The 55,294-nt window shown below is 65.2% G+C and carries 55 protein-coding genes (2 of these 55 only partly in view); 31 read left to right on the forward strand and 24 right to left on the reverse strand.

From position 1 onward, the window contains the following. The 3 genes from GRI89_RS06545 to smpB all read right to left on the reverse strand — a co-directional run. Positions 1–459 carry the start of a response regulator gene (locus GRI89_RS06545; RefSeq protein ID WP_159793386.1) on the reverse strand. It extends 1,983 nt beyond the left edge of the window, so 459 of the gene's 2,442 nt are visible here — the first part of the coding sequence; the start codon lies at positions 457–459; its stop codon lies beyond the left edge, outside the window. A gap of 196 nt (positions 460–655) precedes the next feature. Then, the gene (locus tag GRI89_RS06550; protein ID WP_159793388.1) at positions 656–1,231 is read right to left on the reverse strand and encodes a DUF2062 domain-containing protein; all 576 of its coding nucleotides are present in this window, start codon (positions 1,229–1,231) and stop codon (positions 656–658) included. Positions 1,232–1,312: 81 nt separating this feature from the next. Beyond that, the gene (gene smpB, locus GRI89_RS06555; RefSeq protein ID WP_159793390.1) at positions 1,313–1,795 is read right to left on the reverse strand and encodes an SsrA-binding protein SmpB; all 483 of its coding nucleotides are present in this window, start codon (positions 1,793–1,795) and stop codon (positions 1,313–1,315) included. Positions 1,796–1,895: 100 nt separating this feature from the next. Between smpB and GRI89_RS06560 the strand changes: the two genes are divergently transcribed. The 3 genes from GRI89_RS06560 to GRI89_RS06570 all read left to right on the forward strand — a co-directional run bounded on the left by GRI89_RS06560 (position 1,896) and on the right by GRI89_RS06570 (position 5,908). Then, positions 1,896–3,854, forward strand: coding sequence for an alpha/beta hydrolase family protein (locus GRI89_RS06560; protein ID WP_235912841.1), 1,959 nt, complete (start codon positions 1,896–1,898; stop codon positions 3,852–3,854). 76 nt (positions 3,855–3,930) lie between these two features. Then, positions 3,931–4,713: a hypothetical protein gene (locus GRI89_RS06565; protein ID WP_159793392.1), complete on the forward strand. Its 783-nt coding sequence runs from the start codon at positions 3,931–3,933 to the stop codon at positions 4,711–4,713. 13 nt (positions 4,714–4,726) lie between these two features. Continuing rightward, entirely contained in the window at positions 4,727–5,908 is a 1,182-nt protein-coding gene (locus GRI89_RS06570; protein WP_159793394.1) for an acyl-CoA dehydrogenase family protein, read from the forward strand. Here GRI89_RS06570 and GRI89_RS06575 read toward each other — a convergent pair whose 3' ends face one another. Further along, positions 5,909–6,328 carry a plastocyanin/azurin family copper-binding protein gene (locus tag GRI89_RS06575; protein ID WP_159793396.1) on the reverse strand — a complete coding sequence of 140 codons (420 nt, stop codon included), beginning with the start codon at positions 6,326–6,328 and terminating at the stop codon, positions 5,909–5,911. Positions 6,329–6,544: 216 nt separating this feature from the next. Here GRI89_RS06575 and GRI89_RS06580 point away from each other — a divergent pair, with 216 nt between their 5' ends. Further along, positions 6,545–8,497 carry an alpha/beta hydrolase family protein gene (locus GRI89_RS06580; RefSeq protein WP_159793398.1) on the forward strand — a complete coding sequence of 651 codons (1,953 nt, stop codon included), beginning with the start codon at positions 6,545–6,547 and terminating at the stop codon, positions 8,495–8,497. 2 nt (positions 8,498–8,499) lie between these two features. On the opposite strand, the gene dapA is transcribed toward GRI89_RS06580, so the two are convergent. Beyond that, the gene (gene dapA / locus GRI89_RS06585; protein ID WP_159793400.1) at positions 8,500–9,381 is read right to left on the reverse strand and encodes a 4-hydroxy-tetrahydrodipicolinate synthase; all 882 of its coding nucleotides are present in this window, start codon (positions 9,379–9,381) and stop codon (positions 8,500–8,502) included. Positions 9,382–9,474: 93 nt separating this feature from the next. Here dapA and GRI89_RS06590 point away from each other — a divergent pair, with 93 nt between their 5' ends. The 3 genes from GRI89_RS06590 to GRI89_RS06600 all read left to right on the forward strand — a co-directional run bounded on the left by GRI89_RS06590 (position 9,475) and on the right by GRI89_RS06600 (position 12,210). Then, positions 9,475–11,427 carry a lytic transglycosylase domain-containing protein gene (locus GRI89_RS06590; RefSeq protein ID WP_159793402.1) on the forward strand — a complete coding sequence of 651 codons (1,953 nt, stop codon included), beginning with the start codon at positions 9,475–9,477 and terminating at the stop codon, positions 11,425–11,427. Positions 11,428–11,518: 91 nt separating this feature from the next. Further along, positions 11,519–12,007 (forward strand): transcription elongation factor GreB, encoded by a 489-nt coding sequence (greB, locus tag GRI89_RS06595; protein WP_159793404.1) that lies wholly within the window; start codon positions 11,519–11,521, stop codon positions 12,005–12,007. Further along, positions 12,007–12,210: a hypothetical protein gene (locus tag GRI89_RS06600; protein WP_159793835.1), complete on the forward strand. Its 204-nt coding sequence runs from the start codon at positions 12,007–12,009 to the stop codon at positions 12,208–12,210. The genes greB and GRI89_RS06600 overlap by 1 nt, the downstream gene beginning before the upstream one ends. Before the next feature lie 9 nt (positions 12,211–12,219). Here GRI89_RS06600 and GRI89_RS06605 read toward each other — a convergent pair whose 3' ends face one another. Both GRI89_RS06605 and GRI89_RS06610 read right to left on the reverse strand, forming a co-directional pair. After that, positions 12,220–13,995 carry a flotillin family protein gene (locus tag GRI89_RS06605; protein WP_407924969.1) on the reverse strand — a complete coding sequence of 592 codons (1,776 nt, stop codon included), beginning with the start codon at positions 13,993–13,995 and terminating at the stop codon, positions 12,220–12,222. A gap of 50 nt (positions 13,996–14,045) precedes the next feature. Continuing rightward, entirely contained in the window at positions 14,046–14,696 is a 651-nt protein-coding gene (locus GRI89_RS06610; RefSeq protein ID WP_159793406.1) for a YqiJ family protein, read from the reverse strand. A gap of 210 nt (positions 14,697–14,906) precedes the next feature. Here GRI89_RS06610 and GRI89_RS06615 point away from each other — a divergent pair, with 210 nt between their 5' ends. After that, positions 14,907–15,383 carry an invasion associated locus B family protein gene (locus tag GRI89_RS06615; protein WP_328598122.1) on the forward strand — a complete coding sequence of 159 codons (477 nt, stop codon included), beginning with the start codon at positions 14,907–14,909 and terminating at the stop codon, positions 15,381–15,383. 64 nt (positions 15,384–15,447) lie between these two features. Here the strand turns inward: GRI89_RS06615 and GRI89_RS06620 are convergent, their stop codons facing one another. Continuing rightward, the gene (locus GRI89_RS06620; protein ID WP_159793410.1) at positions 15,448–16,107 is read right to left on the reverse strand and encodes an outer membrane protein; all 660 of its coding nucleotides are present in this window, start codon (positions 16,105–16,107) and stop codon (positions 15,448–15,450) included. Between the two features lie 264 nt (positions 16,108–16,371). Between GRI89_RS06620 and rlmN the strand changes: the two genes are divergently transcribed. The 4 genes from rlmN (at position 16,372) to GRI89_RS06640 (ending at position 20,203) form a co-directional block, all read left to right on the forward strand. Then, a complete protein-coding gene (gene rlmN / locus GRI89_RS06625; RefSeq protein ID WP_159793412.1) occupies positions 16,372–17,634 on the forward strand; it encodes a 23S rRNA (adenine(2503)-C(2))-methyltransferase RlmN in 1,263 nt (420 codons plus the stop codon). A 108-nt stretch (positions 17,635–17,742) separates the two neighbouring features. Then, a complete protein-coding gene (locus GRI89_RS06630) occupies positions 17,743–18,339 on the forward strand; it encodes an FMN-dependent NADH-azoreductase (protein WP_159793414.1) in 597 nt (198 codons plus the stop codon). Between the two features lie 138 nt (positions 18,340–18,477). Beyond that, a complete protein-coding gene (locus GRI89_RS06635) occupies positions 18,478–18,864 on the forward strand; it encodes a glycine zipper 2TM domain-containing protein (protein ID WP_159793416.1) in 387 nt (128 codons plus the stop codon). A gap of 130 nt (positions 18,865–18,994) precedes the next feature. Beyond that, positions 18,995–20,203, forward strand: coding sequence for an amidohydrolase family protein (locus tag GRI89_RS06640; protein ID WP_159793418.1), 1,209 nt, complete (start codon positions 18,995–18,997; stop codon positions 20,201–20,203). Between the two features lie 9 nt (positions 20,204–20,212). Here the strand turns inward: GRI89_RS06640 and GRI89_RS06645 are convergent, their stop codons facing one another. Continuing rightward, entirely contained in the window at positions 20,213–21,478 is a 1,266-nt protein-coding gene (locus GRI89_RS06645; RefSeq protein WP_159793420.1) for a hypothetical protein, read from the reverse strand. Positions 21,479–21,855: 377 nt separating this feature from the next. Here GRI89_RS06645 and GRI89_RS06650 point away from each other — a divergent pair, with 377 nt between their 5' ends. The 5 genes from GRI89_RS06650 (at position 21,856) to GRI89_RS06670 (ending at position 26,742) form a co-directional block, all read left to right on the forward strand. After that, on the forward strand, positions 21,856–23,886 hold the full coding sequence (locus tag GRI89_RS06650) for an NAD(+) synthase (protein ID WP_235912876.1): 2,031 nt from the start codon (positions 21,856–21,858) through the stop codon (positions 23,884–23,886). 103 nt (positions 23,887–23,989) lie between these two features. Continuing rightward, on the forward strand, positions 23,990–24,586 hold the full coding sequence (locus GRI89_RS06655; protein ID WP_159793424.1) for a YceI family protein: 597 nt from the start codon (positions 23,990–23,992) through the stop codon (positions 24,584–24,586). Continuing rightward, positions 24,583–25,344, forward strand: a complete 762-nt coding sequence (locus GRI89_RS06660) for an SDR family oxidoreductase (protein ID WP_328598123.1) — start codon at positions 24,583–24,585, stop codon at positions 25,342–25,344. The genes GRI89_RS06655 and GRI89_RS06660 overlap by 4 nt, the downstream gene beginning before the upstream one ends. Beyond that, positions 25,341–26,015: a cytochrome b/b6 domain-containing protein gene (locus GRI89_RS06665; RefSeq protein ID WP_159793426.1), complete on the forward strand. Its 675-nt coding sequence runs from the start codon at positions 25,341–25,343 to the stop codon at positions 26,013–26,015. Before GRI89_RS06660 ends, GRI89_RS06665 begins: the two co-directional genes overlap by 4 nt. Continuing rightward, entirely contained in the window at positions 26,002–26,742 is a 741-nt protein-coding gene (locus GRI89_RS06670) for a molybdopterin-dependent oxidoreductase (protein WP_159793428.1), read from the forward strand. The genes GRI89_RS06665 and GRI89_RS06670 overlap by 14 nt, the downstream gene beginning before the upstream one ends. Here the strand turns inward: GRI89_RS06670 and GRI89_RS06675 are convergent, their stop codons facing one another. Further along, positions 26,743–27,180 carry a DUF1801 domain-containing protein gene (locus GRI89_RS06675; protein ID WP_159793430.1) on the reverse strand — a complete coding sequence of 146 codons (438 nt, stop codon included), beginning with the start codon at positions 27,178–27,180 and terminating at the stop codon, positions 26,743–26,745. Between the two features lie 85 nt (positions 27,181–27,265). Between GRI89_RS06675 and GRI89_RS06680 the strand changes: the two genes are divergently transcribed. The 9 genes from GRI89_RS06680 to GRI89_RS06720 all read left to right on the forward strand — a co-directional run bounded on the left by GRI89_RS06680 (position 27,266) and on the right by GRI89_RS06720 (position 36,588). Then, positions 27,266–28,543, forward strand: a complete 1,278-nt coding sequence (locus GRI89_RS06680) for an SAM-dependent methyltransferase (RefSeq protein WP_159793432.1) — start codon at positions 27,266–27,268, stop codon at positions 28,541–28,543. Between the two features lie 2 nt (positions 28,544–28,545). Beyond that, positions 28,546–29,760, forward strand: a complete 1,215-nt coding sequence (locus GRI89_RS06685) for a PQQ-dependent sugar dehydrogenase (protein WP_159793434.1) — start codon at positions 28,546–28,548, stop codon at positions 29,758–29,760. A gap of 7 nt (positions 29,761–29,767) precedes the next feature. Beyond that, entirely contained in the window at positions 29,768–31,015 is a 1,248-nt protein-coding gene (locus tag GRI89_RS06690; protein WP_159793436.1) for an SAM-dependent methyltransferase, read from the forward strand. A gap of 1 nt (position 31,016) precedes the next feature. Then, a complete protein-coding gene (locus GRI89_RS06695; protein ID WP_328598124.1) occupies positions 31,017–32,381 on the forward strand; it encodes an MATE family efflux transporter in 1,365 nt (454 codons plus the stop codon). Positions 32,382–32,392: 11 nt separating this feature from the next. After that, positions 32,393–32,944: a hypothetical protein gene (locus GRI89_RS06700; RefSeq protein WP_159793438.1), complete on the forward strand. Its 552-nt coding sequence runs from the start codon at positions 32,393–32,395 to the stop codon at positions 32,942–32,944. 79 nt (positions 32,945–33,023) lie between these two features. Next, positions 33,024–34,241 (forward strand): argininosuccinate synthase, encoded by a 1,218-nt coding sequence (locus GRI89_RS06705; protein ID WP_159793440.1) that lies wholly within the window; start codon positions 33,024–33,026, stop codon positions 34,239–34,241. A gap of 816 nt (positions 34,242–35,057) precedes the next feature. Further along, positions 35,058–35,570: a septal ring lytic transglycosylase RlpA family protein gene (locus tag GRI89_RS06710; RefSeq protein WP_159793442.1), complete on the forward strand. Its 513-nt coding sequence runs from the start codon at positions 35,058–35,060 to the stop codon at positions 35,568–35,570. 53 nt (positions 35,571–35,623) lie between these two features. After that, positions 35,624–35,899: a ribosomal protein L7/L12 gene (locus GRI89_RS06715; protein WP_201290877.1), complete on the forward strand. Its 276-nt coding sequence runs from the start codon at positions 35,624–35,626 to the stop codon at positions 35,897–35,899. 83 nt (positions 35,900–35,982) lie between these two features. Then, positions 35,983–36,588 carry a YybH family protein gene (locus GRI89_RS06720; protein WP_159793445.1) on the forward strand — a complete coding sequence of 202 codons (606 nt, stop codon included), beginning with the start codon at positions 35,983–35,985 and terminating at the stop codon, positions 36,586–36,588. 49 nt (positions 36,589–36,637) lie between these two features. On the opposite strand, the gene GRI89_RS06725 is transcribed toward GRI89_RS06720, so the two are convergent. From GRI89_RS06725 to GRI89_RS06735, 3 genes are all read right to left on the reverse strand, one after another. Then, on the reverse strand, positions 36,638–37,294 hold the full coding sequence (locus GRI89_RS06725) for a hypothetical protein (protein WP_159793447.1): 657 nt from the start codon (positions 37,292–37,294) through the stop codon (positions 36,638–36,640). Positions 37,295–37,686: 392 nt separating this feature from the next. Next, entirely contained in the window at positions 37,687–37,980 is a 294-nt protein-coding gene (locus GRI89_RS06730) for a hypothetical protein (RefSeq protein ID WP_159793449.1), read from the reverse strand. Positions 37,981–38,119: 139 nt separating this feature from the next. Continuing rightward, entirely contained in the window at positions 38,120–38,383 is a 264-nt protein-coding gene (locus tag GRI89_RS06735; protein WP_159793451.1) for a hypothetical protein, read from the reverse strand. A 199-nt stretch (positions 38,384–38,582) separates the two neighbouring features. Between GRI89_RS06735 and GRI89_RS06740 the strand changes: the two genes are divergently transcribed. Next, a complete protein-coding gene (locus GRI89_RS06740) occupies positions 38,583–39,377 on the forward strand; it encodes a CPBP family intramembrane glutamic endopeptidase (protein ID WP_159793453.1) in 795 nt (264 codons plus the stop codon). A gap of 9 nt (positions 39,378–39,386) precedes the next feature. Here the strand turns inward: GRI89_RS06740 and uvrA are convergent, their stop codons facing one another. Further along, complete coding sequence (gene uvrA / locus GRI89_RS06745) at positions 39,387–42,362, reverse strand: excinuclease ABC subunit UvrA (protein ID WP_159793455.1); 2,976 nt, start codon at positions 42,360–42,362, stop codon at positions 39,387–39,389. A 108-nt stretch (positions 42,363–42,470) separates the two neighbouring features. Next, complete coding sequence (locus tag GRI89_RS06750) at positions 42,471–42,755, reverse strand: hypothetical protein (protein WP_159793457.1); 285 nt, start codon at positions 42,753–42,755, stop codon at positions 42,471–42,473. Positions 42,756–43,008: 253 nt separating this feature from the next. Here GRI89_RS06750 and GRI89_RS06755 point away from each other — a divergent pair, with 253 nt between their 5' ends. Then, complete coding sequence (locus GRI89_RS06755) at positions 43,009–45,057, forward strand: M13 family metallopeptidase (protein WP_159793459.1); 2,049 nt, start codon at positions 43,009–43,011, stop codon at positions 45,055–45,057. Between the two features lie 116 nt (positions 45,058–45,173). Further along, positions 45,174–45,485, forward strand: coding sequence for a hypothetical protein (locus GRI89_RS06760; RefSeq protein WP_159793461.1), 312 nt, complete (start codon positions 45,174–45,176; stop codon positions 45,483–45,485). Positions 45,486–45,497: 12 nt separating this feature from the next. Here GRI89_RS06760 and GRI89_RS06765 read toward each other — a convergent pair whose 3' ends face one another. The 4 genes from GRI89_RS06765 to GRI89_RS18255 form a co-directional block, all read right to left on the reverse strand. Continuing rightward, a complete protein-coding gene (locus GRI89_RS06765) occupies positions 45,498–46,511 on the reverse strand; it encodes an N-acetylmuramidase domain-containing protein (RefSeq protein ID WP_159793463.1) in 1,014 nt (337 codons plus the stop codon). Positions 46,512–46,578: 67 nt separating this feature from the next. Beyond that, positions 46,579–47,034: a hypothetical protein gene (locus tag GRI89_RS06770; RefSeq protein ID WP_159793465.1), complete on the reverse strand. Its 456-nt coding sequence runs from the start codon at positions 47,032–47,034 to the stop codon at positions 46,579–46,581. A gap of 25 nt (positions 47,035–47,059) precedes the next feature. Beyond that, the gene (locus GRI89_RS06775) at positions 47,060–47,386 is read right to left on the reverse strand and encodes a hypothetical protein (RefSeq protein ID WP_159793467.1); all 327 of its coding nucleotides are present in this window, start codon (positions 47,384–47,386) and stop codon (positions 47,060–47,062) included. Between the two features lie 72 nt (positions 47,387–47,458). Then, positions 47,459–47,971, reverse strand: a complete 513-nt coding sequence (locus GRI89_RS18255) for a LuxR C-terminal-related transcriptional regulator (protein ID WP_159793469.1) — start codon at positions 47,969–47,971, stop codon at positions 47,459–47,461. A gap of 298 nt (positions 47,972–48,269) precedes the next feature. On the opposite strand from GRI89_RS18255, the gene GRI89_RS06785 reads away from it, so the two are divergent. Next, a complete protein-coding gene (locus GRI89_RS06785; protein WP_159793471.1) occupies positions 48,270–49,439 on the forward strand; it encodes a GGDEF domain-containing protein in 1,170 nt (389 codons plus the stop codon). A gap of 4 nt (positions 49,440–49,443) precedes the next feature. Here GRI89_RS06785 and GRI89_RS06790 read toward each other — a convergent pair whose 3' ends face one another. Further along, positions 49,444–50,784, reverse strand: coding sequence for a surface lipoprotein assembly modifier (locus GRI89_RS06790; RefSeq protein WP_159793473.1), 1,341 nt, complete (start codon positions 50,782–50,784; stop codon positions 49,444–49,446). A 93-nt stretch (positions 50,785–50,877) separates the two neighbouring features. On the opposite strand from GRI89_RS06790, the gene thpR reads away from it, so the two are divergent. Then, positions 50,878–51,414, forward strand: coding sequence for an RNA 2',3'-cyclic phosphodiesterase (gene thpR / locus GRI89_RS06795; protein ID WP_159793475.1), 537 nt, complete (start codon positions 50,878–50,880; stop codon positions 51,412–51,414). Here the strand turns inward: thpR and GRI89_RS06800 are convergent. The 4 genes in view from GRI89_RS06800 to GRI89_RS06815 are tightly spaced (each overlapping or abutting the next) and all read right to left on the reverse strand, a layout consistent with a single transcriptional unit that may run on beyond the window. Further along, positions 51,389–52,129: an ABC transporter ATP-binding protein gene (locus GRI89_RS06800; protein WP_159793477.1), complete on the reverse strand. Its 741-nt coding sequence runs from the start codon at positions 52,127–52,129 to the stop codon at positions 51,389–51,391. The two genes, thpR and GRI89_RS06800, sit on opposite strands and share 26 nt — an antisense overlap. Beyond that, on the reverse strand, positions 52,129–53,082 hold the full coding sequence (locus GRI89_RS06805; protein WP_328598125.1) for a FecCD family ABC transporter permease: 954 nt from the start codon (positions 53,080–53,082) through the stop codon (positions 52,129–52,131). Before GRI89_RS06805 ends, GRI89_RS06800 begins: the two co-directional genes overlap by 1 nt. After that, on the reverse strand, positions 53,079–53,879 hold the full coding sequence (locus GRI89_RS06810; protein ID WP_159793479.1) for an ABC transporter substrate-binding protein: 801 nt from the start codon (positions 53,877–53,879) through the stop codon (positions 53,079–53,081). The genes GRI89_RS06805 and GRI89_RS06810 overlap by 4 nt, the downstream gene beginning before the upstream one ends. Next, positions 53,876–55,294, reverse strand: partial view of a TonB-dependent receptor plug domain-containing protein gene (locus GRI89_RS06815; protein WP_328598126.1) — the 3' portion only. 456 nt of this gene lie beyond the right edge of the window; the window shows 1,419 of its 1,875 coding nt (coding positions 457–1,875); its start codon lies off the right edge, out of view; the stop codon is at positions 53,876–53,878. Before GRI89_RS06815 ends, GRI89_RS06810 begins: the two co-directional genes overlap by 4 nt.

Here is a 55,294-nt window from a genome sequence, read left to right on the forward strand (position 1 = left end):
GGTCCAGCTGTTGGTTTCGTCGGCGATGGTCGCGCGGCCGCTCTCGCCGTCGCGCCAGGCGGAGCGCGAGGCGCGCAACAACAAGTCCGCAGAGGCGCCGTCGACCGGCAGCCGCGGCGGAGCGTGGCTCGATCCAAACCACAGCTCGAAGGCGGCGTTGGCGCAGACCAGTCGATTGGCGCGGTCTGTGATCGCTACCGCGAGGCCCGCCTGCTCTATCGCCGCGACGGTAACCGACCAGTCCGGCAGAGCCTGTTCCTCGACCTTGCTCGTTGCCGGATTGCTGCGCGCCGTGGCGAATGCGACCAGCGCAAGCACTGCGAGGCCACCGACGAATGCCGCGGTGACGACCATCGTGCCGGTGACGAACCAGACAAGCGCAGCGCTGGCGAGAGCTGCAACGGCAACGATCGCCGCGTCCGTCGTCCGCCGCGAGGAATGTTCGCCGACCGCGCTCATGCCAACATCCGCCGGCTCGGCAGTCCACCAGCCCCATGCAGGATCAAAGGTACCGGATTGAGGCCGGCCAGGGAGTCGGGATTCAGCAGCATGTTGTGTCGGCGATAGCCCAGCTACCTGAAAAACGGAATCGTCAGAGGCGCTTCGAGCAAAGTCATCGACAGTGCAATCGGACTCCAGTTTGCGCGCGCACGCATCATTCCGCCGGTTCCGCGGTCATGCGGCGACGGCGCAGCAGCAGGCGGCGCCGATTGCCGACCCGCCAGCGCCAGAACCACGAGGCGATGACATAGCCAAGCGCCGAAGTGACGACGGCCAGCACGACGAACCCGAAGGCCGTCACCCCGGCAGTCTTGAGAAAGCCGAACCAGCCGAAATCCTGCCACCGCCCGCTGTCGATCTCGGCCCGCGCGGTGCCGCCCGCGACGGCATCGATCTTGAGCACGAACTTGCCGACCTTGTTCGCGGTGATGAGCCAGAACGGCAGGGTGAAGGGATTGGTCACAAAGGTCACCAGCGCGGCGAGCGGCACGTTGGCGCGCGCCGGCAGCGCAAGGAAGGCGGCGAGAAAGATCTGTCCGACGGGGACGATGAAGCCCGAAAACAGTCCCAGCGCGACGCCGCGCGGGACCGAACGGCGGGTGAATCGCCACAGTTCCGGCGAGAGGAATCTGTGCGCAATCGGAGCGAGCCAGCGGTTCTGCGCCATTTCCTCGCGCGTCGGCATCGCCGGAAGGCGACGCGCGAGCCAGGATTTCGACCGCTTGGACATGCGGCGCTCCATACACCTTTAGATTAGCAGCGGAAGGCAGGTCTAACTTGTAGCCGACGAACGTCAGCTTAACCGCGGCGACTAGCGATTTTCCCGCAACAGCCGGGCCTTGTCGCGCTTCCAGTCGCGCTCCTTGATCGTCGCGCGCTTGTCATGCGTCTGCTTGCCTTTGGCGAGCCCGAGTTCGACCTTCGCGCGGCCTTTCGAGTTGAAATAGACCGACAGCGGAATCAGCGTCATACCCTTGCGTTCGACCGCCCCGACCATGCGCTCGATCTCGCGCGCGTGGAGCAGCAGCTTGCGCGGCCGCTTGGGTTCGTGGTTGAACCGGTTGCCGTGGCTGAATTCCGGGATGTTGGCGTTGATCAGCCAGGCCTCGCCACCGCGCACTTCGGCATAGCTCTCGGCAATCGAGCCCTCCCCGCCGCGCAAGCTCTTCACTTCGGTACCGCTGAGCGCGATACCTGCCTCGAACTTGTCCTCGATGAAGTAATCGAACCGCGCGCGCCGGTTCTCGGCGACGGTTTTGACCTTCTCGAACGTGGCGGGCTTGGGACGGGCCATAAGGCTGGCGCATGTAGGCGCGCGCGGAGGCAAACGAAAGCCCCGGGGTTGCAACCTTCTCAACTCCTTGCGAATAAACATGCGGGGAATGGGGGTTCCGATGGTCGCACGTCTTTTGCTGTTTCGCTGTTTGGCGCTTTCCGCGCTTATTCTCGCCACACCGGCGCAGGCCGCGCTGCCGCCGCCACTGCCGCTTGCCGAATACGGCAGCCTTCCCGACATCGAACGCATCGCGCTGTCGAACGATGGCCAGCGTATCGCCGCGGTCATGACCATCGGCGGAGAGCGGGTGGTCATCCTGCTCACCGACAAGCTCGAAACGATCCGCATGATGAAGCTGCAGGACGCCAAGGTTCGCTCGCTCGAATGGGCCGGCAACGACAATGCCCTGCTCGTCATCAGCCGGACCGAAACACTCGGCCCTGACTTTGTGCAGAGCCAAAACGAATTCTACAACGCGTTCATTCTCCCTGCTGACGGCAAGGTTGAACAGCGGATGGTGTTCGACCGCGACCCGGACATGCTCAATGCAGTCTTTGGTACTTATGGAATTCGCCAGATCGACGGACGGTGGAAGGCGTATTTCGGCGGAGTCCAGCGCAAGAAGGGCGCGCGGGAATATTATCTCGGCAACACCGGCGTTTCGCTCTACGAAATCGACGTCGCGACCGGGAAATCGCAACAGATCGCAGCATCAGGATCGATGGGCGAAGGGACCGGGCGCCTGCTGGGGCCCGACGGCCAGCTCGCCGCCACGGTCGCCATCGACATCCGCACGGGCTTCTGGACGATCAAGGCGCCGGGCAGCATCGACCTCGCCAGCGGTATCGCGGAAAAGGGTGAGATTGGCATCGTCGGACTCGGGAGGGACGGCGACACGTTGATCTATTCGACCAAGCCTCACGGCGAGGACGCGCGCATATGGTATGAAGTGCCGCTAGACGGACACGCGGCGGCGACGGAGTACATCAATGCGGACGAGATCGAGAGCACTTATTTCGACCGCAACACGGGCAAGTTGATCGGCTTGCTGCGCGAGGACGGCCACGACCATCCGGCGTTCTTCGACGCAGCGAAGCAGAAGGCGGTCGACGAAATCTACAAGGCTTTCCCAAGATTGCGCATCAATCTCGCCGACTGGTCGCCCGATTTCTCGCACGTCCTCGTGCGCACCAGCGGCCCGAGCGACAGCGGCACTTGGTATCTCGTCGACATCGTCCACATGAGCGCCCACGCCATCGGTTATGAGCGCGAGGCCATTGGCCCGGAATACGTCGGCCCAATCTCGATCTATCACTACAAGGCGCAGGACGGGCTCGACCTCGACGGAGTCCTGACCCTGCCGCCCGGCCTCGAAGCCAAGAACTTGCCGCTCGTCATGCTGCCGCACGGCGGACCACATGCCCACGACACCGACGTCTTCGACTGGTGGGCACAGGCATTCGCCAGCCGCGGCTATGCGGTATTCCAGCCGAACTTCCGTGGTTCGACCAACCGCGACCTTGCCTTCATGGAAGCCGGCTTCGGCCAGTGGGGCAAGGCCATGCAGACCGACGTATCGGATGCCATCGGCGCCCTCGCGGAGAAAGGCATCGTCGACCCCAAGCGCGCCTGCATCGTCGGCGCCAGCTACGGCGGTTATGCCGCGCTTGCCGGGGTAACGCTGCAACACGGCGTCTATCGCTGCGCCGTGGCGGTTGCCGGAGTGGCCGACGTCGGCATGCTGTTCAACTCGGAACGATACGACAACGGCCGCACCGGGCTGTTGCGCCGCTCGCTCGAGGAGGAGTTCGGCCCGCGCAGCGACTTCGACGCAATTTCGCCCCGCAAGCATGCCAAGGACGCGGACGCGCCAATCCTGCTAATCCACGGCAAGGACGATACGGTGGTCCCGTTCGAGCAGACCACGGCGATGGTCAATGCGCTCAAGGATGCAGGCAAGCCTTACGAACTCGTGGTCCTCGACGGCGAGGATCACTGGCTGTCACGGGCCGCCACGCGGCTCCAGATGCTTGAGGCGGCCGTCGCCTTCGTCGAACGCAACAATCCCGCGGATTAACCTCGATTCAATCAAGGCTTGGACGCGGACCCGAATTGCTGCACCTTCCCCGCAGGGTCTTGGGGGAGAGACAATCATGGGCACAAGTATATTGCGCTGGGCGCCGGCAATGGCGGTCATGGCGATGTCAGGGGCAGCCGCGGCGGCCGACGAAACGAGCCTTCCGACGCTGGTTACCGGCGCGCAGTTCACCGACAATCTGGGGGACGCCAACCTTAGCCTGGAGAACAAGGCAGCGATCAAGACGGTCGCCGCGCGCAAGCTGACAGTGCTCGGCAACGACCCGCACTGGACCGTCACCGGTCTCGTCGGCTGCCGTTCCGGCGCGACACTGGTGAAAGTGCAGGCATTCGCCGGCAACGTGGTCAACAACAACGGCGTGCTTTACCCGATCGGCACCTGGTCGTCTTCGGCCGAGGATACATCCGTCGCAGGGCAGATCGCCGCACAGGTCAGCCTCGACCTGACCCTGCCGGTCAAGCGCACTTACAACAATGAAGCGGTCGAACTAGCCTTCAACCCTGCGCGAGAGTTCGAACTCAAACTCAAGGCCTTCGTCGACAAGGGCGGATCGGCCGCGCAGTACATGCACACCGACGAAGCCTACGACATGGACGTGCCGATTGTCCTTGCGGCGTGGTGCAAGATGAACGGGAACTCGAATTTCCTCCCCGGCATGACGCAGGCAGGCTACGTCAAGCGTGTGGTGCAGGCGACTATCATCTACCATGGCGATCCTGCCGTGGTAGACGGCATCGGAGTCATCTCCGCCCAGAAGGCCACTGAAGGCACAGTGCAGGCGCCGACGTCCAAGCCGACACCGAAACCCCAACGCGTCAAGGCGCCGTCGGGCAACTAGGACACGAGGATCGATGCAAAGCGCGGCATTGGCAGGACGATCGCTCGGCGCGCAGGATATCCTCGCCAACGGCCATGCGATGGCACCGGCGATTGCCGCGCGTTCGGCTGAAATCGAGGACCTGCGGCGCTTGCCGGCCGACCTCGTCGACCAATTGCGCGGCGGGGGTTTCTTCCGCATGGGCCGCAGCCGTTCCAAGGGTGGCCCGCAGATGACCTTGCCGCAGCACCTCGAGGTGATCGAGGTGCTCGCCCGGGCCGATCCCTCGGTTGGCTGGTGCGTCAAGATCGGCACCGATAGCGGGCTGATCGCGGAATTCCTGCCGCCCGAAGCCAGCGCACGGTTGTTGCCGCATCCCGACATGATCACCGCCGGCCAGTTCACCGCCGGGCGCGGGACGCTGGAGAAAGTCGAAGGCGGCTATCGGCTCAGCGGGCGCTTCCCGTTCGGCAGCGGCATCACCCATGCCGACGTGGTCATGACCGGCGGCATTGTCCACGAGGACGGCAAGCCGGTGATCGGCGCTTTCGGAATGCCCGAGAGCCGCCTCGCCTTCTGCCGCGCCGACGAGCTGGTGATCGAGGACACCTGGCACACCCACGGCCTGCGCGGCAGCGGCTCCAACCACTACCGGGCCGACGATGTGTTCATCCCCGAAGACCAGGCGATGCTCATCGAACCTGCGATATTCGAGGGTCGCGAGCCGCTTTATTCGAGCGGCTGCAACTGGGTGACAACGATGGCAGCGGTCCCGATCGGCACCGCAAGGCGCGCACTCGATGAGGCCAAGGCGATCATCGCCCAGGGCAAGGGCGGCATCCCGCCCCAGCCCCTCGGCAAGCTGCAACACGTGCGCGAGGCGATCGGCGACTGCGAGACGCTTTACGGTGCGGCGCGGGCCTTCCTCTACACTTCGGCGAACGAGTTTTGGTCCGAGCTCGAACAAGGCACTCCGGAGGTCGAGACCAAGGGCCGCCTAGCCCTCGCCAACGTCAATTCCTTCCGCATGGCAGTGGAGGTCACACGCCGTCTGTTCGACCTGATCGGCGCGCACGCCGTGTTCGAGGGCAACCCTCTCGAACGCCTCGCCCGCGATGCGCTGACGCTCAACCAGCACATGATCATCAATCGCGCCGCCTTCGCCAACTACGGGGCTATGATGTTCGGCGAGGAACACCCTTCACCGCTCTACTGATCAGGAGACTTTGATCGTCCCCGACATACCGAGCGCTACGTGGCCGAGATGGGTGCAGGTCAGCTTGTAATTGCCCGCGGTCGGGACGAGGTCGATCGTCACGCTTTGCCCTCCGGACAACTCGACCTGTCCGCTCGCTACCTTGGACGCATCGCTGGCCTTGATCTTCGCCGCCGCAAAGAACTCGGGCGCTGTGAAGTCGTGCCCGCCCGAGGCGGTATCGGTCAGCACAAGTTCGTAGGCCTTGCCGGCGCTGAGCTGGATGTCGGAGGGCGCGAAAGCGAAGTTCGACAGGCTGATCTCGATCCTCTCCGCGCGACCGAAGTCGGTCGAGGAGGTCGCAAGCTGCGGTTCGATCGAGTGGGTCGAGGCGCATCCGGCCAGCAGGACCAGAGCAAACGGGGCAAAGAGGTAACGCATCGGAAATCCTCCTCCGCCCCCTTTTCGATGTCTGCCCATCCCCGGTTCCCCGCCGAGAGTTGGCTGGCCAAATGATACACGTGCGCCAATTCGAAACCAAGCAGTTGCTTTGCTGGTCATCGGCCAGTTCCGTGCCCTCGCGACCGTCGATTTCGCCATGAATTCAGGCTTGCACGTCAGGTTTCACTCCGCCTATTCCTGAGTGGGGGGAGAGAAATGAAATCAACACTTGGCAAGGTCGCAGCAGCACTTCTGCTTGCATTGGCCTTCTCTACACCGGTCCGGGCGACCGATCCGCCGCCGCTCAACGCCTACGGCGACCTTCCGGCGTTCGAAGATGCGGCGATCTCGCGCAGCGGCAACAGCCTTGCCATCGTCGCGCTCGACAGCGGCCAGCGCAAGCTGATGCTGTTTGACGGGGACCTCAAGCCGACACGTTCGCTGACGGTCGAGGATCTCAAGATCCTTTCGATCCAGTGGATCGGCGATGACGCGGTGTTGATGGTCACCAGCCAGACCGAGGACCTCGGCATCCACTTCACGGTCGACCAGGCCGAACTCAGCCGCGGAGTGGTCGTGCCGGTCGAGCCGGAAAAGGAAATAACCGTCGTCTTCGCCAAGCAGGGCGGCATCCTCGGCGCGTTGTTCGGGATGTACGGGCTGCGTGAGGTCGACGGACAATGGACCGGCTATTTCGGTGGCGTGCGCATGGCGCGCAAGGAGTCGACCCAAAACTACTACCTCGAACACATGCGTCCCTCTCTGATCGAGTGGAACTTCGCCAAGGACGCCACGCACACCGCTGCGCCCGAGGCCCGCGCGGGGAGCTGGCGCGGCTGGCTCGTCGACGGCAGCGGCGAGGTCGCGGCCACGCTCGATGTCAGGTACGAGACGGGCGACTGGGTCATCGCCGGCCCCGAGGGCAACCGCCTCGCGGCGGGCCACCATCCGCGCGGCGCTGTCGGACTCGTCGCCCTCGGGCGCGAGGGAACGAGCCTCATTTATGCGGCAGAGGACGATGCGGGAAATTCCGAGTGGTACGAGGTGCCGCTCTCCGGCGGGGAGCCGAGCATCTACCTACCCGACGAACAAGTTGTCCGCGCATACCGCGATCCGTCGAGCGCGCGTATCATCGGTTACCTACGCCGCGAAACGACCGACAGGCAGGTCTTCTTCGATCCAAGGCAGCAGGAACTTGCTGACAAGATCGGCAGCGCCTTCAAGGGCAAGCGCGCACGCATCGTCGACTGGACGCCCGATTTCTCCACGGTGCTGGTGCGGACCAGCGGCAATGGCGACAGCGGAACATGGTACCTGCTCCGCGCGGCGACGCTGCAGGCGGCCTACATCGGCAGCGAACGCCCTGCGATCGGAGAAGCGCAGGTCGGCCTGATCAGCACTTTCAACTACCAGGCCGGCGACGGGGTAGACCTCGACGGAATCCTCACGCTGCCTCCCGGCCGCGAGGCAAAGAACCTTCCAATCGTGGTCATGCCCCACGGCGGCCCGGGCAGCTACGATGTGGAAACCTTCGACTGGTGGGCGCAAGCCTATGCCAGCCGCGGCTACGCCGTGTTCCAACCCAACTTTCGTGGTTCGACGAACCGCGATGAGGCATTCCAGCGCGCAGGATGGGGCCAGTGGGGCCGCAAGATGCAGAGCGACATCACCGACGGGCTCAAGGCTCTGGCCGACAAAGGCATCGTCGATGCCAAGCGCGCCTGCATCGTCGGGGCCAGCTACGGCGGCTATGCTGCGCTTGCCGGAGTCACGGTCGAGCAGGGCGTCTATCGATGCGCGGTCGCGGTGGCCGGGGTTTCCGACCTCAACCTGCTCTTCAAGGCCGAGAATACCGGCAGTGGCAGCAATCCCATGGTCAAAACTTCGCTGCTGGCCGAGCTGGGTCCGCGCAGCGGTTTCGCCGAAGTCTCACCTGCCCGCCTCGCCAGCCGTGCCGATGCACCGATCCTCCTGATCCATGGCCAGGACGATACGGTGGTGCCGTTCGAGCAAAGCGCGAAGATGGCCGACGCGCTCAAGGATGCGGGCAAACCTTATGAGATGGTCGTGTTGAGGGAGGAAGATCACAACCTCTCGCGCGCCGCAACACGCAAGCAGATGCTCGCGGCTACAGTGGCCTTCGTGGAGAAGAACAACCCCGCCGACTAAGCTCAGCCGATTCCGGCAAACTCCATCGCCGCGTCGACCGCTTCCATCGCCGCAGCGCTGCAAGGCGCTATCGGGAGGCGGGTGTCGGGACGCATCCAGTTGTGCAGGCGGCTGAGCGCGTACTTGGTCGGGCTCGGGCTGGCGTCGGCGAACAGTGCCTTGTGCAGCGGATAGAGCCGCTCGTTGAGAGCGCGCGCTGTCTCGAAATCGCCTGCCGCCGCAGCCGCGTGGAATTCAGCGCACAGCTTGGGCGCGACGTTAGCGGTTACCGAAATGCAGCCATTCTGGCCAAGCGCGTAACCGGCCAGCGCCAGCGGATCGTCACCCGAAAGCTGGTTGAAGTCAGGCCCCAGCCCCATGCGGTGAGTGACCACGCGCGAAAGGTCGCCGCTGGCGTCCTTGATCGACACGATCTGGTCGGGGAAGCGCTTGCCCAGTTCGATCACAGTGGCGGCGTGAATGTCCGTCACCGTGCGGCCGGGCACGTTGTAGAGCACGATCGGCAGGTCGCAACTTTCAGCGAGAAAGCTGAAGTGGCGGATCAGCCCGTCTTGGCTCGGGCGGTTGTAATAGGGGGCCACCAGAAGCGCGGCGTCGGCGCCGAGGTCCTTCGCCACCTGCATGTGCCATAGCGCGGTGCGGGTGTCGTTCGAACCGCACCCTGCGATCACTGGCACGCGGCCCGCGACCTGCTCGACGCAGACCTTGATGACCTTATGGTGCTCGTCGTTGTCGAGCGTCGCGCTCTCGCCGGTCGTGCCGCACGGAACCACCGCGTTCGATCCGCTATCGACCTGCCAGTCGACGAACCGGCGGAAGGCCGCCTCGTCGAACCGTTCGTCGCGAAAAGGAGTCACCAGGGCCGGAATCGAACCTGAAAACATTTACGCCGCTCCTACTTGGATTCACAAAGATGCTGCGCTTGATGCGCGCGCACCGGGGGTCATTCACCGCCTGATAAGGAGAGCGCTGCCACGATGTCCAGCATGGTTCGTCGACTCACCATTGCTACACTGCTTTGCACCAGCACCACATTGGCGGCTCCCGTCCACGCACAGGACGCGGTTTACGAGGCGTCCGACTGGGACAGGGCACGGGCCGATCTCGTCGCGAAGGGCCCGGGTCGGATGGCTCCGGCGATCGGCCAGTGGGAACAGCTCAAGGCCAACAAGAACCTGCCGTTCGACACCTATGCCAGCTTCCTGCTGACCTACCCCGGCTTCCCCGATGCTGGGACACTGCAAGGCTATGCCGAGGAAGCGCTGAAGAGCCAGTTCGTCGCTACGGACAGGCTTGCTGCGTTCTTCGATCGCTATCCGCCGATCTCCAACTACGCCCGCGCCCATTACGCCCTTGCGCTGATGGCGCAGCGGCCCTCGGATGCCCCCGCGGTCGCCCTGGCGGCATGGCGCGGCGGTGAGATGAGCGACACTGCCGAAGCGGCGATCTCGGCCAACTTCGGCAGCCGCTTCACGCAGGATGACCAGGACGCACGGATGGACGCGCTGTTATGGCAGCGCGATGTCACCGGCGCAGCCAGACAATTCACCCGCACCTCGCCGTCCAAGCAGGGACTGTTCGCCGCCCGTCTTTCGATCCTGCAGGGCGGAGACGGTGCGACCACCGACCCCGCGGCGATGTCTGACCCCGGTTATCTTTACAACCGCAGCCGCGAACTGCGCACCGAAGGCCGCGCCCGCGAGGCGGTGAGCCTGCTCTCGACCCGCCGGCCGCTCGCCGCGCGTCCGTTCGACCCGACGTCCTGGGTCACCGAACAACTCAGCGTCGCCCGCATGGGCGGGGCGCAGGCCGCTCGCGACATCGCCTCGAAGATCGACGATGCCTTCGCGCCCGGCGCCGATGTATCAGTCATGGAGTACAAGCTGCGCGACGATTACACCTCGCTGGTCTGGCTTGGCGGCACGCAGGCGCTGTGGAACCTCGGCGATGCAGCTGGCGCGGTGCCGCTGTTCTACCGCTACGGCAATGCGGCGCGAACGCCGCAGACCCGCTCGAAAGGTTTCTTTTGGGCCGGACATGCTGCGCAGCGGGCCGGACAGGCCGACGAGGCCAAGCGCTATTACGAAATGGCCGCGGCTTATCCCGACCGCTTTTACGGCCAGCTCGCCCTTAGCCGGCTCGGCCGCAGCATGCCGGCGATGTCGGGTGCACCATCGGGCTCACCCTCGGCCGCCGAGCGCCAGGCCTTCACCAGCGCCCCGCTGACTGCTGCCGTCACCGAAGTTGCCCGCGACGCTCCTTGGTCCGTCGGAATTCGTTTCTACCGCGAAATGGCCGCCCAGGCGGATTCGCTGGGCGACTACCTGCTCGTCACCGAGCTGGCGCGCGACATCGGCCGCCGCGATCTTGCGGTGATCGCCGCCGACGCCGCCGCGGCCGACGGTCTCCAGGGTTTTACCACGCTTGGCTATCCCACTCTGGTAACGCCCCCTGGGACTAACTGGACACTGGTCCACGCCATTACCCGGCAGGAAAGCCAGTTCGCGCAGAACGCCATCAGCCACGCCGGGGCGCGCGGACTGATGCAACTGATGCCGGGCACCGCGCGAGAGGAAGCGGGCAAGGCGGGGATTCAATACATGTCCGCCTCGCTGGTCGACGATGCGAGCTACAACATGCGACTTGGCAGCAACTACATCGACCGGATGCTGTCTTACTATGACGGCAGTTACCCGCTCGCCATCGCCGCCTACAATGCCGGTCCGGGTAACGTGAACAAGTGGCTCGCCGCCAACGGCGACCCGCGCAGGGGTTCGATCAGCTGGATCGACTGGATCGAGAAGATCCCGATTTACGAGACCAAGAATTACGTCCAGCGAGTTCTTGAAAATGCTGTGGTCTATGAGTCGCTACACCCCGAAAAAGCGCCCTATGGCGACGCCCGTACACTCGATTCACTGCTACGTTGATGCCCGTTGCAAGGTCGCGGGGCCTACAAGATAACTGAAGTCGCCGCAGGCCCTTGGCTCCGGGCCCGGCATGGCGCTAGGTCCGGAGTCTATGGAACCACGTGCCAACTACATAACTCCCGCCGGACTCGTCGCACTGCGCGCGCGCTACGACCACCTCCTCGGTACGGAGCGCCCCGAAATCGTCGCCATCGTCAGTTGGGCAGCCGGTAACGGCGACCGCAGCGAAAATGGCGATTACCTGTACGGCCGCAAGCGGATGCGCGAAATCGATCGCGAACTGGCGAGGCTGGCGAAGAAGATGAAGGCGGCGAAAGTGGTCGATCCTTCCGCCCAACCCGACAAGGCCCGGGTCTGGTTCGGTGCAACTGTCACCATCGCCGACGAGGACGACAAAGAGCGCACCCTGACGCTGGTCGGCGACGACGAGCAGGATCCATCGTCCGACAAGATCGGCTGGAGCGCCCCCATCGCTCAAGCATTGCGTGGGGCCGCCATCGGCGATTGCCGCACTGTGCGGCTCCCTGCCGGCGAGAAGGAATGGGAAGTGACCGCCATCGCCTATCCAGCCGCCGCCTGATGCGCACCACCAACCTTGCGGCAACCGTGCGCCTTTACCATCTCGATTCCGACATCGAGGGCGGCGCCGCCGAAACGCTGTTCTACGGTACGCTGGATGAAGCAATGCGCATCGCCGCCGAGCAGCCCGAAGAGGTTCAGGAGGGCCTGTACCTAGCCACCGACAACGACGTGGTGGCTTACCTCGACCTAATCGGCGGTTAGCGCCGCGAACTAGTCGTCTGCGTTGGCCGGCTTCGCGTTGGCAGCGGCCTTGGGCTTCGCCGTGGCTTTGGGCGTTTCGAGACCAGCATCCTCTGACGCGTCGTCGGAAAGGACGAGCGCGGCACTGCCGTTGGTCACCGGTGCAGCAACTTCAGCAATGTCGGCCGACGCCTTTACCAGTCCGCTGAGCGAACTCCCGTCGAGTCCGAGTTCCTTCATCAGCCCGTCGAGAACTGGAGCCTGCGCCCGATATGCGAGCGCAGCGGCCACCGCGTCGCTTGCCAGGTTGCCGGTTCCGCCGCCGGACGCCGGAGCACCCGAAGCGCCGGCTTTCTGGGTCAAACCATCGACCTGCACGATCTTGATCGAATCGATCGCCTCCATCGGCTTGGCGCTCTCGCGGATCACCTCTGGCAGGACCTTGAGCAGCGCCAGCTTTGTCTGCAGGCTGATCTGGTCCATCGACAGGATGTTGGCCGCTTCGTTGATCGCCCGCTGGCCGGCTGCTTCGACCTCGAAGCGCACTCGCGCCGCTTCGGCCCGCAGCTTCTCGGCGTCGGCCTCGCCCTGCGCCTCGAACTTGGCTGCGGCGGCACGGTTCGTCGCCGCGTCCTTTTCGGCTTCGGCTTCGACCTTGATCTTGATCGCGTCACGTTCGGCGATCTTGGCCGCCTCGATCAGCTCGATCTTCTTCTGGCGTTCGGCGATCTCGCTCTCGCGGCTGGTCGCGACCTGTTCCTCTGCGGCGACGGCCTTGGCACGGGCCTCGTCCGCCACGGCCTTGGCCTGGCTTTCCTCGCGCGATTTGTTCTGCACCGCGATCTGCTGCTCCTGCCGGGCGATTTCGAGCGCGCGCTGCTGGTCGATGCGCGCTTCTTCGACAAGGCGGTCGGCCTCGATCTGCTGCGCGTCGACCAGCTTCTTCGCTTCGATCCGGGCGGCATCGGCCTCGCGCTGGCGCTCGGCCTGCTGGCTGGCGATCTCGGCCATCTGCGCGGCGCGGCGGATTTCCACTTCACGCTCCTGCTCCAGCCGGGCGTATTCCTGATCACGCTTGATCTGGAAGCTGCGCTGGTCGGCCTCGAGGTTCTTGGTCTCCATCTGCACGCGCGTGTCCTGCTCGATGTCGTTACGCAGCTTCTTGCGCGCTTCGATCTGCTCGGTGAGCTTGGTCAGGCCTTCCGCATCGAAGGCGTTGTTGGCGTTGAAGTGTTCGATGCTGGTCTGGTCCAGACCGGTCAGCGAGACCGATTCGAGTTCCAGCCCGTTCATCGCCAGGTCGTTGGACGAGACCTGCTGCACCTTCTGCACGAAGTCTGCGCGCTGCTCGTGCAGTTCGTTCATCGTCATGCCCGCGGCGACCGAGCGCAGCGCGTCGACGAACTTGCCTTCGACCAGGTCCTTGAGCATTTCCGGCTGCATCGTACGCTGGCCCAGTGTCTGTGCGGCCATGGCGATCGAACCGGCGTCGGGCTTCACGCGAACGTAAAATTCCGCTTTCACGTCGATCCGCAGTCGGTCGAGCGTGATCAGCGCCTCGCCGTCGCGCCGCACCACGGCGAGCACGAGCGTGTTCATGTTGACCGGCATCGTCTCGTGGAACACCGGCAGCACCAGTGCGCCGCCGTTCATGACCACGCGCTCGCCGCCTACGCCGGTCCGCACGAAGGCGATTTCCTTCGAGGCACGCTTGTAGAGCTTGGCAAGGAAGATGAAGATGGCGAGCAGGGCGACAACGCCACCGCCGGTCATCACGAGAGGGGTGGAGGTAATGGTATCCAACATGACATTTCTCTCTTTTTTAACAGGGGTATGGCGTCGGAACGGCGCCGGAATCAGTTGACCGGTGCAAGCTTTCGCTCTGCCAGCGGAATGCCGAAGAAAGTCTGACCTTCACGGCGCACCAGCAACACCTCGTCGCCCTCGATGATTTCACCACCGGCCTCGTGCGGTTCGACCATGACGTAGTGTGTCTGGCCGTGCCGATCATGGACCCTGGCGCGGGCGGGATAGCCCTGACGGGCGTGCCCCATGGTGACGGTAGCCCGCCTGCCGACAAGACTGTCGATCCCGACCGCGGTGGTCTCGTCCTGCGGCAGGATATGCCCCAGCGGTCTCACCAGCACGGAGGTCACGGGCACGGTCACGCCGAGCGCGATCGCCGACGCCAGAAGCGTATCGAGCGGCGCGCCGAGAAGTCCTCCCGCCAGAGACTGGATACTCACCCCGATGCTGGCGAACAGGAACAGGAACACCACCAGCCAGATCAGGAATGGCACGCGGCCAAGCCCGAGAAGCGTCGTGATTCCGCCCATGATCGAAGCGCCACCGTCAAGATCGACGGACGAATCGAGGTCAGCGTCAATGTCGAGATCGGCATCGAGATCGAACAAATCGCCCACACCGATGATTTGCATCAACGAGAGCAGCAGCATCGCCCCGAAGGCGATCGCAAAGGGCAGATTGTAATCCGCTAACAGGCTCATCGCAGCATTCGCCGCGCTGGGAGTTTCCGGGCGGCGCCTTCCATGTTGAGGCGCGACAATCGCGCCCTTCAGGCCAGGTTACCCGGTGCCTCTTCCCGCCCGATTCTTTTTGCATAACTTGCGCGAATTGACCAGAAAATCCGGTATCGACAGCTCCGATTTCGTTCCGATTTCAAATACGGATGAGCTTGGGATAGGTAAGGCGATATGATGCGATTTTGTCTGCTCGCCCTGCTTGCCTTTTCCGCCCCCTTGGCCGCCAAGGACGACCTTGGCGTGTTCCAGGAATGGGCCGCGTTTCGCGACGCCGAGGTGCCGCGTTGCTACGCAATTTCTGCTGCGGAGAAGAATGGAAGCGCCTTCCCTGCCTATGCCGACGTGGCAACCTGGCCAAAGGAAGGCGTGCGCGGGCAGGTGCACTTCCGCCTCTCGCGCGAGTTGGCCGACAACCCGCGACTCTCACTGTCGATGAATGGACAACGCTTCACGCTAACCGGCGGCGGGGTTGACGCCTGGGCGCCCGACCGCAAGACCGACGCGGCGATCGTCGCGGCGATGCGCTCGGCCTCGGCAATGAGCCTCTCTGCAACCGACAGCAGGGGTCGAAGGTTTACCGACAGGTTCAGCCTTGGCGGGGTCGCCACGGCGATGGACGCGGCGACGGTGGGCTGCGCCAGCCTCCGCTAGTTGAAGCGAAACGGGCCGAGGATCGCTCCCCGGCCCGCCATCTTGTTACAGATTAGTCGCTCGTTCAGAAGCGGAAACCGACGCTGGCGACGACCTGGTGCCGGTCGGTGTCGATGTCGAAGCGGTCGCTGTCGGCGATGTTGTCGGCCTCGAAGTCGATTTCGCCCTTGCTGTAGTTCGAGTAACGGTATTCGACCTTGGCGAAGGCGTTCGTACCCAACTTGTGCTCGATACCGGCACCGAGGCGATAGCCGTCGGTGTCGAGGTGGCGGCGGTACGACGTGGTGCCGTCCGAACCCACGAAGTTGAAGCGGGCGTTGTTGTAGCCGCCCTTGGCGTAGAGCATCGTCGTCGGCGACAGTTTGTAGCCGATGCGCGCACCGGCATAGAGATCGCGCCCGGCATCGACGCTGCCGAGGCCAAAGTCGGTGTAGGGATCGTTATAGGTGGAATCCGCCGTTGAGTCGGTCAGCTCGCCTTCGGCGCCGACAACCAGGTTGCCCATGTCGAAGTCATAGCCGACCCCGGCACCGTACATCAGGCCTTCGGCGTTGACGTCCTGGTCGGGATCGATGCCCGAAACTTGCGAACTGCCGGGCTTGTTGACGTCGTAACCGGCGACCGCTGCGACCCAGGGACCGGAAAAGCCTGTGTCCTGCGCCATGGCGGGGACGGCCGTCGCGGTGCTGGCGGTGGCGAGGATGAGGGCAAGACCCTTTTTCATTTCGAACTCCATTCTCTTTCACAATCGCGTGCACAATCGTACAGCGCGGACCACGAAAATGGCGTGCCCCCGCATCCGGTTTCATGAACGTAAGACAACGAAACTATTGATGTTTTTCAGCAACACTCGCTCGACGGAACGCATTTTTGGTGCGGCGAATGGCGGGAACCGATTGCGCAATTCCGGCCTTCGCGGGCGCGACGCGCGATAGGACGGCTGAGAGGCTTTGCCCTTTGCGGCGCCCGTCCCTATATGCGCCACGCCATGGCCGATACCGCCCTCATGCCCATCCCCGGACAGATCGATCCGGTCCCTGTCGCGCGCGACATTACACCGCGTGCCGACGGCCGTATCGACCTGATCGGCCTGCCGATGAAGCGCTTGATCGAACTGTTCGGCGAATCGGGACTCGATGCCAAACAGGCCAAGCTTCGCGGCAAGCAGGTGTTCCACTGGCTCTACCACCGCGGCGTGACCGAGTTCGACGCGATGACCGACATCGCCAAGGCGATGCGTCCTTGGCTCGCCGAGCGGTTCGTAATCGGCCGGCCCGAGATCATCGAGGCACAGCATTCGAGCGACGGGACTCGCAAGTGGCTGCTGCGTACCGCCGACAACCACGATTTCGAGATGGTCTTCATCCCCGACGCCGATCGCGGCACGCTGTGCGTCTCTTCGCAGGTCGGCTGCACGCTCAACTGCCGGTTCTGCCACACCGGCACGATGCGGCTGGTGCGCAACCTGACGCCGGGCGAGATCGTCGGGCAGGTCATGCTGGCGCGCGACGCGCTTGGCGAATGGCCCAAGGGCCGGATGGACTTTGTCGAATCTGGGGCCGACGACGAAACCGAGGCCGAATACACCGCCGACGGCCGCCTGCTGACCAACATAGTGATGATGGGAATGGGCGAGCCGCTTTACAACTTCGACAACGTGCGCGACGCGCTCAAGCTGGTGATGGACGGCGACGGCCTGGCCCTGTCGAAGCGCCGCATCACCCTCTCGACCAGCGGCGTGGTCCCGATGATGGCCCGCTGCGGCGAGGAAATCGGCACCAACCTCGCGGTCTCGCTCCACGCGGTTACCAAGGAAGTGCGCGACGAGATCGTGCCGCTCAACCGCAAGTACGGCATCGAGGAACTGCTCGAAGCCTGCGCCGCCTACCCCGGCGCCTCCAACGCCCGCCGCATCACCTTCGAGTACGTGATGCTCAAGGACAAGAACGACAGCGACGAGGACGCGCGCGAATTGGTGCGGCTCATCAAGCAGTACAAGCTGCCGGCCAAGGTCAACCTGATCCCGTTCAACCCCTGGCCCGGCGCGCCCTATGAGTGCTCTAGCCCGGAGCGGATCAGGCGGTTCTCCGACATCGTCTTCGAGGCCGGCATCTCCGCCCCGGTTCGCACCCCGCGCGGGCGCGACATCGATGCCGCCTGCGGCCAGCTCAAGACCGCTGCCGAGAAGAAGAGCCGCGCCGAGCTTGACCGGCTGGCCGCCGAAAAGCAGGCCGCGCTCGAAGCGGAGTAGGTCCCACCCGCCATTGCGTGCCGAGAAGAAATGCTTCGCATCTCCGCACTTGCTTGCCGGGCCGCGATGACGACATTGCGTCGATCATAGCCAACCTGGAGACCAGACATGCAGATCCTGCGAATCGACAGTGCCACCACCGGCGACAATTCGGTCACCCACGAACTGACCGACGCGATCGCCGAGCATTTCCGGGGCAAGTACCCCGACGCGACTTGGGTGGTGCGCGATTTCGCGACCGATCCGCTACCGCACCTCGATGTCGTCACCACCGGCGCGATCCGCCAGCCGCAGGACGCCCACACCGATGCAATGAAGGCCGCCTTCCCCGCCGAGCGCGCGGTTCTCGACGAATTCCTCGCCTCCGACATCGTGATCCTCGGCGTGCCGATGTACAACTTCACCGTGCCTAGCTCGATCAAGGCCTGGCTCGACCGCCTCGGAGTTCCCGGGGTGACCTTCGGCTACACCGAAAAGGGTCCGACCGGGTTTGCCGGCGGGCGCCGGGTGATCGTCGCCTCCTCGCGTGGCGGGTCCTACGAAATGGGCGGTCCGGCCGAGCACCAGGAAACCTACCTCAAGACCTTCTTCGGCTTCATCGGCATCGACGACGTCGAATTCGTCCGCGCCGAAAAGATCGGTTTCGGCCCCGAAGTGCGCGCCGCCGCGATCGCCGCGGCGCGCGAGGAAATCGCCAAACTCTAGGCTTCGAACCGTCGCGTCGGGAGCACTTCCCGCCGCGATTTTCGGGTTAACTCAATGCGTTCATCTGAGGTTGTGGACCTGCCGCGAAGAGTGCTCGTTCCAGAACCACAACAATGATCGCACGAGGGAGTTGCCCCGATGAAGAAGACCATTTTTGCCGCTGCCGCGATCGCGCTCGCGATGCCCGCGGCGCCCGCGCTGGCCGACGGACCGCCCCCATGGGCCCCGGCTCATGGCAAGCGCGCCAAGGACAACGCCCGCTATTACGAGCGCTATCACACCCGCGAAGCTCCGCGTTATCGCACCAGTGGCAACGGCATTCGCTACTGGCGCGGCGATGACGGGCGCTACTACTGCCACCGTTCGAACGGAACGACCGGCCTGATCGTCGGCGCCGCCGCAGGCGCGCTTGCGGGCCGGGCGATCGACACGCGCGGCGACCGCACGACCGGAACTGTCGTCGGTGCCGCCGTCGGCGCGCTCCTCGGCAAGGAAATCGACCAGGGCCGCGTTTCCTGCAGGTAATCCTTTGCACCTGACGGAAAGAACGAGGGCCGCGCGGACCACCCCGCGCGGCCCTTTTCTTTGCGTTGCCGATGCGCGGTGAACCTGTCATTTTGTATGCAAAGCTAACTAAGTTCCCGCGGAGAGTACCATGATAGAAGCCGCACTCGTCAGTTGTGACGACCACCTCGACCTCAACATGCTGCCGGCCGATGCGCTGGCGAAGCGGATGTCGAAGAAGTGGGGCGAGCGTGCGCCGCACATCGAGGCGCCCGAGGGTGGACCGGCGGCGTGGATCGCGGATGGCGAGCGCTGGGGTTTCTGGTCGGGCAAGAAGGGGCCGAGTCCGTTCGGCGACGGGCCGAAGCCCATTCTAACCGCCTACGATCGCGGCGGTATCGAGGACCTGACCGAATTGCGCGCGGGCAATCCCGTGCTCCGCCTGCAGGACATGGATCGCGACCGGGTCTGGGCGCATGTCGTGTTCGGGCCGGTCACGTCGATCAAGACGACGGACGAGGCGTTCATGCGCGCCTGCTACGCCGCCTACAACGAATGGCTCTACGAGGATTTCTGCGCGGTTGCGCCGGACCGACTGATCGGCGTTGCGATGCTGCCACCACATCCCGAGGCGGCGTTCGACGAATTGCAGCGCCTCGCCAAACGCGGTGGTTGCAAGCAGGCCAACCTGCAGATCGCGGTCTGCGAGCCGCGGCTGGAGGACAAGCGCTGGGAGCCCCTGTTCGACCTGCTCGAACAGAGCGGGATCGTCCTCTCGTTTCACGTCACCGTCTTCCCCAAGGCAGGCGACGCGTTCGACAAGTATAAGGGCAGCCCGGGCGCGACCTTCCTCCATGCCAAGATGTTCATCGAGCAGTTCCTCGATCCGTTCGTCGACCTGTTCGCGTGGGGTATCCTGGAGCGGCACCCGAAGCTGAAGATCGTCATTGCTGAAAGCGGCATCGGCTGGGTCCCCTGGGTCGTCGAGGAACTCGACTATCGCCACTACCGGCTGTGGGAATGCGCGGACTACTGGGCCGACAAGGGCGGCATTCCGCACAAGGAGAAGCCGTCCGACGTGTTCAAGCGGCAGGTTTACGGCACCTTCCAGCAGAGCCCCACGGCGATGCGACTGCTCGAGTTCTGGGGCCCCGAGAACATGCTTTGGGCGAGCGACTACCCCCACCCGGATTCGATCTGGCCCAACTCGGTCCGCACCATCGGTGAGACCATGGGGCACATGGACCCGGACAAGGTGCGCAAGATCGTAGGCGGTAACGCGGCGAAGCTCTACGGCCTCGACCTGTCGAAAGCGACTACCACCGCGCGGCTGGACGTGGGAGCGCGCGCCGCGGCTTGAGCGGAAACCTTAGAGCCGGCGTTCGAAAGTTTCGACGGCCAGCGTTTTCGACGGCATTTCGAAGGACGCGAAGGATCCTCTCGTGTCACTGGGCAGCTCTTCGTACGTCGCCTTGTCGATGATCATCTGGCAAAACTCACGCGATCCGGCGTCGCACAGGCGGCGTGAGAGCGAGGGCGTCCGGCCAATAATGCTGGATGTCCGCAACTGGCCGTAAGCAAGCACGATCGGGTGAACCGCGCCGCTCGAAATGCCGAAGCGCAAGTGTAGTTCGGAGTTCAGGTGGGCGAGATCGACGCGGTAATCCTTGGTCAGCTGGTTGAAGAACCGGCTGATCTTGAGCGTACTCTGGACCGCGCTTTCGGCAGAACCGGCGAGACCCGATCCGAAGGCAGCGACGAGACCATCCCCCGTGAACGCTTCGAATACGCCCCCCGCTGCGTTGATTTCCGTGACCGAGGCCCGGATCAATTCGCCCATCATCTTGCGGGTGACCGCGCTACGCGCCTCGTCGACGAAAAGTTGCGACGACCTGGAAATATCCATCGTCAGCACGCTGCCCCGGCGCGAATCCTGCGGCACGCTGATACCGGCCATTTCGAGTCTATTTGCAGGATCATCGGCAAACTTCGCAGCCAGGCCGACCAGCCCTTCGCGCTCTTCCGCGATGATCTGCTGTGCGGCACCGAAATCGATCGTCTTGCCGGAGCTTGAGAGCAACTGGATCACGCCGACCTTGCGGCCGGACCCGGTGGTTGCGCTTTCCTGAAGGCAGTCGGCATAGGTCGCCGAGGGCCTGTAGCCGTCCATGGCGAACGCGCTACCGTCGGAACTGATGTTCGTTCCATCGAGAAAGCAGGTGACTGCGCGCGCATCGCGGCCGGCAAATACCGTGCCGATGAAAGCTTCGCTGGAAATGTCGTTCGGCGCCGTTGCGACGACCACGAGGCCGAGGAACTGGCGGTCTGCCCCGTCGACCGGAACGTAGAGGGTAGCGCGCTCGACCCCCGCGCGTTCAGTTATCGCGGTAAGTCGCGATACGATCTGGTTTTTCCACGCCACCGGATTGGTTGCTTCTCCGGGAGCCTGACGCAAGGAACGCTCGAGGTCGTCGATCTGCTTGCGCCCGTCAGCAATCTGGGAGCGCGCTGCGGCAAGGTCCTGCTCCAGACGGCCCTCGCGGTATTTGAGGGCCTGCCAGCTGACGGCCCCGGTCGCCAAAGCAGTGCCGACACCGACAACCAATGGGTTACTGAATATCTCGCCAATCGACATTCACGGCCTCCCTGCAAGGCTCGAAACGCTCCCGGATAATCTTGCGCCATTACGGACGATCCCTCAAGGGCGCCGCAATCGTGGTTGCCAATAGTATCCCTTTTGGATACTGAACGAACATGCATAAGGCAGGCGACAAGATTCGCGCGTGGAGGCAACTTCAGAGGCCACCGCTCACAGCCGCAGAATTCGGCGAAAAGTACGGAAGGCCGCAGGCCTGGCCCAGCCGGACAGTCTACGGTTGGGAGACTCACGGCAAGATACCGGGTGCGAGTATCCAGAAACGTCTGGCCGAGCTGGGAATTTGCGAAATCGAGGACTGGCTCGAACCGGTTTCGGAGAGCCTCCCGGCCGGCGACGAGCACCCGTTCTACGACATGCACTGCCACGGTTTCGTCCGTGTCGCCACCAGCACGCCGCGCGTTCGCACTGCCGATGTTTCCTACAACCGCGACGGGATCATCGACGAGATGCAGCGTGCCCACGCCGCGCATGTCGACCTGCTGGTCTATCCCGAGATGTGCCTCTCCTCCTACGCGCTCGACGACTTGGTACTGCAGGACGCGCTGCTCGACGCGGTCGAAACTGCGGTGGTGGCGGTGATCCGGGCGAGCAAGGGGCTCTCGCCGGTTTCGCTGATCGGCGCACCGCTGCGCCATGAGGGACGGCTCTACAACTGCGCGCTGGCAATCGCCGACGGTCGGCTGCTTGGCGTGGTGCCGAAGTCCTACCTGCCCAATTATCGCGAGTTTTACGAGAAACGCTGGTTCGCCCACGGGCGCGGGATTCGCGGCAAGACCATTTCCGTAGCGGGCAACGAGGTGCCCTTCGGCACCGACCTCGTCTTCGCCTCCAGCCGCCTGCCTGGCTTCAAGGTCTTCGCCGAGATCTGTGAGGATTTCTGGGCGCCAGACCCACCCTCCACCGCCGGCGCATTGGCCGGGGCGACGATCCTCGCCAACCTCTCGGCCTCGGACATAACCATCGGCAAGTCCGACGAACGCCACATGCTCTGCCGCGCCCAGTCCGCCCGCACTGCCAGCGCCTACGTCTACTCTGCCGCCGGCCACGGCGAGAGCACCACCGACCTTGCGTGGGACGGCCAGGGGATGATCTTCGAACTCGGCGACATGCTGGCCGAGAGCGAACGTTTCGAATTGCGCCCCGAACTGTGCACCGCCGACGTCGATTCCGACCGTATCCTGGCCGAGCGGATGCGCTGGCAGACCTTTAACGACAACGCCGTGGAGGCCGGACGGCCCGAGGACAGCTACCGCACGATCGTGTTCGACCATTCACCCTCGACCGGCGACATCGGCCTCGCCCGCCCGATCCGGCGCTATCCTTTCGTTCCCAACCGCCCGAACAAGCTCGACGAGGACTGCTTCGAGGCGTTCAATATCCAGGTCGACGGCCTGATGCGGCGGATCGAGGCGACAAACGCGAAATGCCTCGTCATCGGCCTCTCGGGCGGACTCGATTCGACGCATGCGCTGATCGTCTGCGCCAAGGCCTGCGACCGCCTCGACCTGCCGCGCAGCTTCATCCGCGGCTACACGATGCCCGGCTTCGGCACATCGAAGGAGACCAAGTCCAATGCCTGGCGGCTGATGGAGGACTTCGGCGTCTCCGCCGCCGAAATCGACATTGTCCCCGCATCGAACCGCATGCTCGAGGACATCGGCCATCCCTTCGCGGGCGGCGAGCCGGTGTACGACACGACCTTCGAAAACGTGCAGGCGGGCCTCAGGACCGACTACCTGTTCCGCCTCGCCGGACAGCATAACGGCTTCGTCGTCGGCACTGGAGACCTCAGCGAACTGGCGCTCGGCTGGTGTACCTACGGCGTCGGCGACCAGATGAGCCACTATGCGGTCAACGCCGGCGTGCCCAAGACGCTTATCCAGTACCTGATCCGCTGGACCGTGCGCACCAACCAGTTCGACCATTCGACCGATGAGGTGCTGGCGGCGGTGCTCGACACCGAAATCAGCCCCGAACTCATCCCGGCCGAAGCGACCGGCGCGATCCAGAGCACCGAGGCCAAGATCGGGCCCTATTCTCTCGCCGATTTCTATCTCCACCACCTGGTCCGCTACGGTCAGCGGCCCTCGAAGGTCGCTTTCCTCGCTTGGCACGCCTGGCGCGACGCCAAGCGCGGACTCTGGCCGCACGAGTTCCCCGATGCTGCCAAGCGGGAATATGCGATCGGCGAAATCCGCCACTGGCTCGAAAGCTTCTGCCGCCGCTTCTTTGCCTTCAGCCAGTTCAAGCGCAGCGCCATTCCCAACGGCCCCAAGGTCAGCAGCGGCGGCGCTCTATCGCCGCGCGGCGACTGGCGCGCGCCGAGCGATGCCGTAGCCGACGTCTGGCTCGCCGAATTGCACGCCAACGTGCCCGAGGAGTGAGGCGCGGCGACAGGGCAGGTTCAGGGCCTTGATGCCATTGGGGCTTGCAATGGGGTGTCCCAACGCCCGATAGTCGGGGCAAGGCCAATTGGCGGAGGATTCAATGACCAGAACTCGCACACTCGCCGCATCGGCGCTCGCCCTGGCCGGGATGGCCGCCGTCCCCTTCGCCTTCACCGCCAGCGAACCGGCGGTGGCCGCCAGCAGCAGCGCGCCGACCTGGGCGATCCAGCCGGGCGGCGAGCTTGCCTTCGCCATCGCCAACGACGGTCGCGACATCAGCGGCGGCTTCGCCAAGTGGGGCGGCACGATCAACTTCAACGCCGACGCCCCGGGCGACGCCGCGATAAAGATCGAAATCGACCTGGTCAGCGCCTCTGTCGGCGACGACTTCAATGACAGCCTGCTGCAGGGCGACGAGTTCTTCGACACCGCAGTCAACCCGACCGCGACATTCTCCAGCACCAGCGTCGAAAGCCTGCCCGACGGACGCTTCGTCGCCCACGGCGAACTTTCGCTGCACGGCATGAGCATGGCGCAGGACATCGAATTCCGCCTCAGCGGTAGCGGTGCCCAGCGCCATGTCGAGGGGCAGGCCTCGATCGACCGGGTGGCCTATGCCATCGGCATGGGATCGCATGGTGGAGGTCTCGACCCGACCGTCGGTGTGACTTTCGCGTTTGACGCCACCCGCGAGTGAGTTCGAAGCCCGCCGTTCTCGTTACCGGCGGCGCGCGCCGCATCGGCGCGGCAATTTGCCGGCGCTTCGCCGTCGAAGGCTGGCATGTCGTCATCCACTGCAACACCTCGCGCGAAGCGGCCGAGGCGCTCGCCGCCGAACTGCCCGATGCCGAGGTGGTGGTCTGCGACCTTATCGACCTCGACGCCGCGCAGGCGATGATCCTCGACCTCGCCGCCCGGCTCCCCGACTGGCGCGTTTTGGTCAACTCAGCCTCGGTCTTCAAACCCGACGACGTCGGCACGCTCGACCCGGCGACCAACCGCGAGGCGATGCGCGTCAACGCCGTTTCCCCTTCGGTCATGACCCATGCCTTCATGCACAACGCACGTTCGGCCGCCGGCCGCTGCGCGATCCAGGTCACCGACCAGAAGCTTGCCAACCCCAACCCCGACTTCTTCAGCTATACGATGAGCAAGCACGCGCTCTCCGGGACGGTGCCGATGATGGCTATGGCCCTGCCCGCCGAGGACCGCGTCTACGGCCTCGCCCCCGGCGCAATCCTGCCCAGCCATGACCAGTCGGCGGAAGAGGCCGAGCGCTCGCACCGACTCAACCTTTTGCAGCGCCGGACCGGCGAAGACGAGGTGGCCGAGGCCGCGTGGTTCCTCGCCACCGGACCGCTCGCCAGCGGACAGACATTGATTGTCGATTCGGGCCAGCACCTGCTAAACCAGCCGCGCGACGTGATCTTCCTCGCCAGGCAGGAGTCTCGATGAAAAAACATCGCCTTGCGACCCGCCTTTGGCACTGGGTCAACCTCCTGTCTCTGGCCATCCTGTTCATGTCGGGCCTCAACATCTCGAACGCCCATCCCCGCCTCTACTGGGGGAACTGGGGCTTCGAGAGCGGCGAGGCATGGCTTCACGTCGTGCGCTTCCCCGGCTGGGCGACAATCCCGGGACACTACAGCCTTGCAGGATCGCGCCTGTGGCACCTTACCTTCGCATGGGTCTTCGCCCTCGCCTTGCTGCTGTTCGTGATCGCGAGCCTCTTCAACCGGCACTTCAAGCGTGACCTCGTCACCAGCCGAAAGGAATGGCGTTGGAGCGCGATCCGCGCCGACATCGTCGCCCACCTCAAGTTCGATTTCGACCACGGTGAGGGGAAGTACAATTTCCTCCAGAAGCTGGCCTACGGCGTGGTGGTATTCATCCTTCTGCCGACGATGATCTTTTCGGGCATGTCGATCAGCCCCGGCCTTGAACCCATTACCGACCCGTTGCTGGCGCTGTTCGGCGGCCGCCAGAGCGCTCGCTCGATCCACTTCATCACCGCCTGGGCGCTGTTCGGGTTCTTCATGCTCCATGTCGCGCTGGTCCTGTTGACCAATCCGCTCAAGCAATTGCGCGACATGATTACCGGAGGGCGCATCGATGAAGCGGCGTAACCTCATTGTCGGTCTCGGCGCCGGTTTCCTCGCCGGGTGCTCGAAGGTCGGGAAGAGCGACCCGATGCAGTCGCTGTTCAAGCTTGCCGAGGACTGGCACCGCGGTGCGCACCGCGCTCTCGCTGGAAAGCGCGGGCTGGCGCAGGAATTCACCAAGGCCGACATTTCGCCGTTCTTTCGCGGCAACGGCACGACCGACCCGGGCGACGCCGCCTATACGGCGCATGCCGCGACCGGTTTCGCCGGCTGGACCATTGCCGTCACCGGCCTCGTCGACCGGCCGCTCGAGCTCACACTCGAGCAGATCAAGGCTCTGCCCCAGCGAACCCAGATCACGCGCCATGACTGCGTCGAAGGCTGGAGTGCGATCGGCGAATGGACCGGGCCGCAACTGGGCACGATGCTCGACTTGGCCGGGGTGCAGCCGAACGCCAATTACGTCGTGTTCCGCTGCGCCGACGTGCTAAATGGTAGCGCCTATTACGAGAGCGTCGACATGGTCGATGCATACCATCCGCAGACGATCGTTGCCCACGCACTTAACGGCGCTCCGCTGCCGGTCGCCAACGGCGCTCCGTTACGCATGCGGATCGAGCGCCAGCTTGGCTACAAGAGCGCCAAGTATGTGACCGCCATCGAAGCCGTGGAAAGCCTAGACGGGATCCACGGCGGCAAGGGTGGATACTGGGAGGATCGTTCCGACTACCAGTGGTACGCCGGCGCCTGATCAGGAGCCCGGGTGGCGCTCGTTTGAATAGCGCCATGATAGCGCCACCATCTCGCGCAGCACATCGAGGTCGATGTCGTCCAACTTGTTGACGTAGAGGCACCCTTTGCCCCGGCTGTATTTGCCGAGCCTCTCGCGCAGGGCCGCGAACGGGGCCTCGTCCATGTCCTTGCCGCAGTTGAGCAGGTAGAGCGAATGCTTGGCCTTGCGCGGACTGAACCCGACCCGGCACATGTCGCCCTCGTGACCGCTTTCGTAGCGGTAGTGGTAGCTGCCGTAGCCGATAATGGTTGGCCCCCACATTGCCGGCGTGACGCCGGTGACTTCGCGAAACAGCGTGTCGAGCACCCCGGCATCGTCGCGCTTTCCGGGATGTTCCACGCCGGCGATGAACGCCGAAACGTCTACTTCGGTCGCCTTGGTCTTGTTCTCGGCCATGACAAGAATTGTATCGAGAGATTGACAGCGCGCAATCGCGCCGTTCAACCTCACTCCCGATAACAAAAGGGGGGAAGCACCGGGGATGTGGCTGCTCGACAAGTTTCTGAACAAGGCGATCCGGCAAGGGCGCCTGGTAATCACCGATCATGATGGCAAGGTTTACGAATACGGTCCCGGAGGCGGCGAGGAAATCCGCGTTCGCCTGACCAACCGCAAGGCAGCCAACCACATCGCCCGCTATCCGCAGGTCGGCGCCGGCGAGGCCTACATGTGGGGTTGGCTGACGGTCGAAGAGCCGAACGACATCCGCGACATGATCCTGTTCGTGACCGCCAACGCCAAGCGCCTCGGCTCCACCTCGCTTCAGCCCAAGAGCCAGCTGCGCAAAACCGCGCAGAAACTGATCGCCAAGGCCGATGGAATCAACCTCAGGGGCAAAGCGCGCAAGAACGCTGAGCACACCTACAACCTGACCCGCCGGCTCTACGAGCTGTTCCTCGACGAGGACCGGCAATACACCATGGGTTATTACCGCGACACGTCGAACAGCATCGAGAAGGCGCAGCTCGACAAGAAGGCCCACATGGCGGCCAAAATGAACATTAAGCCGGGCATGAAGGTGCTCGACATCGGCTGCGGCTGGGGCGGCTTCGCCCTCTACCTGCACCAGCATTACGGCTGCGAGGTGCTCGGCGTGGCGCTGGCGCCCGACCAGATCGCCTTCTGCAAGGAACGCGCAAAAGCAGAAGGCGTGGCCGACAAGGTCAAATTCGCGCTGATGGATTATCGCGACGTCGAGGGTGAGTTCGACCGGATCAGTTCGGTCGGGCTGCTCGAACACGTCGGCACGGCGCACTACCCGCAGTTCTTCAGCCACACCGCCAAGCTGCTCAAGCCCGACGGGGTGATGTTCAGCCACTGCTGCGGCCGCGCCGGCCCGCCCGGGTTCACCGATGCATGGACCCGCAAATACATCTTCCCCGGCGGCTATATCCCGGCGCTAAGCGAGTTGGTCACCCAGTCGGAACAGCACGGCTGGCAAGTGATGGATGTGGAAGCGATGCGCTTCCACTACAGCCACACGCTGGAGGAATGGTACAACCGCACCGTCATGCACCAAGACGAGATCGTCGAAATGTACGACGAGGAGTTCTACCGCATGTGGCTGTTCTACCTCGCTGGGGCCGAACAGAGCTTCCGCCACGGCAACATGGTCAACTGGCAGCTCGTCTACGTGAAGGACCGCGAGGCCATCCCTATGACCCGCGAATTTATGCACGAAGAAAGCGAACGCCTTCGCGAGAGCGAAGATCCGCCAGCCTGGCACCTCGATCCAGAACTAAGGGAGGCAGCCGAATAGCCATGCGCCGTTTGCTTGGGATCGTCGCATTACTCTCGCTGACCTCGGCCGCATCGGGCCAGCAGCCACCGGACATCGGTATCGCCCCGGTCGAGCTGACTGCGCCGAGCTACACGTTCGACACAGCCGAGCAACATCGCATCAAGGTGACGCCGCTGGTCCGTGGACTGGGGCGTCCCTTCGCGCTCGAGCTGCTTCCGAACGGCGACCTGCTGGTGACCGAGCGCGGCAGCGACCTGCTGCTGCTCAAAGGCGCGACCACTCCAGGTGCCGCAATCGAGAAGGTGGTGGTCGCCGGGATGCCTAAGCCGGTCGATGCCCCAGCAACGCTCGGCTTGCAGGACGTCGCGCTGGCACCCGACTTCGCCACCAGCCACCTGATCTACTTCACTTACAACGAGCCCGCCCCGATCCCCGAGGGCGCACCGCCGCGCCAGCGACCGGCGCGCTTCACCATCATGCGCGGCAAGCTCGAGGACGGGAAGCTGACCGGCGTCGCGACCGTGCTGCAGGGCGGCGTTGCCGGAGCAAGCGGATCGCGGCTCGCATTCGGCGGCGACGGCAAGCTCTACGCCACCACCGGCGGACCGTTCGGCGACACCTCGCAGGACCTGTCGAACATCTACGGCAAGGTGCTGCGCATCAACCCGGACGGCACGATTCCGGCGGACAATCCCTTCGTCGGAGAGGACGGCAAGCACCCCGCCCTCTGGAGCTACGGCCACCGCGACCAGCACGGCCTGCTCTACGATCCCGCCACGGGCGCGATTCTCAACGCCGAGCACGGGCCCAACGGCGGCGACGAGGTCAACCTGATCAAGCGCGGCGCGAACTACGGTTGGCCCGACTATTCCTTCGGCCGCGAATACGACGGCAAGCAGATCGGCGCACACCCGACCAGCGAGGGAATCGAAAACCCGCTGCTGGTCTGGATCCCCTCGATCGCCCCATCGGGCCTGATGATCTACCGCGGCGACAGGTTCCCGTCGTGGAAGGGCAACCTCTTCGTCGGCAGTGCGCGGCGCGGCGAAGTGCCGTTTACCGGCGGGCTCGAACGGGTCGTGGTGGGTGAGGACTATCACGAGGTTCGCCGAGAAACCCTGCTCACCGAACTGCACCAGCGGGTGCGCGATTTCGTCCAGTCAGCCGATGGCTTGATCTATGTCTTGACCGACGGCAACGAGAACGCGGTGCTGAGAATCGAGCCGAGCGAGTAGCCCGACAATGAGCAAACGCCTGTTCAACCGGTTTCTGGATCGGACGGTCAAACGCGGCCGCCTGACCGTGACTTATGCCGATGGTTCGACAGCCAGCTTCGGTACGCCCGAGGAAGGGTTCCTCGAAGTCGCCATCCGCTTCACCGACAAGCGGGTGCCGCGCGACGTGATCATGGATCCGCGGCTCGGCGCGGGCGAGGCCTACATGGACGGTCGCATCGTCGTCGAAAACGGCGGGATCATGGAGCTGATCGAGCTGCTGCGCAGCAATCAGCCGTGGGACAAAGGGCAGAAACTCGCCCCCCCGAACTTCGTCCGCAAGGTCTCCGATCGCGCCCGCTTCTTCGTGCGCTCGGTCAACAAGCCGGGAAGCGCCCGCCGCAACATCTCGCACCACTACGATGTCGGCAACGACCTCTACCAACTGATGCTCGACGAAGAGCACATGCAGTATTCGTGTGCCTACTGGCCGCACGACGACATGACGCTGGCCGAGGCGCAGGAAGCCAAGCTGGCGCACATCGCCGCCAAGCTGGCGCTGTCGCCCGGCCAGCGCGTGCTCGACATCGGCTGCGGCTGGGGCGGCATGGCGATCTTCCTCGCCCAGCGCGCCGGGGTCGAAGTGCTCGGCATCACGCTGAGTCAGGAGCAGCTCGCCCTCGCCCGCGATCGCGCCGAGGCCGCCGGCGTTGGGGACCGCGTCCGCTTCGAGCTGATCGACTACCGCGACCTCGCCGCGCGCGGCGACACGTTCGACCGCATCGTCTCTGTTGGCATGTTCGAGCACGTCGGTACGCCGCAGTTCGAAACCTTCTTCCGCTGCTGCGCAAACCTGATGACTGAGGACGGGGTGATGCTGATGCACACCATCGGCCGCATGGGCACCCCTGGCACGACTGACGGCTTTACCGACAAGTACATCTTTCCCGGCGGCTACATCCCCGCTTTGAGCGAGACTGTGGAAGCGAGCGAAAAGGTCCGACTGATCGCCAGCGACATCGAGACCCTGCGGCTGCACTACGGCAAGACGCTGCGCCAGTGGTACGCACGCTGTCTGGCCAACCGCGAGACGATCGTTGCATCCTACGGCGAGCGCTTCTTCCGGATGTGGACGTTCTACCTCGCCGGAGCGACGAGTTCGTTCGAAAACGGCAAGATGTGCAACTACCAGATCCAGTACATCCGCAGCCGCAACGCCCTGCCGTTGACCCGCGGGTACATCGAGGATGCAGAGCGCGCCCTGCTCGGGCGTTGAGGTGTCCTACAGTCCGGCCCCGCTGAGCCGTCGCGCGGTCTTCGCACAGGCCTGGCCGATCATGCTCGGGCAGGCCTCGATCCCGTTCGTCGGACTGGTCGATACCGTCGCCATCGGCCGCACCGGCAATGCAGCGGCGCTGGCCGGAGTGGCGCTCGGGGCGACGGTCACCAGTCTCATATTCTGGACTTTCGGCTTCCTGCGCATGGGCATTACCGGGATGACCGCGCAGGCCGATGGCGCTGGCAAGTCGGGAGAGGTCGAGGCACTGCTGGTTCGCGGCCTAGTCGTCGGCGGAGCAATCGGCGTAGCGCTGCTGGTTCTGCTCTGGCCGTTGCGAGAACTGGCATTCGCGCTCTTCGCTGGCGGAGCCGAGACCACCGCCGGGGCACGAGCCTACGTTACCATGCGTTTCTTCGGGGCCCCCGCCGCGCTGGCAGTGTTCGCGGTCACCGGATGGCTGTTCGGCCTCGGGCGGACCCGCGCCGCGCTGGTCCTGCAACTTGTGATGAACGCCGCCAACGCGGCGTTCGACGTGGCCTTCGTTTTTGGCTTCGGCATGGGCGCGGCGGGTGTCGGCCTTGGCACGGCATTGGCGGAATGGGTCGCGCTCAGCACCGGTCTCGCCATCGTCACGCAAATCGCCGGGGCCGGACCGCTGGCGCTGGCCCGCAAGGCCGGGAGCGGAGTTTTGTGGGCGCGCAGTGCCATCGCTCACCTCTTTGCCGTTAACCTCGACTTGATGGTTCGCACCATCGCACTGCTGCTGCTTTTCGCGTGGCTCGCCAATGCCGGGGCGCGGATCGGCGCTGTCGCGCTGGCCGCGCAGCACGTGCTGATGCAATTCGTCAATGTCGCCGCCTTTGTGCTCGACGCCTTCGCATTTACTGCCGAAGCGCGCGTCGGCGCCGCAGTTGGCGCGAAGTCGCGGCCTCGCTTCCTGCGCGCGGTGCGCCTGACCAGCGAGTTCTCGCTTGCTTCGGCGGTCCTGCTGTCGCTCGCCTCCTGGGCGGCCGGTGACCTCACCATCGCGCTCATCACCACCGATCCCGAAGTCCGCACCGCCGCGAAACATTTCCTGCCCTACGCCGCCCTCGTCCCGCTGATCGGCTTGCCGAGCTGGATGCTCGACGGGATCTTCATCGGCGCAACCCGCGGCAAGGCCCTGCGCAACGCGGCGATCGCCGCCACTACGCTTTACATCGTCGTCGACCTCCTGCTCCGCCCGCTCGGAGCGCAGGGTGTGTGGCTGGCGCTCTGGGCTGCCTACGCATTCCGCGCTGCCGGGCTGGCTTTGCAACTTCCTGCACTGGTTTCAGGACTTTCCGCCGAACCGTCGGTTGAAGGCGCGGCAAAGGGCGGATAACGAGGTTGGCCATGCCGCACCCCTTCCGCAAAGCACTGCTCGCCCTCGTCCTGGCGCTCGCCGGACTTTTCGCCTTCGCCCAGCCCGCCGCAGCCAAAGTCAGCGTCGAATTTCACAGCTTCAACGGCTCGGTGCTGTTCGGCCGCTATCCGCACACCTTCGTGGTGTTCAAAGGCAAGCTTGACGACACCGGGGAGGTGATCAACGAGAACTTCGGATTCACTGCCAAGAACGTGTCGCCGACGATCCTCACCGGACCGGTCAAGCAAGCCATTTGGGTCGAAGAGCCGAAGTGGGTGAACAAGACCAACACTCACTTCACCGTCACGGTCGACGATGCGACCTACCGCAGGATGCGCGCGGAGGTGGAGATCTGGCGCAATCACCCCGGCGACTATTACGACCTCGACAAACGCAACTGCATTCACTTCGTCGGACGCATGGCAGAAATGACCGGGTTGAAGGTCGATTTCCCGCAGAAGTTGCTGCGCAAACCGCGCGCCTGGCTCAACCATATTTCCGAGCTGAACCCGCAGTTGAAGGCCAAGCCGATCAACGGCTGAACCGCGTCCAAGCTTTACTGCGTTGCCGCCGGGGCGAACGCCTGTTAGGCGCGCCGCCGTTTCCAGCGGAGTTTCGATCATGTCCGACAAGATCAAGCGCGTCGTCCTCGCCTATTCGGGCGGTCTGGACACCAGCGTGATCCTCAAGTGGCTGCAGGTGACCTACGAATGCGAGGTCGTGACCTTCACCGCCGACCTCGGCCAGGGCGAGGAACTCGAGCCGGCGCGCGCCAAGGCGCGGCTGATGGGTATCCCTGACAAGCACATTTACATCGACGACCTGCGCGAGGAATTCGTGCGCGACTTCGTGTTCCCGATGATGCGAGCCAATGCCCGCTATGAAGGCGACTACCTGCTCGGCACATCGATCGCCCGCCCGCTGATCTCCAAGCGGCTGATCGAAATCGCCCGCGAAACCGGCGCCGACGCCATCGCCCACGGCGCCACCGGCAAGGGCAATGACCAGGTCCGCTTCGAGCTCAGCGCCTACGCGCTCGCCCCGGACATCAAGGTGATCGCCCCTTGGCGCGAATGGGACCTGACCAGCCGCACCGCGCTGATCGCCTGGGCCGAAAAGCACCAGATCCCGGTGCCGAAGGACAAGCGCGGCGAGAGCCCGTTCTCGACCGACGCCAACCTCCTGCACACCTCGTCAGAGGGCAAGGTTCTCGAGGATCCGTGGGAAGAGGTGCCGGACTACGTCTACTCGCGCACCGACAACCCCGAGGACGCGCCCGACGCGCCCGAATACATCACCATCGACTTCGAGAAGGGTGACGGCGTTGCCCTGAATGGCAAAGAGATGGGCCCGGCCACGCTACTCGCCGCGCTCAACGACCTCGGCAGGAACCACGGCATCGGCCGGCTCGACCTCGTCGAGAACCGCTTCGTCGGCATGAAGAGCCGCGGGATGTACGAGACACCCGGCGGCGAGATCTACGCCCGAGCCCATCGCGGCATCGAACAGATCACGCTGGATCGCGGCGCGGCGCACCTCAAGGACGAGTTGATGCCGAAGTATGCAGAGCTGATCTACAACGGCTTCTGGTTCGCCCCCGAGCGCGAGATGCTTCAGGCGGCGATCGATCACAGCCAGGCGAAGGTGTCGGGCACCGTGCGGCTAAAGCTTTACAAGGGCCTGGCCAGCGTGGTCGGGCGCAAGAGCCCCAACTCGCTCTATTCCGAGCGGCACGTCACCTTCGAGGACGATGCCGGCGCTTACGACCAGACGGACGCAGAAGGCTTCATCAAGCTCAATGCGCTGCGCCTGAGGCTGCTGGCCAAGCGGGACCGCTGAAAGCTGTCCGCGGTCCTTGCGACGAACGGTTGAGTTATCCACCCTTGTCCACCGTTGATTGGCTTGAAAGTGGAAAACTAGCACTTCGTTCGCTTGCCCGACTCACCCTTCCGGCGCACATTCAAGTCATCGAGAGCGGGGATTGGCTCTTCGGATTGAGGGGGTAACGCCCTGAAAAGAAGAAGGGATTTTGGAACCACACTCGAGACGACCGCGAGAAGCCGCGGGGTGGAGCAAAGGGGAAAGATAGATCTCCGGATCTGTCAACAACCGGAGCGTTGAAGCCGCGAAGGTGCGCAGTCGGAAGGTCGGGTAGACTGACTGGCTTCGATGGTACGGAGATCTTCGGGTCGAAGTACCGCTTGAGAAACCAGGCATGAAAGCCCGGTCTCGGAACCGCCGGAGGCAAGGGAAGGATCCTCGGATCGGACCCGGCCCCCGACGGAACCGGCACCGGCGCGAGCGCCGGGCGACATAGCGACGCTGCTTTCACAGCTAGCGCGCGAAACGTCAGGCGATAAGCGTCCCTCGGGACCCACCGCTGGTGAGAGTGGGGTCGGCAGCAATGCCGGCCCCATTTTCCGTTTTCGACTCCCGATCCTGCCCGCAAGCTTGGTCAACGCCGGGAAATATCGGCCGGAATAGCCCGATTCGGTGCACTGCGGTCAGGCAATATGCTGAGTCTCACGAAAGCGAAAACCGTGTCCCGGCGTGGCCAAAGTTCCCACAACTCACGATGAATCGAAGACAAATCGGGGCGGAGCGACGTCGGAAGGGTGTTTTGCGGCGTCCCGGCAGGGTAATTCGGATCCCGTCATGGACCGGAGGATCTCCACGCCCCTGAGGGCCGCCTTGGCCACGGCTGCGCTACTCGCGCTCGGTGCCACGGTTGCTCCGGGATATGCCGAGGATGCCGTTCCCACCCCTGCCGTCGACATCGCCGCCCCGATCGACCCCGCCTTGCCGCAATTCCAGCCGCAGGCCGACGATGTTGCGCTTGTTGCCGACAATTCCGCCGTCCAGACCGACGAGACCTGGGAACAGTACGGCAGCGGCATGGCCAGCTGGTACGGACCCAAGTTCAAGGGACGTAGGACCGCCAGCGGCGAGACTTTCGATCCGACCCAACTCACCGCCGCACATCGCACCCTGCCGTTCGGCACGCGGGTAAAGGTAACCCGCGGCGACAAATCGGTGATCGTGCGGATCAACGACCGCGGCCCGTTCGCGCACAGCCGGGTGATCGACGTGAGCCAGGCCGCGGCGAAGGAGATTGGCCTGATCGGTCCCGGCTCCGGCACCGTCTCGCTCGCCATTCTCGACAACTAGTCCCGACACCTCCCGTACGTGACAGGCAGTGCAGCACGCGCTAGCCTGCGGGCATGTACGTGCCGCTGTGGATCATCGTCCCTTCAGGCCTCCTGCTCTTCTTCCTGCTGGCGCGGGCGCTGAGGGGGCGCGGCCGGGACATGATCGAGACGCAGCGCGCCTCGTCCTTCGAACCCGGTTCCGACCACCTCACCGTGCTGGCCCAGCCCGATGTGCAGGCGGCGATCGCCGCCCGGCGCAAGATCGAGGCGATCAAGCTGGTCCGGGAGCGCACCGGGCTCGGCCTGCGGGAAGCCAAGTTGCTGGTGGAGCGGCAGTCCCGGCGCTAGCCGGTCGGCCCCAATCCTTGACGAGACGCCCCGAAAAGGGTCCAATACCGGCAGGGCGGGGTCTTCCTAGGGGAGAAGGCACCATGTTCTTGCGCAAGTCACTCGTTATCGCCGCCTTGCCGCTGGTCCTGCTGGCCGGCTGCTCCAATCCGATCGGCCCGGGCTTCAACAAGAAGACGATCGCGGTACAGGGGTCGCCGCAGCAGGCGATGCAGGGCCTGCTCGAAGCCGTCGAGGCCAAGGACGCCGCCAAGGCCGCGTCGTACTATGCCACGGGAGCGACGGTGTACGTGGCGGAGACCGCCCCCGTCACCGACATCGCCGCGCGTTTCGACGAGGGCTTCAACAACCCGGGTTACAAAGTGGTCGAGGACCCGGCTTCGACCAAGTTCTTCGGCGGCGGCACCGTCGCAATCTTCCGCACCAATGCGAAGTGGACTTTCAACGACGGCGGTTCGCTGGTCACGTATGACATGGCTAACATCATGGTGTGGGAGAAAGACGCGACCACCCGCGAATGGAAGGTCACGTCCGACTTCACCGCGGTTCCGGTAGGGTCGGGCCAGCCCGGGTTGACCCCCGGGAACCCGGATGAGCCGCCGCCGGCGCCCGGCAGCAGCTTCACGCCACTTTCCAACCCGATCGGCCCCGGCATCCCGAAGATCCGCGCGGCGGACCTGGGCGGCTGAGCTCGTGAGAGGCAGGCCCGACGTTTGCCGAACCTGCCTCTCCCCCCCGTCAATCCCACTCGATCTTCGAGAAGGTGAAGGTGATCGTCTCGGCCGAGCAGGCGGTGACCTGGCCGTCCATGATCGTGCCCGTCGCGCCGCTCGCGTCCTCGAGGATCGGGGTGGCGCGCATGCGCTGCTGGCCGGTGCAGCCCTTGCCCCTGGGACGTGGGACCGAAGCCTCGCGCACCTTCTGCACCGCCGGCAGGAGCAGGCCGATCGGCACCGGCCCGTCGTCCGGACCCTTCACGTCGGGCGGACCCGAATGCTCGCCCTTCGGCTTGATGGTGATGACCGGGCCGTAGCTGGTCCCGGTGGCCGGCGCCGCGCCAGAATCGGCCCCGCTCTCCGTGGTATCGGCAATGCCGCGCTTCAGCGTCACGTCGCCCGACTTCGGCACCCGCGGCGGCTTGGCCGGCCTGGCATCGGAGGTTCCATCGCCGGTCACGTCGCCCACGGCCACGTTGATGCCGGAGGGTTTCTCCCCGGCGATGCGCAGCGAGAGGATCGGGATCCACTCCTTGTGCCCATCGTCGGCGGCAGCCCCCGCCTCCCCCTTCACGCCTTCGAATTCGATGAAGACCGGGCGCGCATCGGCGGCCGCGGCCATGGCCAGCACCGCGCCGCTTCCGGCGAGCATGGCACGTCTCACGATAGCTTTGTTCATGGTCGTTCTCCCCAAACAACGGCCCGCTGTTGACACATGACACACGGTGTCGGGCCGCCCCTCAGCCCTTGATCTGCCTGTGACCGGACACGCTGAGCCCGCTCGTACCTGTTGCGAGAATACCTGCCCTCATGCCCGTTCTCCCCTGCCCGATCTGTGCGGGCTTCATGGCGAGCGGATTGACGCTCCCCCAGACTAACCCCACCTGAACCGCGCGTTAGGTTTGCGCAAGGTTGGCCCGCCCCCGTCGAGGACGATACGGATGGGCGCCGGGGAGCGAATTCCGGCATGGATTTGAACTCCATCGGCGGATCGTCCGGACTCTTGGGGCCGATTCGGTGTCCGTTTCACCGGGCGAAAGCGCCGTTTCGCCGCCCGAGTCGCCTCCGGAGTCACCTCCCGGGTCGCCACCTTCCGGCGCCCGCACCGGGCGTTTCGCCGCCCTCCCCGTCCAGCACCGCGTCTAGCACGGCATCGCCCCGCGCGCGCCAGTCGTCGTAGGCCGCCCCGGCCTCGGCCCCGGCCGCTTCCATCTCGGCGTCCAGCTCGTCCCGGTCGTCGCACAGCTCCATCGCCTCGCCGCGCGAGTAGGTGACGTATTCCTCGCGGCTCGGCGGCAGGCCGGCGAGGCGCTGGGCGTCCTCGCCGCCGCGCACCTCTTCCGCCGCCACGGCGAAGTCGGGCACCGGCGGATGGGTGTCTATGTCCTGTGGGTGCTGGTCACCCTCTATGGCGGCAAGTGGAGGGACGGCGGGAAGGAAGGGGCACTCGGCGAGCTTGTGAAGAAAGGAGTCGGCTGGCCATTCGACGCATGCAGGCCGCAGGCTACTTAGCCTTCCGCCCCGTCGGCCCGTCAGTCAGCAGGTCGCTCATCGGCGAGCGCGAGCGGAAGCACAGGCGGGCGAGGACGAGCATGGTCGCCGCGCCGAGCAGCAAGGGCCAGCGGTCGGGCAGGCCCTCGCCGCCGAACGCCTCGGCCAGCATGGCGAGGCCCAGCACCACGAACACCACGCCGCCGAGCCGGCTCCACGCCCTGCCCAGCTTGCGGTCGATCCGGTCGATCCGGCGTTCCTTTGCGGGTTCGGTCATGCGGTGGCTTCCCCTTCGGCGTGTGGCCTGTGCCCCTCCACCATCCTGCGGATGGTCCCCCCCCCCCGTGGGGGAGGAATTATTCGGCCGCCTGACAGCCTCTCACCACCCGGGCGCGATGTCCACCGCGCGGGGGCGCGTTGACAATCCCTCGGACCGTCCTAGCCTCTCCGCCGGGCCGCGCATGGGGAGACGGGGCATGAACGCACGACTGGTAAGAAGCCTGGGGGTCTACGTCCTGTGGATCCTCGTCACGCTCTACGGGGCCAAGTTCCTGCTGGGCGGCGAGGAAGCGGCGCTCGACGAGCTGGTGAAGAACGGCGTGGGCTGGCAGTTCGTCGCCGCCATCGTCGTGCTTCTGGGGGCCATTGCCGGGTTCCGTTGGCGCGACATGAAGTTCGGCGCGCCGCACTCGCTGGTGAAGGTGATGTGGTTTCCGGTGCTGGTGCTGCTGGCGATCAGCTCGCTGGCGGCGGTGACCGGGTTTCCCGGCGGCAGGGCGGCCTTATTCATCCTGCTCAACACCATGCTGGTCGGCTTTTCCGAAGAGGTGATGTTCCGCGGCGTGCTTTTCCGCGCGCTGCTGGAGAATGTCCGGGTGTGGACCGCGATCGTGGTGACCACGGTGCTGTTCGGCGGGATACACGTGCTCAACGGGGTCAACACCGGCGAGTGGGGCATGGCGAGCCTGCAGGCCGTGGCGGCGGGGATGAGCGGGCTGATCTTCATCGCCATCGTCATCCGCACCGGATCGATCTGGCCGGCGATCATCTATCACGGGGTGTGGGACTGCATGCTGTTCCTGATCAAGGTTGGCAGCGAGGCGAACGGCATGGAGACCGACCCGGAGCTTGCGCAACAGATGATGAGCGGCCCGACAATGTTCCTGCCCATGCTGCTGGCGCTGCCGAACTTCGTCTGCGCGCTGATCCTGCTGCGCAAGGTGCGCGACGCGGACTTCCCGCGCGGGGATGCGGTTCCGGTGGTGGCCTGAGGGCGGGCGTTACTCCGCCGCTTCCGCCTGACGTGAGTTCCTTGTCTGCGCTGCCGCCGTCGCGGCGCGGGCGCGGTCCAGCATCGGTTTCAGGTACTCGCCGGTGAAGCTGCCGGGCGTCGCGGCAACCTGTTCGGGGGTGCCTTCGGCGACCACCTGTCCGCCCCGCACGCCGCCTTCCGGGCCGAGGTCGAGGATGTGGTCGGCGACCTTGATGACGTCGAGGTTGTGTTCGATCACCACCACGCTGTTGCCCTGGTCGACCAGCCGCTGGAGCACTTCGAGGAGCTTGCGGACGTCCTCGAAGTGCAGGCCGGTGGTCGGCTCGTCGAGGATGTAGAGCGTCTGCCCGGTGCTGCGGCGGCTGAGTTCCTTGGCCAACTTCACCCGCTGCGCCTCGCCGCCCGAGAGCGTGGTCGCCTGCTGCCCGACCTTGACGTAGCCGAGGCCGACCTCGTTGAGCATGTGCATCTTGTCGCGGATCGGCGGGACGGCCTTGAAGAACTCCTCCGCGTCCTCGATCGTCATGTCGAGCACGTCGGCGATGCTGAGGCCCTTGAACTTCACCTCCAGCGTTTCGCGGTTGTAGCGCTTGCCGTGGCATTCCTCGCAGGTGACGTAGACGTCGGGCAGGAAGTGCATCTCGATCTTGATCAGCCCGTCGCCCTGGCACGCCTCGCAGCGGCCGCCCTTGACGTTGAAGCTGAAGCGCCCGGGCTTGTAGCCGCGCGCCTGGCTTTCGGGCAGGCCGGCGAACCAGTCGCGGATCTGGGTGAAGGCGCCGGTGTAGGTCGCCGGGTTGGAGCGCGGGGTGCGGCCGATCGGCGACTGGTCGATCTCGATCACCTTGTCGCAGAATTCGAGCCCGGTGACCTTGTCGTGCGCCCCGGCGATGACCCGCGCCCCGTTGAGCGTGCGCGCCGCGGAGGCGTAGAGCGTGTCGATGGTGAAGCTCGACTTGCCCGAGCCGGACACCCCGGTGACGCAGGTGAAGGTGCCGAGCGGGATGCTGGCGGTGACGTTCTGCAGGTTGTTGGCCCGCGCGCCGTGGACGGTGAGCTTGTGCCCGTTGCCCTTGCGGCGTGACTTGGGGATTTCGATCTCGCGCGCCCCGGTGAGGTAGTCGGCGGTGAGGCTTCCCCTGGCCTTGAGGATCGTTGCGAGGTCGCCCTGCGCCACCACCTCGCCGCCGTGGACGCCCGCGCCGGGGCCGAGGTCGACGATGTGGTCGGCGCTGCGGATCGCGTCCTCGTCATGCTCGACCACGATCACCGTGTTGCCGAGGTCGCGGAGCCGCTTGAGCGTCTCCAGCAGCCGGTCGTTGTCGCGCTGGTGCAGGCCGATGCTCGGCTCGTCGAGCACGTAGAGCACGCCCGAGAGGCCCGAGCCGATCTGGCTGGCGAGGCGGATGCGCTGGCTCTCCCCGCCGCTCAGCGTGCCGCTGGTCCGGTCGAGGTTGAGGTAGTCGAGCCCGACGTTGTCGAGGAAGCCGAGCCGCTCGTTGATCTCCTTGAGGATCGCCCGGGCGATCTGCTGCTGGGTGTCGGTCAGCTTGGCTTCGAGAGCGTGGAACCAGTCCTTCGCCGCGTTGACGCTCATCTGCGTCGGCGTGGCGATGTCGGTCCCGACGACCTTCACCGCCAGCGCCTTCTCGTTGAGCCGCTTGCCGTGGCAGGTCTCGCACGGCTGCGCGGTCTGGAACTTGCCCAGCTCCTCGCGCATCCACGCGCTGTCGGTCTGCAGCATGCGCCGGTTGAGGTTGCCGATTACACCCTCGAACGGCTTGGTGACGGTGTATTCCTTGCGCCCGTCCTTGAAGGTGAGCGGCACCGGCATGCCGTGCGTGCCGTGCAGGATGATGTCGCGCTGGTCGGGCTCGAGCTCGTTCCACGGCGTCTCGAGTTCGAAGTCGTAGGCCTTCGCCAGGCTGGCGAGCACCTGCATGTAGTACGGGCTCGGTGGATTGGACTTGGCCCACGGCACCACCGCGCCCTTCTTCAGGCTCAGCGCCTCGTTCGGGACGACCAGCTGCGGGTCGAACAGCAGCTTCTCGCCCAGCCCGTCGCACGCCGGGCAGGCGCCCTGCGGGGCGTTGAACGAGAACAGCCGCGGCTCGATTTCCTCGATGGTGAAGCCGGAGACCGGGCAGGCGAACTTCTCGGAAAAGACGATGCGGTTGGCCGGGATGCCGGCGCCCTTAAGCTGGCCGCCCGTCGCGTTCGGACCGCCCTGCCCTGCCTCGTCTTCGCGACCCGGCACAACGCCGTCGGCAAGGTCCACATAGGCCAGCCCCTCGGCCAGCTTGAGCGCGGTCTCGAAGCTGTCGGCCAGCCGCGTCTCGATCCCCGGGCGCACAGCGAGGCGGTCGACCACCACCTCGATGTCGTGCTTGTACTTCTTGTCGAGCGCGGGTGCGTTCTCGATCTCGTACATCTCGCCGTCGATCCGCACGCGGGTGAAGCCGGCCTTCTGCCACTCGGCCAGTTCCTTGCGGTACTCGCCCTTGCGCCCGCGCACGACGGGCGCGAGCAGGTAGGCGCGCGTCCCCTCGGGCAGCGCCATGACCCGGTCGACCATGTTCGACACCGTCTGCGCCTCGATCGGCAGGCCGGTCGCGGGCGAATAGGGCACGCCCACGCGGGCCCACAGCAGGCGCATGTAATCGTAGATCTCGGTGACGGTCGCGACGGTCGAGCGCGGGTTGCGGCTCGTGGTCTTCTGCTCGATCGAGATCGCGGGGCTGAGGCCGTCGATGTGCTCGACATCGGGCTTCTGCATCATCTCGAGGAACTGCCGCGCATAGGCAGAGAGGCTCTCGACATAACGCCGCTGCCCCTCGGCATAGATCGTATCGAACGCGAGGCTCGACTTCCCGCTCCCCGACAGCCCCGTGATCACGATCAGGCTGTCGCGCGGCAGGTCGATATCGATGCCCTTGAGATTATGTTCGCGGGCGCCTTTTACGGAAATTGTGGTGAGGGCCATGGGGCGACACTTGGGGTCTGAGGGAGCCGGAGTCCAGTGCCCCCTTCGACCGGGTCACCGGAGCGCCTTTGTTCCCGAAATGTTCGTGGAGGTAAAGCGAGGCTTGGACTAATCCCCAGAAAGCGCGATCAACTTGCCTCTAATGCGCGCAAGCCCGCGAGAAGCCGTCTCGAAATCGTATGCCATGTGCATAGGGTCGTACACTTCAAGCGCCGCAGCCTTGGCGTCTCGCGCATCAGGCAATGATCTTGAGGCATTCGCTTCATCCAAACCCGCCGTCGATTCCTTGACAAGTGCAAGGTTTCCTGTGTCACCCCCCAGGCTCGTCTCGATCACGTCGGCATGGTCCAGATCGAGATCGGCGAGTTCTCCACCGCGACGCTGCGCACGCACGGCCTTGTCGCTTTCTCAATCGGAGCATTTTTCGGATTGCTCGAACAGGCGTGATCGGTCGCTGTAATGGACCGTGCCGGCAACTTCCTCAAAACCGTAAAGACTAAATAGCGATCCAGCCCAAGCCGCTCATCGACCCGCATGCACCCTTCATCGAAGGGTAATTCTGTTGCGGGCAAGGGTAAGTTTCGTGTTTTGTCGATCCGCGCTCCATCCGGGGCGCGCCGCAACTGCATTTACGGGACTCGCCTCAATGATCCGCCAGCCATTCGCCTTCGCCGCCGCTTCGGCGCTCGCCCTCTCGCTCGCCGCCCCGGCTCTGGCGCAGGATGCGCCGGCTTCCAACGACGGCGACGACATCGTCGTCACCGCGCACGCGGCGATCGGTGACTACGGTCTCGACCTGACCGGCCTCGACCCCACGGCAAAGCCGGGCGACGACTTCGAGCGCTACGCTTCGGGCGGCTGGATGGATCGCACGACCATCCCCGACGACAAGGCCAGCTCCGACATGTTCAACGTCCTCTCCGACGGGATCGAGGAACAGGTCCGCACGATCATCCAGGGTTATCCGGTGAGCGCCAAGGCCGGCGCTCTCTATAAGTCGTTCGTCGACGAAAAGGCGCTGGAGAAGGTCGGCCTCGCCCCGCTGATGCGCGATGTGAACGAAGTCCGCACGCTGGCCGACAAGGCGGCGCTTGCCCGGTACATGGGCAAGACCAACGGCGCGTTCGGCATCAGCCTGTTCAATCCCGGGGTGGACGTCGATCCCGACGATCCCACCATGAACCTGCTCAACCTCAGCCAGGGCGGCCTCGGGTTGCCCGACAAGAGCTATTATCTCGCCGACTCCTTTGCCCCGCAGCGCAAGGCCTACGTCGAGTACATGACGCGCACCTTCAAGGCGCTGGGCGAGAAGGATCCGGTCGCCGCCGCCGCCGCGGTCATGGAATTCGAGACGTACGTCGCGCAGCTCAGCTGGGATCGCGCCGATCGCCGTGACATCGACAAGACCAACAATCCCTACTCGAGCGCCGAGCTGGCTTCGCTGGCCCCGAACTTCGACTGGGACGCCTTCTTCGCCGGGGCCGGCATTCCCGCCCAGAAGAAGCTGATAGTCGCCGAGAACACCGCGTTCCCGCGGCTCGCCAACCTGTTCGAATCGACCCCGCTCGAAACGCTCAAGCTGTGGGAGGCCTTCCACGTCGCCGACCAGGCTTCGCCTTACCTCAACAAGGCAATGGTCGACAGCCGCTTCGCCTACACCAGTTCGCTGAGCGGCGTGGCGCAGAACCGCGAGCGCTGGAAGCGCGGCGTGTCGCTGGTCAACAGCCAGCTCGGCTACATTGTCGGTCAGGACTACGTCGACAAGCACTTCCCGCCGATCGCCAAGGCCAAGATGGAAGACCTCGTCGCCAACCTCAAGCTGGCGATGGCCGACCGCATCAAGGCCAATTCGTGGATGAGCGATGCGACCAAGAAGGAAGCGCTCGCCAAGCTGGAGAACACCCTCGTCATGGTCGGTTATCCGGACGAATGGCGTGACTATTCCAAAGTCTCGATCTCGCCGACCGATCTCTACGGCAACGTCTCCGCGACAACCGCGTTCAACACCGCCTACCAGATGGACAAGGTCGGCAAGCCGGTCGATCGCAAGGAGTGGTTCATGGCTCCGCAGGTGGTCAACGCCTACAACGCCGGCCAGCTCAACGAGATCGTCTTCCCGGCCGGAATCCTGCAGCCCCCGTTCTTCGATGCGGCGGCAGACCCGGCGGTCAACTATGGCGCAATCGGCGTGGTGATCGGCCACGAGATCAGCCACAGCTTCGACGACCAGGGTCGCAAGATCGACGCCAAGGGTGCGGTGCGCGACTGGTGGACGGCGGAAGATGCCGCTCGCTTCAACGCCGAGGCCAAGAAGTTCGGTGAGCAGTATGCCGCGTTCGAGGTGGTGCCCGGCGCCAACATCAATCCGGACCTGACGATGGGCGAGAACATCGCCGACTTCGCCGGCCTCAACGTCGCCCTCGACGCCTACCACCGCTCGCTCAACGGGCAGCCGGCGCCGGTAATCGACGGGTTGACCGGCGACCAGCGATTCTTCCTCGCCTATGCGCAAATCTGGCGCGACAAGACCCGCGACGATGCGCTGCGCAACCAGGTCGCCACCGATCCGCACAGCCCGGCGCGCTATCGTGTGATCGTACCGCTGCGCGACCTCGACGCCTGGTACGAGGCGTTCAACATCCAGCCCGGCGACGCGATGTACATTCCGCCCGAACAGCGCGTGCACATCTGGTAGTCGCGGAAACGCAACGGACCGCCGCCTTAACCTAATGCGTTCAGGTGGCGGCAAATCTGCCGCGCATAGATTCCCCGTCAGTCCGAGGGACCGGTCTGACGGGAGGTCGCATAATCATGTTTGCCAAGTCACTTGCCGGCGCGCTCGCGCTGGTTTCGCTCACCCTGCCGCAGGCCGCCTGGGCGGACGATCCGAACGATCCGGCGATGCGCAACAAGAAGGCGCGCGAGGCCGACGCGGCGGAAATCCGCCGTCTCAACCGCGAGCAGCAGGCCTATGTCAGCCAGCGCGACGCCGGCTACCAGGCCGGCTGGGACGCCTACCGCGCCTACCCGCAGGCACAGGCCGACTACGACAAGCAGATGGCCGAATGGCGCCGTGCGGTGAAGCTGTGCGAGAGCGGGCACAGGGAATACTGCGCCCGCTGAGCATCGAGGGGCTCAGATCCCGAGCAGCTTGTCCCAGGTCTTCGCCCCGACGATGCCGTCGGCGGTCAGGCGGTGGTCGCGCTGGAAGTCGATGACTGCCAGCTGGGTGCCGGTGCCGAACACGCCGTCGGCATTGATGCCGAGCTTCTCCTGCAGGAACTTCACATCCTCGCCGCGATCGCCTTCGCGCAGCGGCGGACGGGTCCGCGCCGGACCGGTGATGTTGGCAGTGCGCGAGTTGGCCAGCAGCGCGGTCCAGGTCTGCTGGCCGACGATCCCGTCGGCGAACATGCGTTTGGACTTCTGGAACTCGACGACGCGTGCCTTGGTGGCCGGTCCGAAATCGCCATCGGTGGTCAGCCCGAGCAGCTCCTGCAAGTGCACCACATCCTGTCCGCGGGCCCCGATCTTGAGCAGCGGCATCGGCGTATCGGTCCGCGCCCCGCCCTCGGAAAATGTCTCAAAGGCGCGCTGCATCTTCTTGTCGTAATTGAATTTCTCAAAACTGGCACCGTTGTAGCCACGCGCGAAGCCGCGCCAGTCGAGTCGTTGCAGCTCGTCGGCCAGCCCGGTGGCCTTGATATAGCCGATGAAGTACTTGAGCTGTCCCGGCTCGCCCGAGACCATGGTGTCGATGAAGGTGTCGAGGGACGGTTCTCCTACCAGCTTGTGGTTGAAGCCCATGACCTGGAACTTGCCCCAGCTGGCCGAAGAAAGCGCCGCCTTCTCGTCGAGCGCCATGGCCTCCTCGAGCCGTCCGTACTCGAGCTCCTTGCCGAGATAGCCGCCGCCGCTCGGGAACGAGATGTCGGGATGGGCTGCGGTGAACTGGCCGTTTGTCAGGCGATGGAAGATGTGCCGTTCGAACAGGATTTTCGGCCGCCCGTCGGGCAGGAAGCCGTTTCCGGCGCTTTCAACCTGCGCCACCGCGCGGATCGCCGCCACGCTGCAACCGAGATCGGTGGCAGCCCGCTCGTAATCCGCAATACCGAGCGGGGTCGGATCGCCCTTGAAGTTGCGTGACATGTCAGGCCTCCTCGTTCGTTGCGAAGCCGGCAAGGACACGCCTCGCCCGGAGGGGTACTTGTAATCGTCAGGTCCAGTTGTAGCGCCAGCTGCGATAGCGGCCGATCAAGCGCACCCGCCTTTCATGCGCCAGGGCGCCGGCCAGCAGCGCGGCGAGCTGGATATACTGCGGAAGCTGGGTCATCGCCCAATAGGCTCGGTTTGCGCCTTCCGGCTGGATAAGTACGGCAATGTGGCCGCTCACGCACATTACCTGGGCGGCGGCGGCGAACATTGGCCAAACCCGGTTGGCGCGCAGCGCCAGCCACATGATCGCGGCAAGCTCGGCACCGTCGAGCACGATATGAATCGGATCGACGGTGGCGAAGTTCGAGAACCCGAACACCAGGTGGTAAAGCGCATCGGCGGCTACCCAGCCGACGATCACCATCGCGGCAAAGCGTTCCGGCGGGCCGCCGCGGCGATAGGCCACCGAACCCGACAGGCAGACAAGTGCGACGATGAAAATGAACTGCGAGTACATCGCAACCCCTTGCGGCTAGCGTGCGTCAGGCGGCCTGACGGCCCGCCTCGGGGAGCGTTTCGCGCTCTTGCGGCGGACACGGATCGGCGCCCATCTTTTCACGACCGATGTCCTTCATACGGCCGTGTGCCCGGGCGAGATCGCCCTCCGCTTCGAGCAGCGACTGCTGCGACCTGGCGATGCGCAGCAGGACATCGTGCGCAACGAAGGGTCCAACGCCGGTTTCGGTGCGAGCGGAAACGATCGACGCAAACAGTTCGGATTGCCTGAGCAACGCCTCGTCGAGCGCCTTTTCGGCTTGGCGGAAATGCCCGGTGATGCGCATGCTCGCGACGGGCAGTGTCATGGTCATAGCTCATTCCCTTTCGCTCCCCGGCCAGGGGGAGCCCAACGTTTGTCGAAGGAACTGAGATCTGGCCGTCGATCAACGAAGAATTTGCGACAATTCGGAGTAAATCGCCAGACCACCAAGCACCACGAAGATCATGCTCATCGCGATGACGACGATCGAACCGAGGCGGACAATCGTCCCGTAACGGCCATCAAACAGTTCCGGGACGACTCGGAAATCCGCTTCCGGAGCCAACTGACTGCCAAATGAGACAGTCGCAGAATGTGCCGGCTCCGGAAGCGAACCTTGCGGCCCTGACCTTTCGTCGGGCAAATCCGGCCCAGGCACGATACCCGAATTTCCATATGCGATTTGATCGTATGTCTCGAGAAGGCGGCGATAGGCGACGGCCGCCTCGCCGCGCGTGCGCACGCCGAGCTTGTCTTTGGCAAAATTGATACGCTGATCGACGGTATAGGGCGAGATATCGAGCTCGCGCGCAATCTCTTTCGAGGTCTTGTGCTCGATCAATAGGTCGAGAACTTCGACCTGTTTCGGTGTCAGGCCACCCGCCTCGCCTTCTTCACTCGTCGTGCTCTGCCTCATGGCGTTCGATTTCCCGGCATCGCCCCTAGTTTGCCGTGAGCGGCGCGCCGATGCAAGTTTGAGCAATTCAAATACAGCGATGCGAGGCGAAAGGGACAGCGCCCACGGCCCTCGCAACCGACATTCTATTCCATTTTCGAACCAATTGCGCCCCACAATTGCCCGCGCCGCGAGGTGCCGGCGGAGCAACGTGTCTCGTCTTTGCCGACCAGAACGGGCAGCTTCGAACGACCGTTAGCCAAACCTAAGGATCTTTCGCCTAATTCTACCGCTTCGATAGCGAGATTGGGGGTCGCAGGTGCTGGTCGAACCGGCTCAACCGAGCCGCGAAGAGCTGTTCGCCGAGGGTGCGCGGGTGCTTGCCGAGCGCGAGCGGCTGTCGCTGCTCGTCAACCTGCCCGGAATCGTCTTCATCGCCGCGCTCTCACCGTTTCTCAGCTACGGCCGGTTCGTTCTCGTCGCCGCCGCGTTGCGCGCCGCCGCTGTCGCCCTGACCCGCTGGCGCGGCAAGCTTGCGCGGCGGGCCATCGAGCGCAACCAGGCGGTCGAAGCGCAAGTCGCAGGATTTGCCCGCTCGCTCGGTTTTGCCGGTTTCACATGGGCCCTCGTGCTGTGGCCCATCGCCCGCTTCGGCCTGAGCGAACCGCTCGGCGCGCTCCTGGTCGTCTATGTCGGAGTCGGAGTACCGTTGATCGTGGTGATGGCGGCGGCCATGCCGCGCCTGCTGGTTTCCTTCGGCGGCTGCCTGCTGGCGACACTAAGCGCAATTATTGCCATCGAACGCACGGCCGCCGGAACGCCGCTGATGCTGGCGCTGATGGGCCTGTTCGTCTGCGTCCTGCTCGGCGGGTACGGAATGCACCGGCAGCAGGCCGAGGTTTCGCGCACGATGCTCGAGAACAACAAGCTGGCCGACGCGCTGGCCGAAGCCAATGCCGAACTGGCCGACGCGCTTTCGCACGCCGAATTCCTCTCGCAGCGCGACCCGCTGACCGGCCTGCTCAACCGCCGCGCCTTCTTCGAGGAAGGATGCCGCAGCGAAACGCTTCTTTGCGAGGGCGGGCAGGTGCTGGCGATCGACCTCGACCACTTCAAGGCGATCAACGACCGCTTCGGACACGCCGTCGGCGACCGGGTGCTGGCAGCGGCGGCAGACTGCATGCGCGAAATCGTCCACGACCAGCCGGGCGACGATCACTGCGCGGTGCGCCTTGGCGGCGAGGAGTTTGCCCTCGTGCTGGCCGGAGCGGACCGCACCGCGGCAATCGGGGCGGCGGAATCCCTGCGCAGGCTCTTCGCGACCATCCCGGCAGAAATCGGCACCGCCGATCTCTCCGTCTCGGCCTCTATCGGGGTAGCGGCGCTAGACCCGGGGCAGGATGTCGCAACGGCGCTGCACAATGCCGACGAGGCGCTCTACCGCGCCAAGCACGGCGGGCGCGACCAAGTGGTGCAGGCCGCCGCCTGAACGCCTAGAACGCCGAGGCGACGCCGATCTCGGCCGAGACCCGGTCGTACGAGTAAATCCCCACGATCGAGGCGGACTTTTCGTAGCGCAGCCGCAACAACGGAGCGATCGAACCGACCCGTAGCGCGCGGAAGGTGCCGCTGAGCTCGGCGGAATAGCGGTCGTCGATGCGGCGCTTGGGATAGAGGAACACCCGCTTGTCCGCCTCGAGGTGATCGTAGTCGAGCCGCGCAACCAGCGTCGTGCTGCCGAGTTCGCAGAAGGCGTAAAGGTCGATGCCGCCGTTGGCGGTCGAATAGCCCGGGTCGTTCGCCACTTCGCGATAGCCGCTGACCCGCACTCCGCCGCCCGCGCGCGCAGTGAAGGCGCGATCGATCCCCGCGCCGAGGCTGTAACGGCGAGCGCTGCGCAGGTCGTTGAGCCGGTCGTCGGTCTGGATTGCCGTGCCGTCGAGCCGCAATTGGCTACGCTTGCCGGTCGGGTGGCGATAGTCGCCGGTCACGCCATAACTGACGCTGTAGGGCGACTGACCGAACCATCGCCATGCACCGGTCGCCGATAACGTGAACTGGTCGGCGCCCGAGCGAAGCTGCGGCCCGGCCTGGAGCGAGACGACGTAGTCGTCGAAGGAGCTTTCGCGATAGAACCGCCCGGCTGCGCTGGCGCTGACGTTCAGGTCGAGGCCTTTGGCCACGCCGACCCGCCCCCAGGCCTGCCCGCGCATGGACAAGCCCAGCCCCGATTTTGCCTTGGCGTCGTCGCTCAGCGTGAAGTCGCCGATGACGGTTTCGAGCGTGTCCGAGCGGGTCGCTCGGTTGATGTTGCTGTCGGGCGCCAGCGCCAGTTCGGCGTTGAAGCCGGAGGTCCGCGTCGCGCCGAGCGCTGCAGCGTAGAAGCGCACCAGCCGTTCGACTTCGGGCGGCAGGCCCGCGGCTTGTGCCGCGCGCAGCTCGCGCTCGGCCTCGCGCAGGTTGCCGAGTTGCGCCTGGATGCGCGCCAGTTCTAGCCGGACCCGCCCGGCATCGGGCTGCTCGTCGAGGATCTGGCGCAGCAGCACCGCGGCCTCACGGTAGCGCTCGCCGTTCTCGACCATGATGCGCGCGAGGCGGAAACGCGCCTCGTTGCGGATTTCCATCTCGGGATCGGCCATCAGCGCGCGAAGCGCCTTCTCGGCCGTGTCGAGATCGCCGGCGGCGCGCGCTTGTTCGGCGAGGTCGAAGACTTGAGCCGCATCGAGGTTGGCAACGACCGTCTCCCCACCGGCATCCTGCGCCCGCGCCGGACCGGCCGCGAACACGGTGGCGGCGAGCAAGATCACGGCAAGAGGGTAACCCGGCGACTTCATGCGATCTGACGCGGGCATGGCTTATTCGGCTGGAATGTCGAGTCATTCCGCGCATGTCTGGCCGCATTGTCCACACGGCGTTACATCGGTGCCATGCCGCGCCTGTTCGTCGCCTTGCGCCCGCCCTCCTCCGTCCGTGAAGCCTTGCTCGGCACCATGAGCGGCGTGCCCGGCGCGCGCTGGCAGGACGACGACCAGCTGCACCTGACGCTGGCCTTCCTCGGCAAGGTCGAGGAGCGAAACGGCGAGGCGCTGTTCGATGCCCTTGGCGCAGTGCATTCACCGCCGTTCGAGCTGGCAGTATCGGGCGTCGGCCATTTCGAGCGCCGCGGCGCGGTGAGTGCACTGTGGGCCGCGCTGGCTCCGAGCAAACCGCTCAAACTGCTCCAGCAACGCGTGGTCAGCGCCTGCCGTCACGCCGGCTTCCCACCCGACACGAAGAAATTCACCCCACACGTCACGCTGGCCCGGACGAGCTACGCCGGAACGACGGCCGGAACTTGGCTGGCGGATCATGGAACGCTGCACACCGAAACATGGCCGGTCGAGCGCTTCATTCTCTACGAAAGCCACCTCCGGCCCGAGGGTTCGCTCTACGAGCCGCTCATGCAGTTTGCGTTGCGCGGCTGACCAGCGCCCGCGCGCCGGGCCCGCCGATCCAGCGCATCGGGACCTGCCAGACTTGCTCGATCACCGCTTCGGACAGCGCTTCCGCCGGTGGGCCGTCGGCGACCAGCCTCCCCTCGCCCAGCACCAGCACGCGATCGGCATGGTTCATCGCCAGCGCGAGGTCGTGAACCACGATGACAACGCCGGTCCCGCCCTCCGCCGCAGCGCGCAGGTTGCCGAGCAGGGAAAGCTGGTGCCCGATATCGAGCGCCGCGAGCGGTTCGTCGGCAAGGATCCAGCGCGGCTCCCCGGCTAGCACCCGTGCGAGCAGCGCCCGCGCCTTTTCGCCACCTGACAGGGTCGAGATCGGGCGGTCGGCCAAGTCGACCAAGTCGAGCGACGCCAGAGCGGCATCGACCGGGCCTGCGGCCTCGTCCCCATGAGGAAGGCGGCCAAGCGCGGCGAGCCCTCGCACCGACAGGTCCCAGGCTACCTCACCCGCTTGCGGCAGGTAACCAATGCGCCGCGCCCGCTCGCGCGGCGGCAGGGCGGAAAGCGGCTGATCGTCGAGCCGAACCGCGCCGTGTTCGGTCCGCAACAGCCCGGCGAGCGCCTCTTGAAGGCTCGACTTTCCCGCGCCGTTCGGACCGCAGATCGCGGTTATGGTCCCTGCCTTGAGCACAGCCGAAACGCCGTCGAGCCGTCCAGCGAGTTGCAGCTCATGAGCGGCAAGCATCACGCCAACCCCCGGCGCATCTTGAGCAGGAGGTGAAGGAAGAACGGCGCGCCGATCAGGCTCAGCGCGATGCCGAGCCGCAGTTCGGTGACCAGCGGCAGGATCCGACAAACCACATCGGCGATCAGCACCAGCAGCGCCCCGGCGAGCGCGCTCGGTACGATCAGGCTGGAAGGCCGCCGGTCGGTCAGCGGGCGAACAAGGTGCGGGACGATCAGACCAACGAATCCGATCACCCCGGCAACCGCGACACCACTACCAATGGTCAGCCCCACCCCGGCGATCAGAAGCCATTGCAGCCGCGCCGGGTTCACACCGAGCGAACGCGCCGCCGTCTCACCCAACGTCAGTGCGTCGAGAGCCGGTCCTGCCAGCCGCAAGAGCACGATGCCAACCAGCGTCAGCGGTGCGGCAAGCCAGATGTCGGGCCAGCCGCGATCGGTCAGCGCGCCCATCAGCCAGGTGACGATCTCGCTCATCGCGAAGGCGTTGGGCGCGAGGCTGATGGCCAGGCTGGTGAGCGCCCCGGCCAGCCCGGCGATCATCACCCCGGCGAGCGTGAACGGCGCCACGCCCGCCGTGCGCCCAGCGATCAGGCCGAGCAACGCCATCGCTCCGCCCGCCCCTGCGAGCGCCAGCAGCGGCACCATGACCGGACTCGCAGCGAAGCCGAACCACAACGCGACCACTGCGCCCAGGGCCGCCCCGGGCGCCACACCGAACAGCCCCGGGTCGGCCAGCGGGTTGCGCAGGTACCCCTGCATCGCAGCCCCCGCCGCGCCGAGTCCGCCGCCTATCACCAGCGCCAGCAGAGCGCGCGGCAGGCGCAGCTCGCCGAGGATGATGGCGGCGTTGGGCGTGCTCGCCGGGTCGAGCCACACGCGTCCAGCGAGCAGTGACAGCGGTACTGCCAATGCCAATGCGACGAGAAGGAGCGGGACGGGGCGTGTCACAGACTGTCCCTCACCGCCGCCAGCCGCCGCGCCAGGCGCGGAATGGTCGGCCCGCCGCAGTAGAGCAGGTTGGGTGCCACCTCGGCATAAGTCACGCCCTTCAACTTTCGCAGCGCCGGATGGTGCTGCTCGCGCCCGTCACCGGCAGAGAGGATCAACCGTGGCGGGTCGGCGAGGACGCGTTCGAGCGGGAGGTAGGCGCCCTGCCGCAGTCCGCGCGCCGCCGACTGGCTTGTGAACCCGGTGTGCACCATGAGGTTGGCGGCGAGCGCATTGCCGCCCGCGACGATGCCGCCCTGCTGCCACAAAATCGCCGAAACCGGCGGTCCGGTGCGCTGCGTCTCGGCCAAGGCAGCCTCGATCCGCCCGACCAGTGCCTCACCGCGCTCCGGGTGACCGGCGAGCTTCGCCAGCCGCCGGACCTGCGCCTCGCTGTCGGCCACGGCGAGATCGATCCCGACGGTCTCGACCCGCACGTCGAGCCGTTCGAATGCGGCGCGGGTGGCAGGGGCCATGAAGCTGTCGCCAACCACCACGTCAGGTGACAGCGCCAGCACTTCCTCGACCGTCCCGCCTGTAATGCGGAAGCGCTTCGCCTCCGCCAGCGGCAGGGAGGTGGCGCGCGGGTCATGGCTGTAGTGCGAAAGCGCCAGCAACTGCGCCCGGTCGGCCACCTCGGCAAGGATCGCGTCAGCGCAGGGATTGAGGCTGACGATTGTCGGGTGTTCGGAGGGCGCGGGCGCCGGTTGGGCACACCCGGCAATGGCCAGCGCGAGGACCGCGGCCGCTCGGATCATTCGAGCCGCGCTCCGACGAACACGCCGCGCCCCGGCGAGGCATAGCCGACGGCCGTCTGGTACTGCTCGTCCCAGACATTCTCGACGCGCCCGAACAGCTCGAAACGATCGCTGACCGGCACCCGTGCCGTCAGGTCGAGCGTGGCGTAGGGTGCAATCCGGACCGTAGCGGCCGCATCGTCGAAGCTGTGCGAGACCCAGCGCAGGTCCGCGCCGAGCACCGGGCCGCCGAAGTCGTATTCGACCGCGGCCGAGACCGCATGACGCGGACGACGAGCGAGCGGATTGCCCGTCGACCGGTCCTCGTTGTCGGCCAGGCTGTAACTACCGAGCAGGGTCAAGCCGTCGACCGCTTCGACCCCCGCCTCGACCTCCACACCCTGCGAGCGCGCCTTGCCGATGTTGTCGTACGTGCCGAACGGCCGCCCGGCGCAGATGCCGGTGGTCGTGCCGAAGCACGAGACGAAGCCGATCAAGTCCTCGCTGTCGCGGCGGTAAAGCGTCACCGCGGCATAGGGCCACTGCCCGCGACGGTGCCACATCAGGCCGAGGTCCATGCTGGTGCTCTGTTCGGGCGTCAGCTGGGCGTTGCCGTAGTCGGAGAGGAGCTGGAACAGGCTCGGCGCCTTGAACCCCTCGCCAACGCTGGCGCGCAGCCGAAGGTCGAGGGCGACCTCGTACGACAGGTCCGCGCCGAAGCTGGTCGCGCCGCCGAAATCCTCGTGCTCGTCCTGCCGCACGCCGGCGTGGCCCGAGAGCGGACCGTATTCGATGCCGAGCTGGACGTAGGTCCCGCCTATGCCCGTTTCGCGGCGCGCGTCGAACAGCGTCGAAAAACCGGTCCATTCGTAGCTGCCGCCAAAGTCGACCAGCAGCGGACCGATCGCGCGCCATTCGCCTGTCAGCGCCAGCCGGTCTGAGCGGCCGTGGGTGGTGTACGTCGGCGCAGAGCCGATGGCCGGATCGAAGCTGTCGCGCTGCGTATCGGACACGGCATAGCTGCCCGAGAGGTACAGCACCCCGCTGTCGTAGACCGCTCCGGCAGCGGTCGACCACTGGCGCGTCTCCTGCCGCTCGGCGGTGTCGGAGAGCGTGTAGCTCGGCGGCGGATAGCCGTCGATCTCGAGGTCGCCCTCGGCATAGCGCCCGCGTGCGAAGATCTCGAAGCTGTCGGAGAAGTAGATCCGTCCCTGCCCGTCGGCGCTCCACTGCTCGAACCCGTCGAGCTCCGTGCCGTGAGCAGCGCTGGAGAAACCGTCGGTCCGGTACCATCCCGCCGAACCGCCGAGGTAGCCGTGTTCGCCGCCCGCCCCGCCAGAGGCGGTAAGGTATGCGGTGTCGCGCGAGCCGTATTCGGCGCTCACCTGCACGCCGGACTCGGCAAGCGTCGAGGCCACCAACACCCCGCCGATGGC

The sequence above is a fragment of the Croceibacterium salegens genome, assembly GCF_009827435.1.
GTDB lineage: Bacteria > Pseudomonadota > Alphaproteobacteria > Sphingomonadales > Sphingomonadaceae > Croceibacterium_B > Croceibacterium_B salegens.

What these genes read in the sequence shown, in the direction of transcription:
- GRI89_RS06550 (WP_159793388.1), bottom strand. Translation starts at nt 1,231, where the DNA reads ATGTCCAAGCGGTCGAAATCCTGGCTCGCGCGTCGCCTTCCGGCGATG.
- smpB (WP_159793390.1), bottom strand. Translation starts at nt 1,795, where the DNA reads ATGGCCCGTCCCAAGCCCGCCACGTTCGAGAAGGTCAAAACCGTCGCC.
- GRI89_RS06560 (WP_235912841.1), top strand. Translation starts at nt 1,896, where the DNA reads ATGGTCGCACGTCTTTTGCTGTTTCGCTGTTTGGCGCTTTCCGCGCTT.
- GRI89_RS06565 (WP_159793392.1), top strand. Translation starts at nt 3,931, where the DNA reads ATGGGCACAAGTATATTGCGCTGGGCGCCGGCAATGGCGGTCATGGCG.
- GRI89_RS06570 (WP_159793394.1), top strand. Translation starts at nt 4,727, where the DNA reads ATGCAAAGCGCGGCATTGGCAGGACGATCGCTCGGCGCGCAGGATATC.
- GRI89_RS06575 (WP_159793396.1), bottom strand. Translation starts at nt 6,328, where the DNA reads ATGCGTTACCTCTTTGCCCCGTTTGCTCTGGTCCTGCTGGCCGGATGC.
- GRI89_RS06580 (WP_159793398.1), top strand. Translation starts at nt 6,545, where the DNA reads ATGAAATCAACACTTGGCAAGGTCGCAGCAGCACTTCTGCTTGCATTG.
- dapA (WP_159793400.1), bottom strand. Translation starts at nt 9,381, where the DNA reads ATGTTTTCAGGTTCGATTCCGGCCCTGGTGACTCCTTTTCGCGACGAA.
- GRI89_RS06590 (WP_159793402.1), top strand. Translation starts at nt 9,475, where the DNA reads ATGTCCAGCATGGTTCGTCGACTCACCATTGCTACACTGCTTTGCACC.
- greB (WP_159793404.1), top strand. Translation starts at nt 11,519, where the DNA reads ATGGAACCACGTGCCAACTACATAACTCCCGCCGGACTCGTCGCACTG.
- GRI89_RS06600 (WP_159793835.1), top strand. Translation starts at nt 12,007, where the DNA reads ATGCGCACCACCAACCTTGCGGCAACCGTGCGCCTTTACCATCTCGAT.
- GRI89_RS06605 (WP_407924969.1), bottom strand. Translation starts at nt 13,995, where the DNA reads ATGTTGGATACCATTACCTCCACCCCTCTCGTGATGACCGGCGGTGGC.
- GRI89_RS06610 (WP_159793406.1), bottom strand. Translation starts at nt 14,696, where the DNA reads ATGAGCCTGTTAGCGGATTACAATCTGCCCTTTGCGATCGCCTTCGGG.
- GRI89_RS06615 (WP_328598122.1), top strand. Translation starts at nt 14,907, where the DNA reads ATGCGATTTTGTCTGCTCGCCCTGCTTGCCTTTTCCGCCCCCTTGGCC.
- GRI89_RS06620 (WP_159793410.1), bottom strand. Translation starts at nt 16,107, where the DNA reads ATGAAAAAGGGTCTTGCCCTCATCCTCGCCACCGCCAGCACCGCGACG.
- rlmN (WP_159793412.1), top strand. Translation starts at nt 16,372, where the DNA reads ATGGCCGATACCGCCCTCATGCCCATCCCCGGACAGATCGATCCGGTC.
- GRI89_RS06630 (WP_159793414.1), top strand. Translation starts at nt 17,743, where the DNA reads ATGCAGATCCTGCGAATCGACAGTGCCACCACCGGCGACAATTCGGTC.
- GRI89_RS06635 (WP_159793416.1), top strand. Translation starts at nt 18,478, where the DNA reads ATGAAGAAGACCATTTTTGCCGCTGCCGCGATCGCGCTCGCGATGCCC.
- GRI89_RS06640 (WP_159793418.1), top strand. Translation starts at nt 18,995, where the DNA reads ATGATAGAAGCCGCACTCGTCAGTTGTGACGACCACCTCGACCTCAAC.
- GRI89_RS06645 (WP_159793420.1), bottom strand. Translation starts at nt 21,478, where the DNA reads ATGTCGATTGGCGAGATATTCAGTAACCCATTGGTTGTCGGTGTCGGC.
- GRI89_RS06650 (WP_235912876.1), top strand. Translation starts at nt 21,856, where the DNA reads ATGCACTGCCACGGTTTCGTCCGTGTCGCCACCAGCACGCCGCGCGTT.
- GRI89_RS06655 (WP_159793424.1), top strand. Translation starts at nt 23,990, where the DNA reads ATGACCAGAACTCGCACACTCGCCGCATCGGCGCTCGCCCTGGCCGGG.
- GRI89_RS06665 (WP_159793426.1), top strand. Translation starts at nt 25,341, where the DNA reads ATGAAAAAACATCGCCTTGCGACCCGCCTTTGGCACTGGGTCAACCTC.
- GRI89_RS06670 (WP_159793428.1), top strand. Translation starts at nt 26,002, where the DNA reads ATGAAGCGGCGTAACCTCATTGTCGGTCTCGGCGCCGGTTTCCTCGCC.
- GRI89_RS06675 (WP_159793430.1), bottom strand. Translation starts at nt 27,180, where the DNA reads ATGGCCGAGAACAAGACCAAGGCGACCGAAGTAGACGTTTCGGCGTTC.
- GRI89_RS06680 (WP_159793432.1), top strand. Translation starts at nt 27,266, where the DNA reads ATGTGGCTGCTCGACAAGTTTCTGAACAAGGCGATCCGGCAAGGGCGC.
- GRI89_RS06685 (WP_159793434.1), top strand. Translation starts at nt 28,546, where the DNA reads ATGCGCCGTTTGCTTGGGATCGTCGCATTACTCTCGCTGACCTCGGCC.
- GRI89_RS06690 (WP_159793436.1), top strand. Translation starts at nt 29,768, where the DNA reads ATGAGCAAACGCCTGTTCAACCGGTTTCTGGATCGGACGGTCAAACGC.
- GRI89_RS06700 (WP_159793438.1), top strand. Translation starts at nt 32,393, where the DNA reads ATGCCGCACCCCTTCCGCAAAGCACTGCTCGCCCTCGTCCTGGCGCTC.
- GRI89_RS06705 (WP_159793440.1), top strand. Translation starts at nt 33,024, where the DNA reads ATGTCCGACAAGATCAAGCGCGTCGTCCTCGCCTATTCGGGCGGTCTG.
- GRI89_RS06710 (WP_159793442.1), top strand. Translation starts at nt 35,058, where the DNA reads ATGGACCGGAGGATCTCCACGCCCCTGAGGGCCGCCTTGGCCACGGCT.
- GRI89_RS06715 (WP_201290877.1), top strand. Translation starts at nt 35,624, where the DNA reads ATGTACGTGCCGCTGTGGATCATCGTCCCTTCAGGCCTCCTGCTCTTC.
- GRI89_RS06720 (WP_159793445.1), top strand. Translation starts at nt 35,983, where the DNA reads ATGTTCTTGCGCAAGTCACTCGTTATCGCCGCCTTGCCGCTGGTCCTG.
- GRI89_RS06725 (WP_159793447.1), bottom strand. Translation starts at nt 37,294, where the DNA reads ATGAACAAAGCTATCGTGAGACGTGCCATGCTCGCCGGAAGCGGCGCG.
- GRI89_RS06735 (WP_159793451.1), bottom strand. Translation starts at nt 38,383, where the DNA reads ATGACCGAACCCGCAAAGGAACGCCGGATCGACCGGATCGACCGCAAG.
- GRI89_RS06740 (WP_159793453.1), top strand. Translation starts at nt 38,583, where the DNA reads ATGAACGCACGACTGGTAAGAAGCCTGGGGGTCTACGTCCTGTGGATC.
- uvrA (WP_159793455.1), bottom strand. Translation starts at nt 42,362, where the DNA reads ATGGCCCTCACCACAATTTCCGTAAAAGGCGCCCGCGAACATAATCTC.
- GRI89_RS06755 (WP_159793459.1), top strand. Translation starts at nt 43,009, where the DNA reads ATGATCCGCCAGCCATTCGCCTTCGCCGCCGCTTCGGCGCTCGCCCTC.
- GRI89_RS06760 (WP_159793461.1), top strand. Translation starts at nt 45,174, where the DNA reads ATGTTTGCCAAGTCACTTGCCGGCGCGCTCGCGCTGGTTTCGCTCACC.
- GRI89_RS06765 (WP_159793463.1), bottom strand. Translation starts at nt 46,511, where the DNA reads ATGTCACGCAACTTCAAGGGCGATCCGACCCCGCTCGGTATTGCGGAT.
- GRI89_RS06770 (WP_159793465.1), bottom strand. Translation starts at nt 47,034, where the DNA reads ATGTACTCGCAGTTCATTTTCATCGTCGCACTTGTCTGCCTGTCGGGT.
- GRI89_RS06775 (WP_159793467.1), bottom strand. Translation starts at nt 47,386, where the DNA reads ATGACCATGACACTGCCCGTCGCGAGCATGCGCATCACCGGGCATTTC.
- GRI89_RS18255 (WP_159793469.1), bottom strand. Translation starts at nt 47,971, where the DNA reads ATGAGGCAGAGCACGACGAGTGAAGAAGGCGAGGCGGGTGGCCTGACA.
- GRI89_RS06790 (WP_159793473.1), bottom strand. Translation starts at nt 50,784, where the DNA reads ATGAAGTCGCCGGGTTACCCTCTTGCCGTGATCTTGCTCGCCGCCACC.
- thpR (WP_159793475.1), top strand. Translation starts at nt 50,878, where the DNA reads ATGCCGCGCCTGTTCGTCGCCTTGCGCCCGCCCTCCTCCGTCCGTGAA.
- GRI89_RS06800 (WP_159793477.1), bottom strand. Translation starts at nt 52,129, where the DNA reads ATGCTTGCCGCTCATGAGCTGCAACTCGCTGGACGGCTCGACGGCGTT.
- GRI89_RS06810 (WP_159793479.1), bottom strand. Translation starts at nt 53,879, where the DNA reads ATGATCCGAGCGGCCGCGGTCCTCGCGCTGGCCATTGCCGGGTGTGCC.